This window comes from Lentilactobacillus buchneri, assembly GCF_018314255.1.
Classification (GTDB): domain Bacteria; phylum Bacillota; class Bacilli; order Lactobacillales; family Lactobacillaceae; genus Lentilactobacillus; species Lentilactobacillus buchneri.
In genome coordinates this window covers 1,960,054-2,017,312 of sequence record NZ_CP073066.1, presented here as the reverse complement: position 1 = coordinate 2,017,312, position 57,259 = coordinate 1,960,054, and the positions used below count along the sequence as shown (strand labels likewise).

Annotated in this window: 57 protein-coding genes, 19 tRNA genes, 2 rRNA genes and 1 other annotated feature (2 of these 79 running past the window's edge); of the genes, 9 read left to right on the top strand and 69 right to left on the bottom strand. The window is 45.0% G+C overall.

The annotated features are described in order from the left end of the window. From mnmA to KE627_RS09525, 13 genes are all read right to left on the bottom strand, one after another. A protein-coding gene (gene mnmA, locus KE627_RS09585) for a tRNA 2-thiouridine(34) synthase MnmA (protein WP_013727540.1) crosses the window boundary here: on the bottom strand, positions 1-536 show its 5' portion. 589 nt of this gene lie to the left of the window's left edge; the window shows 536 of its 1,125 coding nt (coding positions 1-536); the start codon lies at positions 534-536; its stop codon lies beyond the left edge, outside the window. Positions 537-653: 117 nt separating this feature from the next. Further along, the gene (gene hisC, locus KE627_RS09580) at positions 654-1,730 is read right to left on the bottom strand and encodes a histidinol-phosphate transaminase (protein ID WP_056939005.1); all 1,077 of its coding nucleotides are present in this window, start codon (positions 1,728-1,730) and stop codon (positions 654-656) included. Positions 1,731-1,732: 2 nt separating this feature from the next. Further along, the gene (gene hisE, locus KE627_RS09575; protein WP_013727538.1) at positions 1,733-2,053 is read right to left on the bottom strand and encodes a phosphoribosyl-ATP diphosphatase; all 321 of its coding nucleotides are present in this window, start codon (positions 2,051-2,053) and stop codon (positions 1,733-1,735) included. 3 nt (positions 2,054-2,056) lie between these two features. Next, positions 2,057-2,392: a phosphoribosyl-AMP cyclohydrolase gene (gene hisI, locus KE627_RS09570; protein WP_013727537.1), complete on the bottom strand. Its 336-nt coding sequence runs from the start codon at positions 2,390-2,392 to the stop codon at positions 2,057-2,059. Further along, the gene (hisF, locus tag KE627_RS09565) at positions 2,389-3,147 is read right to left on the bottom strand and encodes an imidazole glycerol phosphate synthase subunit HisF (RefSeq protein WP_013727536.1); all 759 of its coding nucleotides are present in this window, start codon (positions 3,145-3,147) and stop codon (positions 2,389-2,391) included. The genes hisI and hisF overlap by 4 nt, the downstream gene beginning before the upstream one ends. Further along, a complete protein-coding gene (hisA, locus tag KE627_RS09560) occupies positions 3,137-3,865 on the bottom strand; it encodes a 1-(5-phosphoribosyl)-5-[(5-phosphoribosylamino)methylideneamino]imidazole-4-carboxamide isomerase (protein WP_013727535.1) in 729 nt (242 codons plus the stop codon). The genes hisF and hisA overlap by 11 nt, the downstream gene beginning before the upstream one ends. Continuing rightward, a complete protein-coding gene (hisH, locus tag KE627_RS09555) occupies positions 3,843-4,469 on the bottom strand; it encodes an imidazole glycerol phosphate synthase subunit HisH (RefSeq protein WP_013727534.1) in 627 nt (208 codons plus the stop codon). The genes hisA and hisH overlap by 23 nt, the downstream gene beginning before the upstream one ends. Beyond that, positions 4,469-5,053, bottom strand: coding sequence for an imidazoleglycerol-phosphate dehydratase HisB (hisB, locus tag KE627_RS09550; protein WP_013727533.1), 585 nt, complete (start codon positions 5,051-5,053; stop codon positions 4,469-4,471). The genes hisH and hisB overlap by 1 nt, the downstream gene beginning before the upstream one ends. A gap of 5 nt (positions 5,054-5,058) precedes the next feature. Next, positions 5,059-5,712, bottom strand: coding sequence for an ATP phosphoribosyltransferase (hisG, locus tag KE627_RS09545; protein ID WP_013727532.1), 654 nt, complete (start codon positions 5,710-5,712; stop codon positions 5,059-5,061). After that, on the bottom strand, positions 5,712-6,857 hold the full coding sequence (locus tag KE627_RS09540) for an ATP phosphoribosyltransferase regulatory subunit (protein WP_056939007.1): 1,146 nt from the start codon (positions 6,855-6,857) through the stop codon (positions 5,712-5,714). Before KE627_RS09540 ends, hisG begins: the two co-directional genes overlap by 1 nt. Positions 6,858-6,909: 52 nt before the next feature. After that, positions 6,910-7,164 (bottom strand) — a binding site (T-box leader). A gap of 62 nt (positions 7,165-7,226) precedes the next feature. Beyond that, positions 7,227-8,087: a histidinol-phosphatase HisJ gene (gene hisJ / locus KE627_RS09535; RefSeq protein ID WP_013727530.1), complete on the bottom strand. Its 861-nt coding sequence runs from the start codon at positions 8,085-8,087 to the stop codon at positions 7,227-7,229. Positions 8,088-8,193: 106 nt separating this feature from the next. Continuing rightward, a complete protein-coding gene (locus KE627_RS09530) occupies positions 8,194-9,231 on the bottom strand; it encodes a branched-chain amino acid aminotransferase (RefSeq protein ID WP_013727529.1) in 1,038 nt (345 codons plus the stop codon). A gap of 213 nt (positions 9,232-9,444) precedes the next feature. Further along, positions 9,445-10,470, bottom strand: a complete 1,026-nt coding sequence (locus KE627_RS09525) for a branched-chain amino acid aminotransferase (protein WP_013727528.1) — start codon at positions 10,468-10,470, stop codon at positions 9,445-9,447. A gap of 450 nt (positions 10,471-10,920) precedes the next feature. Here KE627_RS09525 and KE627_RS09520 point away from each other — a divergent pair, with 450 nt between their 5' ends. Continuing rightward, positions 10,921-12,192 (top strand): ISL3 family transposase, encoded by a 1,272-nt coding sequence (locus KE627_RS09520; protein ID WP_035181568.1) that lies wholly within the window; start codon positions 10,921-10,923, stop codon positions 12,190-12,192. Between the two features lie 299 nt (positions 12,193-12,491). Here KE627_RS09520 and KE627_RS09515 read toward each other — a convergent pair whose 3' ends face one another. The 22 genes from KE627_RS09515 to KE627_RS09410 form a co-directional block, all read right to left on the bottom strand. Beyond that, on the bottom strand, positions 12,492-12,836 hold the full coding sequence (locus KE627_RS09515; protein ID WP_056939136.1) for a DUF1831 domain-containing protein: 345 nt from the start codon (positions 12,834-12,836) through the stop codon (positions 12,492-12,494). Next, positions 12,836-13,999 carry a cysteine desulfurase family protein gene (locus KE627_RS09510; RefSeq protein WP_013727526.1) on the bottom strand — a complete coding sequence of 388 codons (1,164 nt, stop codon included), beginning with the start codon at positions 13,997-13,999 and terminating at the stop codon, positions 12,836-12,838. Before KE627_RS09510 ends, KE627_RS09515 begins: the two co-directional genes overlap by 1 nt. Before the next feature lie 18 nt (positions 14,000-14,017). Next, on the bottom strand, positions 14,018-14,707 hold the full coding sequence (locus KE627_RS09505) for a 5'-methylthioadenosine/adenosylhomocysteine nucleosidase (RefSeq protein ID WP_013727525.1): 690 nt from the start codon (positions 14,705-14,707) through the stop codon (positions 14,018-14,020). A gap of 11 nt (positions 14,708-14,718) precedes the next feature. Next, positions 14,719-15,048, bottom strand: coding sequence for a hypothetical protein (locus tag KE627_RS09500; RefSeq protein ID WP_013727524.1), 330 nt, complete (start codon positions 15,046-15,048; stop codon positions 14,719-14,721). A 13-nt stretch (positions 15,049-15,061) separates the two neighbouring features. Continuing rightward, on the bottom strand, positions 15,062-15,604 hold the full coding sequence (locus KE627_RS09495) for an NUDIX hydrolase (protein WP_013727523.1): 543 nt from the start codon (positions 15,602-15,604) through the stop codon (positions 15,062-15,064). 67 nt (positions 15,605-15,671) lie between these two features. Further along, positions 15,672-15,881, bottom strand: a complete 210-nt coding sequence (locus KE627_RS09490; RefSeq protein WP_013727522.1) for a cold-shock protein — start codon at positions 15,879-15,881, stop codon at positions 15,672-15,674. Positions 15,882-16,051: 170 nt separating this feature from the next. Continuing rightward, positions 16,052-18,856 carry an isoleucine--tRNA ligase gene (gene ileS, locus KE627_RS09485; RefSeq protein WP_056939135.1) on the bottom strand — a complete coding sequence of 935 codons (2,805 nt, stop codon included), beginning with the start codon at positions 18,854-18,856 and terminating at the stop codon, positions 16,052-16,054. A 311-nt stretch (positions 18,857-19,167) separates the two neighbouring features. Beyond that, positions 19,168-19,851 (bottom strand): DivIVA domain-containing protein, encoded by a 684-nt coding sequence (locus tag KE627_RS09480; RefSeq protein ID WP_013727520.1) that lies wholly within the window; start codon positions 19,849-19,851, stop codon positions 19,168-19,170. A 15-nt stretch (positions 19,852-19,866) separates the two neighbouring features. After that, positions 19,867-20,658 (bottom strand): YlmH family RNA-binding protein, encoded by a 792-nt coding sequence (locus KE627_RS09475; protein ID WP_013727519.1) that lies wholly within the window; start codon positions 20,656-20,658, stop codon positions 19,867-19,869. A 37-nt stretch (positions 20,659-20,695) separates the two neighbouring features. Beyond that, complete coding sequence (locus KE627_RS09470; protein ID WP_013727518.1) at positions 20,696-20,971, bottom strand: YggT family protein; 276 nt, start codon at positions 20,969-20,971, stop codon at positions 20,696-20,698. 25 nt (positions 20,972-20,996) lie between these two features. Beyond that, positions 20,997-21,341 carry a cell division protein SepF gene (locus tag KE627_RS09465; RefSeq protein WP_056939134.1) on the bottom strand — a complete coding sequence of 115 codons (345 nt, stop codon included), beginning with the start codon at positions 21,339-21,341 and terminating at the stop codon, positions 20,997-20,999. 48 nt (positions 21,342-21,389) lie between these two features. Further along, positions 21,390-22,676 carry a cell division protein FtsZ gene (ftsZ, locus tag KE627_RS09460; RefSeq protein WP_013727516.1) on the bottom strand — a complete coding sequence of 429 codons (1,287 nt, stop codon included), beginning with the start codon at positions 22,674-22,676 and terminating at the stop codon, positions 21,390-21,392. Positions 22,677-22,703: 27 nt separating this feature from the next. Beyond that, entirely contained in the window at positions 22,704-24,008 is a 1,305-nt protein-coding gene (ftsA, locus tag KE627_RS09455) for a cell division protein FtsA (RefSeq protein ID WP_013727515.1), read from the bottom strand. A gap of 88 nt (positions 24,009-24,096) precedes the next feature. Continuing rightward, positions 24,097-24,879: a cell division protein FtsQ/DivIB gene (locus tag KE627_RS09450; RefSeq protein ID WP_056939133.1), complete on the bottom strand. Its 783-nt coding sequence runs from the start codon at positions 24,877-24,879 to the stop codon at positions 24,097-24,099. 24 nt (positions 24,880-24,903) lie between these two features. Then, entirely contained in the window at positions 24,904-25,995 is a 1,092-nt protein-coding gene (murG, locus tag KE627_RS09445; RefSeq protein ID WP_013727513.1) for an undecaprenyldiphospho-muramoylpentapeptide beta-N-acetylglucosaminyltransferase, read from the bottom strand. Continuing rightward, positions 25,995-27,374 carry a UDP-N-acetylmuramoyl-L-alanine--D-glutamate ligase gene (gene murD / locus KE627_RS09440; protein ID WP_056939132.1) on the bottom strand — a complete coding sequence of 460 codons (1,380 nt, stop codon included), beginning with the start codon at positions 27,372-27,374 and terminating at the stop codon, positions 25,995-25,997. Before murD ends, murG begins: the two co-directional genes overlap by 1 nt. A gap of 73 nt (positions 27,375-27,447) precedes the next feature. Continuing rightward, positions 27,448-28,407, bottom strand: coding sequence for a phospho-N-acetylmuramoyl-pentapeptide-transferase (gene mraY, locus KE627_RS09435; RefSeq protein WP_041805866.1), 960 nt, complete (start codon positions 28,405-28,407; stop codon positions 27,448-27,450). Between the two features lie 22 nt (positions 28,408-28,429). Continuing rightward, the gene (locus KE627_RS09430) at positions 28,430-30,589 is read right to left on the bottom strand and encodes a penicillin-binding transpeptidase domain-containing protein (protein WP_013727510.1); all 2,160 of its coding nucleotides are present in this window, start codon (positions 30,587-30,589) and stop codon (positions 28,430-28,432) included. Then, positions 30,586-30,960: a cell division protein FtsL gene (gene ftsL, locus KE627_RS09425; protein WP_013727509.1), complete on the bottom strand. Its 375-nt coding sequence runs from the start codon at positions 30,958-30,960 to the stop codon at positions 30,586-30,588. The genes KE627_RS09430 and ftsL overlap by 4 nt, the downstream gene beginning before the upstream one ends. A gap of 20 nt (positions 30,961-30,980) precedes the next feature. Continuing rightward, a complete protein-coding gene (gene rsmH / locus KE627_RS09420; RefSeq protein ID WP_056939131.1) occupies positions 30,981-31,928 on the bottom strand; it encodes a 16S rRNA (cytosine(1402)-N(4))-methyltransferase RsmH in 948 nt (315 codons plus the stop codon). 33 nt (positions 31,929-31,961) lie between these two features. Continuing rightward, on the bottom strand, positions 31,962-32,387 hold the full coding sequence (mraZ, locus tag KE627_RS09415; protein ID WP_013727507.1) for a division/cell wall cluster transcriptional repressor MraZ: 426 nt from the start codon (positions 32,385-32,387) through the stop codon (positions 31,962-31,964). A 236-nt stretch (positions 32,388-32,623) separates the two neighbouring features. Further along, the gene (locus tag KE627_RS09410) at positions 32,624-32,989 is read right to left on the bottom strand and encodes a DUF3397 domain-containing protein (RefSeq protein ID WP_225430529.1); all 366 of its coding nucleotides are present in this window, start codon (positions 32,987-32,989) and stop codon (positions 32,624-32,626) included. Positions 32,990-33,066: 77 nt separating this feature from the next. On the opposite strand from KE627_RS09410, the gene KE627_RS09405 reads away from it, so the two are divergent. Continuing rightward, on the top strand, positions 33,067-33,213 hold the full coding sequence (locus tag KE627_RS09405) for a DUF4044 domain-containing protein (RefSeq protein WP_013727505.1): 147 nt from the start codon (positions 33,067-33,069) through the stop codon (positions 33,211-33,213). Between the two features lie 69 nt (positions 33,214-33,282). On the opposite strand, the gene KE627_RS09400 is transcribed toward KE627_RS09405, so the two are convergent. From KE627_RS09400 to yjbM, 6 genes are all read right to left on the bottom strand, one after another. Continuing rightward, positions 33,283-35,619, bottom strand: coding sequence for a DNA translocase FtsK (locus KE627_RS09400; RefSeq protein ID WP_136861212.1), 2,337 nt, complete (start codon positions 35,617-35,619; stop codon positions 33,283-33,285). A 33-nt stretch (positions 35,620-35,652) separates the two neighbouring features. After that, on the bottom strand, positions 35,653-36,165 hold the full coding sequence (locus tag KE627_RS09395; RefSeq protein WP_013727503.1) for a tRNA (cytidine(34)-2'-O)-methyltransferase: 513 nt from the start codon (positions 36,163-36,165) through the stop codon (positions 35,653-35,655). A 17-nt stretch (positions 36,166-36,182) separates the two neighbouring features. Next, entirely contained in the window at positions 36,183-37,031 is an 849-nt protein-coding gene (locus KE627_RS09390) for a methyltransferase domain-containing protein (RefSeq protein WP_013727502.1), read from the bottom strand. 110 nt (positions 37,032-37,141) lie between these two features. Continuing rightward, positions 37,142-38,032 (bottom strand): RluA family pseudouridine synthase, encoded by an 891-nt coding sequence (locus KE627_RS09385; protein ID WP_013727501.1) that lies wholly within the window; start codon positions 38,030-38,032, stop codon positions 37,142-37,144. After that, entirely contained in the window at positions 38,025-38,837 is an 813-nt protein-coding gene (locus tag KE627_RS09380; protein WP_013727500.1) for an NAD kinase, read from the bottom strand. Before KE627_RS09380 ends, KE627_RS09385 begins: the two co-directional genes overlap by 8 nt. Further along, entirely contained in the window at positions 38,815-39,468 is a 654-nt protein-coding gene (gene yjbM, locus KE627_RS09375) for a GTP diphosphokinase (protein WP_013727499.1), read from the bottom strand. Before yjbM ends, KE627_RS09380 begins: the two co-directional genes overlap by 23 nt. A 214-nt stretch (positions 39,469-39,682) precedes the next feature. Here yjbM and KE627_RS09370 point away from each other — a divergent pair, with 214 nt between their 5' ends. Continuing rightward, entirely contained in the window at positions 39,683-40,303 is a 621-nt protein-coding gene (locus KE627_RS09370) for a DsbA family protein (RefSeq protein ID WP_013727498.1), read from the top strand. Between the two features lie 73 nt (positions 40,304-40,376). On the opposite strand, the gene pepF is transcribed toward KE627_RS09370, so the two are convergent. Continuing rightward, positions 40,377-42,188 carry an oligoendopeptidase F gene (gene pepF / locus KE627_RS09365; protein WP_013727497.1) on the bottom strand — a complete coding sequence of 604 codons (1,812 nt, stop codon included), beginning with the start codon at positions 42,186-42,188 and terminating at the stop codon, positions 40,377-40,379. Positions 42,189-42,222: 34 nt separating this feature from the next. Then, on the bottom strand, positions 42,223-43,362 hold the full coding sequence (locus tag KE627_RS09360) for a competence protein CoiA (RefSeq protein WP_013727496.1): 1,140 nt from the start codon (positions 43,360-43,362) through the stop codon (positions 42,223-42,225). Positions 43,363-43,517: 155 nt separating this feature from the next. Between KE627_RS09360 and KE627_RS09355 the strand changes: the two genes are divergently transcribed. Continuing rightward, positions 43,518-45,056 (top strand): gamma-glutamylcysteine synthetase, encoded by a 1,539-nt coding sequence (locus KE627_RS09355; protein ID WP_013727495.1) that lies wholly within the window; start codon positions 43,518-43,520, stop codon positions 45,054-45,056. Between the two features lie 87 nt (positions 45,057-45,143). Here KE627_RS09355 and KE627_RS09350 read toward each other — a convergent pair whose 3' ends face one another. Continuing rightward, entirely contained in the window at positions 45,144-46,454 is a 1,311-nt protein-coding gene (locus tag KE627_RS09350) for a sensor histidine kinase (protein WP_013727494.1), read from the bottom strand. Next, entirely contained in the window at positions 46,451-47,143 is a 693-nt protein-coding gene (locus KE627_RS09345) for a response regulator transcription factor (RefSeq protein ID WP_146971958.1), read from the bottom strand. The genes KE627_RS09350 and KE627_RS09345 overlap by 4 nt, the downstream gene beginning before the upstream one ends. Before the next feature lie 212 nt (positions 47,144-47,355). Here KE627_RS09345 and KE627_RS09340 point away from each other — a divergent pair, with 212 nt between their 5' ends. The 4 genes from KE627_RS09340 to KE627_RS09325 all read left to right on the top strand — a co-directional run bounded on the left by KE627_RS09340 (position 47,356) and on the right by KE627_RS09325 (position 52,422). Next, positions 47,356-47,709 (top strand): GtrA family protein, encoded by a 354-nt coding sequence (locus tag KE627_RS09340; RefSeq protein ID WP_014939607.1) that lies wholly within the window; start codon positions 47,356-47,358, stop codon positions 47,707-47,709. After that, positions 47,696-49,984, top strand: coding sequence for an ArnT family glycosyltransferase (locus tag KE627_RS09335; protein ID WP_013727491.1), 2,289 nt, complete (start codon positions 47,696-47,698; stop codon positions 49,982-49,984). Before KE627_RS09340 ends, KE627_RS09335 begins: the two co-directional genes overlap by 14 nt. 11 nt (positions 49,985-49,995) lie before the next feature. Next, positions 49,996-50,988: a glycosyltransferase family 2 protein gene (locus KE627_RS09330; RefSeq protein WP_013727490.1), complete on the top strand. Its 993-nt coding sequence runs from the start codon at positions 49,996-49,998 to the stop codon at positions 50,986-50,988. Between the two features lie 162 nt (positions 50,989-51,150). After that, positions 51,151-52,422: an ISL3 family transposase gene (locus KE627_RS09325; RefSeq protein WP_035181568.1), complete on the top strand. Its 1,272-nt coding sequence runs from the start codon at positions 51,151-51,153 to the stop codon at positions 52,420-52,422. Between the two features lie 93 nt (positions 52,423-52,515). Here the strand turns inward: KE627_RS09325 and KE627_RS09320 are convergent, their stop codons facing one another. From KE627_RS09320 to KE627_RS09310, 3 genes are all read right to left on the bottom strand, one after another. Further along, the gene (locus KE627_RS09320; RefSeq protein ID WP_013727489.1) at positions 52,516-53,196 is read right to left on the bottom strand and encodes an adaptor protein MecA; all 681 of its coding nucleotides are present in this window, start codon (positions 53,194-53,196) and stop codon (positions 52,516-52,518) included. Positions 53,197-53,312: 116 nt separating this feature from the next. Continuing rightward, positions 53,313-53,711, bottom strand: a complete 399-nt coding sequence (gene spx, locus KE627_RS09315; protein WP_013727488.1) for a transcriptional regulator Spx — start codon at positions 53,709-53,711, stop codon at positions 53,313-53,315. 113 nt (positions 53,712-53,824) lie between these two features. Next, positions 53,825-54,565: an MBL fold metallo-hydrolase gene (locus tag KE627_RS09310; protein ID WP_013727487.1), complete on the bottom strand. Its 741-nt coding sequence runs from the start codon at positions 54,563-54,565 to the stop codon at positions 53,825-53,827. A 116-nt stretch (positions 54,566-54,681) separates the two neighbouring features. Between KE627_RS09310 and KE627_RS09305 the strand changes: the two genes are divergently transcribed. After that, positions 54,682-55,185, top strand: a complete 504-nt coding sequence (locus KE627_RS09305; RefSeq protein ID WP_013727486.1) for a hypothetical protein — start codon at positions 54,682-54,684, stop codon at positions 55,183-55,185. Positions 55,186-55,319: 134 nt separating this feature from the next. Here KE627_RS09305 and KE627_RS09300 read toward each other — a convergent pair. The 21 genes from KE627_RS09300 to KE627_RS09200 all read right to left on the bottom strand — a co-directional run. Then, a tRNA-Asp gene (locus KE627_RS09300) sits at positions 55,320-55,393 on the bottom strand. 4 nt (positions 55,394-55,397) lie between these two features. After that, positions 55,398-55,471 (bottom strand) — tRNA-Met (locus KE627_RS09295). Positions 55,472-55,495: 24 nt separating this feature from the next. Further along, positions 55,496-55,567 (bottom strand) — tRNA-Glu (locus KE627_RS09290). An 8-nt stretch (positions 55,568-55,575) separates the two neighbouring features. Beyond that, positions 55,576-55,663 (bottom strand) — tRNA-Ser (locus KE627_RS09285). Between the two features lie 6 nt (positions 55,664-55,669). Further along, positions 55,670-55,743: transfer RNA gene (locus tag KE627_RS09280), tRNA-Ile, on the bottom strand. A gap of 12 nt (positions 55,744-55,755) precedes the next feature. Further along, a tRNA-Gly gene (locus KE627_RS09275) sits at positions 55,756-55,826 on the bottom strand. Positions 55,827-55,847: 21 nt separating this feature from the next. Then, positions 55,848-55,920 (bottom strand) — tRNA-Phe (locus tag KE627_RS09270). A 5-nt stretch (positions 55,921-55,925) separates the two neighbouring features. Next, positions 55,926-55,999, bottom strand: a tRNA-Asp gene (locus KE627_RS09265). 4 nt (positions 56,000-56,003) lie between these two features. Then, positions 56,004-56,077 (bottom strand) — tRNA-Met (locus KE627_RS09260). Positions 56,078-56,083: 6 nt separating this feature from the next. Continuing rightward, positions 56,084-56,171 (bottom strand) — tRNA-Ser (locus KE627_RS09255). A 40-nt stretch (positions 56,172-56,211) separates the two neighbouring features. Continuing rightward, positions 56,212-56,285 (bottom strand) — tRNA-Ile (locus tag KE627_RS09250). Positions 56,286-56,295: 10 nt separating this feature from the next. Then, a tRNA-Met gene (locus tag KE627_RS09245) sits at positions 56,296-56,369 on the bottom strand. Positions 56,370-56,395: 26 nt separating this feature from the next. Next, a tRNA-Pro gene (locus KE627_RS09240) sits at positions 56,396-56,469 on the bottom strand. Between the two features lie 9 nt (positions 56,470-56,478). After that, positions 56,479-56,552, bottom strand: a tRNA-Arg gene (locus tag KE627_RS09235). Positions 56,553-56,558: 6 nt separating this feature from the next. After that, a tRNA-Leu gene (locus KE627_RS09230) sits at positions 56,559-56,644 on the bottom strand. A 6-nt stretch (positions 56,645-56,650) separates the two neighbouring features. Then, positions 56,651-56,722 (bottom strand) — tRNA-Gly (locus KE627_RS09225). A 4-nt stretch (positions 56,723-56,726) separates the two neighbouring features. Then, positions 56,727-56,799, bottom strand: a tRNA-Thr gene (locus KE627_RS09220). Positions 56,800-56,836: 37 nt separating this feature from the next. Then, a tRNA-Lys gene (locus tag KE627_RS09215) sits at positions 56,837-56,909 on the bottom strand. 6 nt (positions 56,910-56,915) lie between these two features. Further along, a tRNA-Val gene (locus tag KE627_RS09210) sits at positions 56,916-56,988 on the bottom strand. Between the two features lie 8 nt (positions 56,989-56,996). Further along, positions 56,997-57,113: ribosomal RNA gene (rrf, locus tag KE627_RS09205) — 5S ribosomal RNA — on the bottom strand. A 77-nt stretch (positions 57,114-57,190) separates the two neighbouring features. Then, a 23S ribosomal RNA gene (locus tag KE627_RS09200) occupies positions 57,191-57,259 on the bottom strand (it continues 2,852 nt past the right edge of the window).

The window sequence follows — 57,259 nt, the reverse complement described above, 5'->3', positions numbered from 1 at the left end:
ACATCCGGCTTAACCAGGTTACCAATTGGAAACATAACCCGGTCCAGCTGGTCAGCTGAAAGTTGGCTCAAGAAGTAGGTCTGGTCCTTGTTGCCATCGGATGCCCGCAGCAGATGATTGTGACCGTCTGCATCACGGGTTAATTGGGCGTAATGCCCGGTTGCAATGTAATCGGCACCCAATTCCAAAGCATAATCCAAGAAGGCTTTGAACTTGATTTCCTTATTACAAATCACATCAGGATCGGGGGTTCTGCCCTTTTTATACTCATCCAAGAAGTAAGTGAACACGCGGTCCCAATACTCCTTTTCAAAGTTGACAGAATAATATGGGATGCCGATCTTGTTAGCGACTTTAGCAACGTCTTTATAGTCTTCGGTTGCAGTACATACGCCGTTTTCATCAGTATCATCCCAGTTCTTCATGAAAACGCCAATCACATCGTATCCTTGTTGTTTGAGCAGATAAGCGACGACTGAGGAGTCGACACCACCACTCATTCCAACAACAACACGTGTTTGACTGTTGTCTTGCATAAAACCACCATCATTTCAATTAGATTCTGGAGAATCCACGAGTTGAAGGTCGTAATTTCCAGTAAAACTAATATTAACGCATTCTCGAAATGAATGCTACTTTTTGTAAGTAAATGTTTAAGCAAGATAATCGGCAATCAATTTTTGAACGGCTTGATTGTCTTCCGGTCTGCCGATGGTAACTCGCAGCCAGTCCTTGCGTAAACCGTTCCGAAGTAAATAACCATTTTCCAACAAATATTCATGAAGCGCATCAGCATCCCCACCCTTCACTTGGAAGAAAATAAAGTTGGTTGCCGAGTCATAAAACGGCAAGCCGGCTTTGATTAAGAAATGTTCCCACTTTTTGCGTTCGGCAATGACTTTTTTGACGGTATTGTCGACGAATGACTGGTCTTTAAATGCCGCGGTTGCCGCAATTTCAGCAAAGGTGCTCAGGTTGTACGGTAACCTCGCTGCCTGCAGATAGCCAATCAATGGATCTGAGCAAACGGCAAAGCCCACCCTGAAATTGGCTAAACCATAAGCCTTGGAAAATGTCCGCAAAACCACCAGGTTCTTAAATTCCTTGGTCAACTGGATGACCGAGTCATGGATGCCGCCGGTAAAATCAATGTAGGCTTCGTCAACAATTACCGTGATCGCTTCGGGAACATCTTCGACAAATGCCCGGATGGCATCAGCCTCCAGAAAAGTTCCGGTAGGATTGTTGGGATTACAAATCCAGATCATTTTGGTCTTGGAAGAAATTGAGCGGGCCATTGCTTTTAAATCAATCCGGCCGGAGTCGTCCAGCCCAACCGATTTGATTTTGGCACCCTTAATTTCTGCATGCAGGGCATATTCTGAAAAAGTTGGTGCCGGATCCAAAACTTCATCCCCGGGTTCAAGAATCACCCGCGACAGCAATTCGATAATTTCATCCAAGCCGTTGCCAAAGATCAACTTGTCGGCGTTGATATCAAACTGGGAAGCAATAATTTCCCGCAGCTCATCAGCGTTACTGTCGGGATACAGATTGGCATCGCGATAGTGCCACTTGTCCAGTGCCTTGGCCACGTCACCAGAGGTGCCATAGGCGTTTTCATTGGCGGACATTCTGACTAACTTATCCAGCCCCTTTTGCTTCTTCATCTGTTCCAAAGTGAGTTCAGGAACGTACGGTTCCAGATTTTTGACGGCTTCTTTGACCATTCCTACCACTCCTTAATTTGTTTACGATCCTTGGTGATGCTTTTTTTGCCTTCACGGCTGGCAAGCTCCTGCTTAATCTGGTCGGGGGTAATTCCGCGTTGGGCCATCAGAACTTCGACATGGTAGGCCAAATCGGCAACTTCCAAAATAAAGTCGGGATCGGACGGATTCTTCGCAGCCACAACCACTTCGGTTGCTTCTTCACCCACTTTTTTCAGGATCTTATCGAGACCCTTGGTAAATAAATAATCGGTGTATGAGCCCTTCTCGGGGTTGTTTTTGCGTTCCAAAATTAATTGATAAAGTTCGTCTAAATCTTGCATATATTATTCCTCCTTGGTTGGTTCCGGTAAAATGGTCCGGTAAAAGCAGCTGGTGTGCCCGGTATGACATGCCGGTCCGGCCGGAATCACTTTCATCAATAAAGTATCTTCATCACAGTCAATATCGATTGAAACGATTTCTTGCGTATTGCCACTAGTTTCACCCTTGTGCCACAATTCTTGGCGACTTCGAGACCAAAACCAGGTTTGTCTGGTTTGCATACTCAAATTGAAACTTTCTTCATTAACATAGGCCATCATCAACACTTGTTTGGTATTGTCATCAATCACAATTGTCGGTACCAGGCCGTCTGAATATTTTTCAAAATCAGGTTTCATCGTACGATCACCCCGTCTTTGCGTAAATCAGTTTTCACATCAGCAATCGTCAGTTCACCAAAGTGAAAGACCGAGGCTGCCAAAGCACCGTCAACATCTGCTTGGTCAAAGACTTCAGCAAAGTCACCCAGTTGCCCACAGCCACCAGAAGCAATCACCGGTACGTTCACGGCAGCGGTTAGCTGTTTGTACAGGTTAATATCATAACCACTCTTGGTGCCGTCTTTATCCATGCTGGTAACTAAGAGTTCACCGGCTCCGAGCGCAACCCCTTTTTTGGCCCACTCAATCGCATTTAAATTCGTGCGTTGACGGCCGCCGTTGACGTACACATCATACTGCCCGGATTCTGGATTCCATTTGGCATCAATGGCTAACACAACGCATTGAGCGCCAAATTTTTCAGCTCCGGCCGTGATTAACTGGGGGTTGCTGACAGCGGCTGAATTAACGGCTGTCTTATCGGCGCCGGCTTTCAGCAGATTTTGCATATCGTCGACGCTATGGATGCCGCCACCAATTGTCAGCGGCATGAAGACTTGGCTGGCGACTTTTTCAATGGTCTCAACGATCGCCTTACGCTTCTCATTGGTCGCGGTGATGTCCAAAAACACCAGCTCATCGGCACCTTGTTGTTGATAGGCAGCCGCAATCTCGGTTGGATCACCAACGTCCTGCAAATTGACAAAGTTGACCCCCTTCTTCACTCGGCCGTGGTCAACATCCAAACAAGGAATAATTCGTTTAGCTAACACTGGTATTCACCTCCGCCAAGACATCGAGCGGTAAATCACCCGTTGCCATTGCTTTACCGACAATCGCTGCTTTAATCCCAGCGGTTTGCAAATCCTCAAGATCTGAAACGTTACGGATGCCACCGGAAGCCACCACGGTGACTTGAGGAAATTTGGCTTGCAGGCTACTGAGCTGAGCGGTATTGGGCCCAGTCATCGTCCCATCCCGGGAAATATCCGTTACCACGAAGGTATTGACACCAAAGGCCACCATTGAGGCCATCAGTTCACCCATTTCCACGGAACTTTGTTCCAGCCAGCCCGAAACGGCCACCCGACCATCCTTGCCGTCAATGCCAACGACGATTTGATCAGCGCCAAATTGTTCGATGGCCTGCTGCACCAACTTGGGGTTGTTCAGGGCTGCTGACCCCAGAATCACGCGGTTAACGCCTGATGTCAGGTAAGTATTAATTTGGGAGAGTGAGCGAATTCCGCCGCCAACTTCAACTTTGAGATCAGTTTGGGCGCAGATTTGTTCGATCAATGCCCGATTGACCGGCCGTCCTGACTTGGCGCCATCCAAGTCAACGAGATGCAAATTTTTCAAGCCGGCAGAATCGATTGCCACTGCCTGTTGTAAGGGCGACTTGCTAATAACGGTTGTCTGTTGGAAATCACCCTGATAAAGCCGGACACTTTGTTGATTCTTTAAGTCAATTGCGGGAATAATCTGCATTTTCAACCATCTCCTTGAATTTTGCCAAACCATTCAGTCCAACTTCACCACTCTTTTCAGGATGAAATTGAAAACCAATAACATTGTCTTTTCGCACGATACTTGGAATCTGGACGCCATAATCGACTGTCGAAACAATGTTTTCGGCCGCCGTTTGAACGTAGTAGGAATGAACAAAGTAACTGAACTGACCGTCGAACCCATCTCCAAGTGCATCGGTCTGCTGAGACTGGTTTTGATCCCAGCCCATGTGAGGGACCTTGACCCCCAAATTCTCAGGAATCGGCACCACTTCACCGGCAATTAACCCCAGACCGTTTGACTCACCAAATTCATAACTTTTATCAAACAGAATCTGCATTCCCAGGCAAATCCCTAAAATTGGGATTCCTGCATCGGCAGCCTGTTGAATCACCGGAACTAAACCACGTTCATTTAAAGAATCCATGGCTTTTTTAAAGGCGCCGACACCCGGCAGAATTAATCCATCAGCCGTCAATATCTCACTGGGATCGGCAGATAATTGATTGGGAACGCCCAAGAAATCCAAGGCGTTTTTAACGTTGCGGGTATTGCCAGTGTCGTAATCAATAATTGTGATCATTAGATAACCCCCTTAGTCGACGGGATCCCCTTGATTTCTGGATTGATGGTCACAGCTGCTCGAAGGGATCTGCCCAGCGCCTTGAAAAGTGTTTCAATTTTGTGGTGGGTATTTCTGCCATATAAAACTTCTGCGTGAAGATTCATTTCAGCGTTGAAGGCGAATGCTTGGAAGAAGTCTTCAGTGACTTCGGTATCGTAGCCGCCCAGGTGGTCGTTGGCAAATTCGGCTTTAAATACCAGATAAGACCGGCCGGACAAATCGATAACCACTCGACTGAGAGTTTCATCAAGCGGAATTAAGGCGGAGCCAAATCGTTCGATGCCTGCTTTATCGCCTAACGCCTGTTTGAGTGCCAGTCCCAAAGCAATCCCAACGTCTTCTGTGGTGTGATGCGGGTCAACATCTAAATCTCCTTTGGCTTTGACCACCAACCCGAAGCGGCCGTGGCGGGCAAATGCATCCAGCATATGATTGAAAAAGCCAATTCCGGTATCAATTTGAATCTTTGAATAGTCATCCAAGTTGAGACTTAATTCAATTTGGGTTTCATTTGTGTTGCGAGAAATCGTTGCTGTTCGCATTTTGCTCACTCCTTAATTAATTTGGATTGGATCAGTTGATCGTCGGCCTTGGCGAGGCTGGCAATCAAGCTTTTGATTTGAGGTTGGTACTGGCGAAGTGCCAATCGATTAACCACGACTTTGGTGTTGACTGGCTGTAGTTTTGCGAAGACTTGGAGATTGTTTTCACGCAGGGTGTTGCCGGTTTCGACAATATCGACAATCGCGTCGGCCAGGCCAATCAATGGCGCCAGTTCAACCGACCCTTCAATTTTGATGATTTCAACGTCTTCGCCAATCCCTTGAAAATACCGTTTGGTAATGTTGGGATATTTGGTGGCAATTATTTTGCGCCGGTGGGCCTGGGGATTGAAATCTTTGGTTGATGCCAAGACAAACCGGCATTTGCCGACGTTGAGATCCAACATTGCGTATTGGAAATTTTCTTGTTCGGCCAGGATGTCGCTGCCAACAATCCCGATTTGAACCGAACCGCTGTTAAGATAGGTCAGGACGTCCGGGCCTTTAACCAGGATAATTTCGTAACGGGGATCTTCATCGAAAATCAGCCGCCGTTGCTTGTTGCGAATCCCCTCGCAGTTAATCCCAGCTGCTTCCAGTAATGGGACCACTTGATCTTCGGTTCGGCCTTTAGTAAGGGCAATTTTAATTCGTTCCATCATTTTTCACCTGCTTTTGTTAAATCAATGAGTTGACTGTTGGTACTGGCTGCCAGCCGTTTAGCAGCTTCAAAATCGTCGGTCAGACAGAGGGTCGCATTGGCGAACTTGGATAAAGCCGCTTCTGCCTCCTGCCATTGGTCGTCCTCAAAGAAGATCAGCGTGGTTGGTGTGTCATCAGGGAAGCTGGTCCGTTCGACCAAGGCATCAACGTCGAATGCCACCCCCACGGCAGACGTTTTGACATTTTGGAAATTGGTTAATAAGTCATCGTAGCGACCACCACTGAACAAATAGCCTGAGGATTTATCGGTAAAGCCGCGAAAAGCCATGCCGGTGTAATAGCTCTGTGGAGAAGGAATGCTTAAGTCCAAGGTAACGTTGACTTTGGGGAATAACTCTTGGATGAAGGCCGCCGTTGATTTTAAGTGATTAACGATCCCCGCCAACTCCTCAATCGGCGGTAATGTGTCAACGACTGTCATCACCTCATCAAAATTGCCAAACAACCACGGCCATTCATTGACGAACGATGAAAACGGTGTTTCTGCCAGTGGATGTGCGAGTTGGTTGTACTTGCTGAGATCTTTGGCGAACAACGCTTGCTTCAAACCAGCTTTGGTGGGCTCCGGCAAATCCAGCCGATCAATCAGCACATCAACAAACTTGGCATGACTGAGTTCAATCGTGACATTTTCGATGGCCATGTCCCGACATCCTGCTAAAGCAACTTCCAGACACTCCCAATCGGCTTTCAAGCCCTTGTACCCAACAATTTCAATTCCGGCCTGAGTTAATTGGTTATAACTTCCGGATAACTGCTTCTTTACTCGGAAAACGTCGCCGCCGTAATACCATTTCACTGGCAGCTCAATGCCGGTCGTACTCATGACTCGGGCAACCGGGAGGGTCAAATCGGGCCGTAAAACCAGTGGTTCGCCTTGCTCGTCCAATAATTGGTAGGGACGATAATTTTCGGCATTCAGAGGTTGAAAAACATCTGAATATTCTAAAACCGGGGTGGTTAACTTACGAAATCCCCGCCGCCGAAAGCCCTGAAAAAGTTTATTTTGAATCGTTTCTTTGACTTCCGCTTCCGTGCCAAACTCGTCACGGGTGCCGATTGGTAAATTCTTATTTTTCATAACTGTCACTTCCTATTTCGATAAAAAAAGTCCTCGAAAACTGTATTCAGTCTTCGAGGACGCCTTAAAGTCGTGGTTCCACCTCAATTTGCCGCTACCTCACAGTAGTCGGCCTTACGTTGCCAATATCTAGTCATCCTCTGATAACAGATACGGTAACCCTGATAACGCTAAACATGCGAACCGGCCTACTTGGTTCAACCGGTTAGTTCATAGATGTGTGTTCGCCAGTGTAAAATGTGCCTTTTCAGCAATGGCACTCTCTTTTAAATTACCACTGGTTACTTTTTCTAATCAAAACTTTATTATATTAACTTTTGCTTTATTTAGTTTCATATACTATCACCAAACCATCGATTGTCAAGCGATTTATTCAACTAATGAAATCACGCCATTGTAACCCTGACCGACTTCGGCAATACTATGGGCATCACTGCCATAAACAAATGGAATGTTTAACGATTTTGCCATCTGGATAACTGAATAGGACGGGTACTGCTCATTACAGTAGGGCTTGTACAACCCGGCAGCGTTCAAATCCAGTTCACGGTGTTGACCGCTAACCGCCTTGAGAATTTGATCAACCAGTCTTAGATTGTTCTCAGAAAAGTTACGATCCAAGCCAAAATAATCTTGGAATTTTTTAACCAAAGTCATGTGGCCAATCCGGTTGGGAGTGTACGGACCCAAGTCAGCATTCACGGAGGCCAGGACGGTTTGAAAATAATGCTCATATAGGACTTGTGAGTCGGGATACTGACTCAATAATCCGGCCTGGAAATCTTCCACAGTATCATCGACACACCAGAATTTATCGTTTGCCCCTTGCATGAAGTGAACCGACAAAATATTATCAGTTGTTCGCGGGCCGTATTCGTTCAAAAAGTCGCGAGTCCAATCGACAAAATCAGGCAAGAAGTCAACTTCAAAGCCAATGTTGATTTTGATTTGGTCCGCATACTTGGCCTTCATTTGGTTGGCTTTTTGAAAATAAGCGTCCAAATCAGCGGCCGCCATTGAGGCCTCCGTGAGTCCGGTTGTTTTCCCGGCATACTTATCAGCCAGTCCTTCGGGCAACGGGGCATGTTCGGTAATACTGTATTCTTCAAAACCCAGCTTGATCGCTTTTTGAATCATTAATTCCACATCATCCCCACTTCCATGGGGACAAAATTCTGTGTGGGAATGACCTTCTCGTTTGATCACAATGACCATCCTTTCATAGACCATCGACTAACCTGGTGTGTAGCAAATCGCCAATTAAAACACAAAGGGCCGGGCAAAACCGTTCGTTTTGTCCCAGCCCTCTTTTCTGGTGCCATCATTTGTTAATCAATTAAACTTCGACTTTTTGAATCCAAGCTTCTGGAGCTTCCACATCCCCAAACTGAATGCCGGTTAGTTCGTTGTAGAGTTTCTTGGTAATCGGTGCAACTTCTGTTTCACTATAAAAGACATGTAAGTTGTCCTTATATTCAATCCCGCCAATCGGTGCAATCACCGCGGCCGTTCCCATGGCGCCGGCCTCTTCGAATCGATCTAAATCGTCAATGAAGACGTCACCTTCAACGGCCTTTAACCCAAGTCGGTGTTCCGCCAGATACAACAGTGAATATTTGGTAATACTTGGCAAAATCGAATCTGATTTTGGTGTGACAAACTCATTGTCTGCGGTAATCCCAAAGAAGTTGGCTGACCCCGCCTCTTCAATCTTGGTATGGGTTGCCGGGTCCAAATAAATCACGTCAGAATACCCGGCTTTGTGGGCTTGGTCACCGGGCAGCAAACTGCCGCCGTAGTTGCCACCAACCTTGCTTTGACCAGTGCCATGAGGCGCAGCCCGATCATAGTATGAAGTCGTGAAATTGGTTGGCTTCAGACCACCCTTATAGTAAGCCCCAACCGGCATGGCAAAAATCGTGAAGATGTATTCATCAGCCGGATGAACGCCGATGTTACCACCAACACCAATCATCAGCGGACGCAAGTAAAGAGTTCCGCCCGTTCCGTATGGTGGCACATAGTCGGCATTGGCAGCGACCACTTTTTTAACCGCTGCCACAAATTTATCTTCCGGAAATGCCGGCATCAATAAACGGGCACAGGATTTAGTCATCCGTTTGGCGTTTTGATCCGGCCTGAACAAATTAATACTGCCGTCCTTGGTTCGATAAGCCTTCAAGCCTTCGAAATCAGCCTGACCGTAATGAAGCCCGGTCGAGCCCTCACTGATGTGTAAAGTACCATCTTCAGTGAGTTGACCTTCATCCCACTGACCATCCTGATAATGCGCTAAGAACCGATACGGTAAGTCCATATAATCGAAGCCTAAGTTTTCCCAATCAATTTCTGTTGCCGGTTTTGCTTTTGCCATAGTGTCCCTCCTGAGGATATGTAGTAAATAGTTGTCATCGGTCTAACCATTTTCTAATATTCTAATGTTTGCCAGAAAAAATGTCAAACACTTTCCAAGGGATTCGGCGGTCAAAAAAGTGAGACAAAAATATTGTTTGTCTCACCTGAACTTTTATGATTTTAAATATTACCTTGCGGAAACGTGGAAACTAACCGCTTTAAGTCCCACTCTTTATTCAACCGGAACAACCCAGCCATATTTATCTTCAACATCACCTGACTGAATCCCAAATAATGTATCGTAAAGCTTTTGTGTAACGGGTCCCGGCTCGGTTTCACTGTAAAAGACGTGCTTTTTACCATTGTTGGTTAAAGAGCCAACCGGTGAAATAACCGCAGCCGTCCCCATGGCACCAGCTTCAGTGTATTCATCCAAGTCATTGACATCGATGTTGGTTTCAGAAGGATCTAATCCTAAGTCTTTGGCAATTTGCAAGATCGATTTCTTGGTAATTGACGGCAGGATTGAATGAGATTTTGGTGTGTAGAACTTGCCGTCCTTGCCAATTGCATAGAAGTTGGCACCGCCAAATTCATCAACGTATTTATGTTGACGTGGGTCCAAATAAAGTTCGCCGGCAAAGCCGTTATCTTTAGCTTCCTTAGCTGCTAACAAACTTCCGGCATAGTTACCGGCAGTCTTAGCCTGACCGGTACCAGCGTAAGCAGCCCGGTCATATTTGCTGACCATGTATGGCATTGGATGAAGGCCTTTAATGTATGCACCAACCGGGGTGGCGTAGATGTGGAAGGTGTAAGTTGACGAAGGTGAAACGCCAACCAGTGGTTCGGTTCCAACCATGAACGGACGGATGTAAAGCGAGCCGCCCGAACCATAAGGTGGCACAAAATCAGCGTTGGCTTTAACAACTTCTTTAACGGCTTCAACAAATTTATCTTCGGGATATGGTTCCATTACCAAACGTTTGGCAGAATTCGTAAAGCGCTTGGCGTTCATGTCAGGACGGAAAAGTTGAATTCGGCCGTCCTTGGTACGATAGGCTTTCATCCCTTCAAAAACTTCCTGACCATAATGCAAATCTTCAGCAGCTTCGTTGAAAGTCAGTGTTGAGTCGGTGGTTAACCCGCCGTTTTGCCACTTGCCATCCTTAAATTCCTCGTTGTAACTGTATGGTAAATCACGATAGGCGAATCCAAGGTTGGTCCAATCTAAATCTTCTAACTTTTGTTTTGCCATGTATATGTGTCCTCCTTAAAATATTGATTAAGCAGGTGATAAGCGTTGTAACTAAGTATGGTTTCTACAATTCAGATATGTAAGAAATCATCAGACGAACGTGAAACACAAATTGTTCATAAGATCATCACTTATCCGTTTATCATCATATCTTAATTATAATCTAATTTATCGCTTTTACGTGGACGTGTCAATGTTAATCTTGGAAAAAACAGTGTCCCCCGCTTATATGGCCGGAAGCTGCTGATGGGGGCAAGATTCGACTAGGTAGAATGGCAGACTGTAAAAAGGCCCAGGCAAAATGAGGTTCTACAATATCTGTTGTTGGTAATAGATTTTTATCTATTACTGATGACAGATTTTTTGTTTATCATTAGAATAAAAAAGCGGACATCTCCCGTCCGTTAACTTGCTCCCACCACAGAATTAAGTCAAGAAAGGAAATGCCCTATGTCAAATGATACTACGAAAATGTTGTTAGGAATAGATGATGAACACTTAATAATTGAGGAAGGACAAGTGGGTGATGATGGAGTGATTCGATTGGTGGGGTCCCTAAACTACACCCCCAAGGCATGCCGCAATTGTGGGATTATCAATGATCACCAAATTATTGGCTATGGTTGGCGGAAGACCACCATTAGATTCGCAAAAACATTGGGCAGCACCGTTATCCTGTGTCTCAATCGGCGAAACTTTCACTGTAAGGCTTGTCATACCAATTTCCTGGCGCAGACGAATGCGGTGCCGAAACACTGCACGATTTCAAATACGACCCGCAAACAATGCTTAGAAAAACTGACCGAACCGGTTTCGCTCAAACACATTGCCGATGAGTTATCCACTTCGGATTCATTCGTTGGTCGGCAGCTCTTGCGCGCTGAACGGGACTTTCAAACCAACTGGCACTATTTACCAAAAGTTCTCCTCATGGACGAAGTTAAAAGCACTAAGAGCGCCACCGACGCGATGAGCTTTGAATTTATGGATGCGGAAACCCACGAATTGATCGACCTGTTACCCTTTAGGACCATCTATCAGCTTCAAAAGTATTTCCAGCATTACGACCAGGCTGCGCGAGAAAATGTGAAAATTATCGTCACCGATATGAACTATACCTATCCCAAATTGGTGGGGCAGATCTTTCCGAACGCCATCGTTGTCATCGATCCGTTCCACTTGGTTAACGCTTTAAATCGAGCTTTTAATAAGACGCGGGTGCGCCTCATGAAAACCCTGGCGACTTCCTCACGCGAGTATCACGCCCTAAAACGCTATTGGAAACTATTATTAACGCCGGAAAATCACCTCAACTACGAAGCTTTCCGTAAGTGGACAAACTTCCCTTATCCAGCGACTGCCACTGATGTGGTTGATGCTTTATTGGACATTGATCCCGAGCTCAAGCAAACTTACAACGTGATGAATCGGTTACGTGAAACCATCAAAAACCGTGATTGGCCCAACTATAATCAAGTATTCCATCACTTAGAGGGCTGCTCGGAAGAGATGTTGGCAACCCTCCAGACCCTAGCGACTCATCATGATGAAATTGGCAATACCTTTACTCACCATTACACCAACGGGCCCTTAGAAGGTTCAAACAACAAGATTAAAGTCATTAAACGCACTGGATTTGGTTACCGAAACTTCTTCAGATTCCGGCTAAGAGTGCTGTTCGCTTTTCGAGTTCATACAAAAAGAGCTCTAATCACCAAGTGATTAGAACTCCAATATTTTGTTCACCAACAACAGTTGACGAAGAACCCAAAATGATTAGTTTTGCCCGGGCCCAACGATTGAATGTTGCAAATTGGGTTTGTTTGATTGTGATGTACAATTACTTGTTTAAATTGGTGGTTGGCCTTTTCCTCCCATATAGTGTTTAGTTCACTGTTACTCAGCTGAAACGTGTTCCGAGACCCAGGGCCCTACCACATAAGCAATTAAGGCCAACGACGAACAAAAAGCGTTCGTCATTGGCCTTAATCACTTATGTTCCGGGCCCTAACCGGCTCTCGTCACACTCTTCTTTTTAGCACACCCCTATCAATCAAATCGTTAATAATAAATTGATATTGCTCGACACTTGGTTGGGTATCCGGATTCTTGAAGATGTTGACTTTTTCCAGACCATTTCCCGTGGTGATCGCCATTCTAAAACCACTTAGATCCTTATCAACCTTCATTTTGAATTTATAGTTGGCATTATACGGCGATGTTGGGTCTAATGACTTTTCCAGTGAAAAGACACCGGTCTTGCCCTCAATAAATCCCAAATCACGCAGTGTGAACCGTTTAACGTTATCCCTTAGTTCATACACTGTATCATCACCGTTAACCTTACCTGTTTTTGCGAATGCCATTACATCTTTACCCCCTTGGTTTTGACCCGATTAACAATCTTGGTAATTGCATCTACCAACTTATCCAGGTCCTCAGTCGTATTGTAACGCCCAAAACTGATTCTAATCGACTCACTAATTCTTGGGCTATCCTTGCCGTACATTGCCACCAAAACGTGCGATGGCTCGATACTACCAGCCGTACATGCTGATCCGCCGGAAACCGCAATTCCTGCCAGATCCAGATTAGTTTGCATCACATAAGTCGAGATGCCTTTAAGCCAAATATTGAAGACGTGGTTCAAATTATCCTCGGTGATTCGACCGTTGACCTCGAACTCGACTCCGTTTTGCTTCAATTTATCAGCGATATACTGCTTAAATTTCAAATATTTGGCTTGTCGGTGCGCCTTCTCTTCTGGTGTGATCGTTTGGACCGCCTTGGCAAATCCGGCAATTGCAGGAACATTCTCAGTCCCGGCACGTCGCTTTTCCTCTTGGTCGCCGCCCTTAATTAAACTAGGGAAATTCACCCCTTTACGCCGGTAGAGAAAACCAATCATCTTAGGACCATTAATCTTGTGTGCCGATGTCGACAGCATATCAATATGGTCACGTTGAACATCGATATCCAACAAACCATATGCCTGCACAGCATCCGTATGGAACCAAGCCTGATGGTCCTTCAAGATTTCACCGATTTCATGAATTGGCATAATTGAACCAACCTCATTGTTTCCAGTCATGATGGAAACCAGGATCGTCTGATCGTCCAAAGCAGCCTTAAAGTCGTCTAAAGAGATGTTGCCATACTCGTCAACGGGAAGATAGGTAACCCGAAAGCCCATTTTCTCCAAGGCCTCACACGGCCTGATAACGGCTTCGTGCTCAATGGCGGTTGTGATAATGTGATTGCCCAGTGACTTGCGGGCAATCGCAGTTTGGGTAATCGCCGTATTGTCGCTTTCAGAACCGCCACTGGTAAAGACGATGTCGTCTGGATCAGCGTTAATGCTTTTAGCAATCACATCCCGGGCATTTTCCATGACGGCTTTGGATTCTCTCCCCAGGCCGTAAAGCGTGGAAGCGTTACCGTAAATGTTTTTATACTTATCCATTAATTCTGTGTATACTTCATCAGAAACCGGGGTAGTTGCAGCATTATCAAGATATATCTCTTTCATTATTTTCACTCCTTAAAGTCACTCGTTCTTAAAGAGGTCAATCAACATCTGACCGGACTTTTTGCCGGCCGTGATGATAAATTTGTCAAAACTGACTTCTGCCTCTTCATCACCAACGTCAGACATTGCCCGGATAACCGCATATGGCACTTTGTTTTGATAGGCCACTTGGCCAACAGCTGCCCCTTCCATTTCAGAACACAGGGCATCGGGAAAGTTGTGCTTAATTTGAGCAATTTTGTTTGAATCGGCAATAAATTGGTCACCGGAAACGATTAACCCCTTGTGGGCAGTCACGCCACTTTGTTGGGCCGCTTTGACAATCTTGTCAGCGAGTTCCTCTGAGGCTTTAAAGCGGGCGGGAAAGCCGGGCAGCTGGCCCATTTGGTAACCGGAAGTGGTGACATCCACGTCATGATAGGCCGTCTCGGTCGAAACAACGATGTCACCGACCGATAAACCTTCACCGATGCCACCGGCTGAACCCGAGTTAATCACGGCATCCACGTGAAATTCATTGATCAGAGTTGAGGTCGTGATGCCGGCTTGAACTTTACCAATCCCTGATTTAACGATGACCAGTGTTTGGCCGTGAATTGTTCCCAAATAATAATCAGCATTGCCGTAATGCTTGGTTTCTTCGCCAGACAAGGCTTCTTTTAAGATTGCCAGTTCTTCGTCCATTGCACAAATAATTCCGTAAGTCATTCAAATTCTCCTTAATTTACAAAAAACAACACTAAAAAAACGATCACCATCAATAAAATTAAGATTGTGATTGTCCAATTCAGTTTGCGGTTAATCCGGTGCCAACGCGGCGTTTTGAAATCGTCATCTGCTGGATGATTTTCACGTGCCCGCGTCGTTTCCTGAGGTTCAGGCGTCGCTTCGGAAACCGGCTGTTGGTGTTTTCTTGCATATTCGCGTTCGACTTGAACCCGCCGTTTGTCGCGGGCCTCAAAGTCTGCTTCCTGCTGTAATTTTAATTTTCGATACTGTTCTCGCGTTAACGGTTTTCCGTCATTTTTGTGATTATCATCGATCGCCAAGTTAAATGGTCACCTACTTTTGCATTAACTGCCAATATTGAATGGCAGTAATGGTCTTTGCATCTTGAATCTCGCCATCCGCAATCATTGCCACAGCTTCATCCAGCGTTTTTTCAAACACTTCAAGGAATTCACCTTTGTCCCGCGGCAATTGATTGGCAACAGGTTTCAGGCCTTCGGCAAGGTATAATTTCATGTATTCGTCAGAAAAGCCGACTGACGAGTAAAAGCCATAGAGTTCTTTGATGGTGTTGGGAACATAACGGATTTCTTCGTTCAATTCCCGAATGACGGTGTCGTGAAAATTAGCATCCCGTCCGTCTACTTTTCCTGCCGGAATCTCAATGGTGGTCTTTTTAGCCGGTGCCCGCCACTGCTTCTCAAGAATAATTTTATTATCGTGAGTGAGGGCTAAGATCCCGACCGCTCCGGAATGGTGGACAATTTCTCGAAATGATGTCTGTCCGTCAGGCAGCTTAACTGTCTGTTTTTCAACGTTGATAATTGCGCCATCGTAGATCTTCTCTGTGCCAATTACTTTTTCTTCAAAGTCCAACTCGATCACCTTTTTTAGTTAATAATATCATTTTACAAATAATACCGGGTCATTGCAATCAAGACGGCTAATCTTCGATCACGTGCGCCTTGGCAGCTTGCGGTCCCTTTTGTCCGGCAACGACAACGTATTCTACCGGCTTGCCAACTTGAATGGTGCCGTATTGATCTTCAGGAAAGGCATTTTTGAAGAAGAACAGATCGTCTTCACCGCTGTCTTGGGTAATGAAACCAAATGCATTTTGTGGGTTGTAACTTTTAATTTTTCCTTTAAGCAAAATATCCTCCAAGGTGTTTGGCACAATCTGTGAGCCAAAGCACATTTCAATTAATTAAAACACAAAAATAAGACTACAACATTTAAGTCATAGTCTCATTTTAATGTTTAATCATGAAGATTGGAACAGCTTTTGATGAAATTTAAACGATCAACGTCTCAAAGGCCGCTTTACTTTTCCTCAAAACCTTCAGTTGCGGTTTCAGGGAACTGGTCACGGACAATTTGGGCACAGGATTGACAGAAGGTTGGGTAGTCACTGTCTGCACCAACATCTTGGCGAACCAAACGGCAGCGTTCACAGGTCTTGCCTTCAGCGGGTTCAACTGATAATGCCAAGCCGTCGCTATCAAATTTCGTACTGTCATCAGGTGCATCAGCAAAGTCCTTCATCGTCAATTGAGAAACCATCAAAACAGTTGCCAAATCGGTCTGTAAACTGTCCATCAAGTCAGCCACTTCACTGGTTGCGTAAATCGTCAAAGCGGCTTCGGATGACTTACCAATCTTCTTGGCGTCACGAGCCTCTTCAAGAACCTTCAAAACGTCATCACGATAGCTTCGGAATTTCGTCCAGTTGGCCAGGATTTCAGAATCGTGGTCGTACTTCTTGGGTTCCGGAATATCGGTTAATTGAACAAATTCTTCGGGTTCGTGGAGGAAGCCCCAAATTTCTTCAGTGGTATGAGGCAACACTGGAGTCATTAACTTGGTTAAGCCAACGGCAATCTCATACATGACCGTCTGCATCGAACGGCGTTTGTGACCGTCCTGCTTGTCAATGTAGACAATGTCCTTGGCGATATCCAGATAGAATGCGGACAAATCATTGGTAATAAATCCAACAACCTTCTTGTTCCAGTCCAGGAAGTCATATCGTTCCATATAGCTTCTGGTATCGGCTAAGAATTTATTGAAGAGCACCAGCATGTATTGATCTTGAGATTCCAAGTCGTCAAAGGCAACCGTATTTTCTTTGGGATCAAAGTCTGACGTGTTGGCCAACAAGAATCGCATCGTGTTTCGGATCTTCTTATAAGAATCAGAAACCTTGACGAAGTTCTCGGTACTTACCCGCACATCAGCTGAAGTATCAACGGAGGTAACCCACAGGCGGACAATTTCAGCCCCCATCTTCTTAATCACATCGATTGGTGCAATGGTATTACCAAGTGACTTACTCATCTTATGGCCATTGCCATCAAGGGTAAATCCTTGGGAAACGACTTGCTTGTAAGGGGCTTTACCAGAAACCGCAACACTGGTAATCAAACTGGAGTTAAACCAGCCACGGTACTGGTCCGAACCTTCAAGGTACATATCAGCCGGATAAGTCAGCTCTTTACGTTCTTCAAGCACCCCTTGGTGGGAGGAGCCTGAATCAAACCAAACATCCATGATGTCATTTTCTTTAGTGAACTTTCCGTTTGGTGAATGCTCACTTGTGAAACCATCAGGTAATAAGTCCTTGGCATCCTTTTCAAACCAAATGTCAGAACCATACTTTTCGAACAAATCAGCTACATGGTTAACGGTCTCTTCAGTAATGATTGCTTCACCATCTTCGCCATAGAAGATTGGCAGTGGCACACCCCAAACCCGCTGACGGGAGATAACCCAGTCGCCACGGTTTTTGATCATGTTGGATAGTCGAACCTTGCCCCAATCAGGGAAGAATTGGACATCGTCCAATGATTTTAAGATTTCATCTTTAATCTTATCAACAGATGCAAACCACTGAGGCGTTGCCCGGAAGATGATCGGCTTTTTGGTCCGCCAGTCAAATGGATAGCTATGCTTCAACGGCATGTAGTGAAGCAACAACTTAGCGTCCTTTAATTTATCCAAGGCAATCTTGTTGGCATCATCATAGAAAACGCCGGCAAAGTCTTCACCGGATTCTTTAGTCAAGTAGCCTTTGTCGTCAACTGGCGCAAAAATATCCAGACCGTATTGACGGCCGATATTAAAGTCATCTTCACCATAACCAGGAGCGGTATGGACTAATCCGGTTCCTTCTTCAAGGTCCACGAAATCGCCCAACATCGTTAATAATTTACGACTATGATCAAATGGATGTTCTGCCAAAATGCCTTCAAGGTCTTGGCCTTTAACGGTCTTGATCGTCTTGACGTTGGTCCAGCCAATGAGATCGGCGACTTTATCAACCAACTCAGTGGCGATAACAAATTTCCGAGTTTCGCCTTCAGGCTGAACAACTGAATAATCAAATCCGGCATCCACGGTAATTCCTTCAGAAGCAGGAATGGTCCATGGCGTAGTTGTCCAAACCACCATGTAGGTATCGTCATCCAAGACACCTTTACCATCAACGACGTGTTCACCATAAAAAGCGGTTGGTGAGGTGATGTCATGATATTCAACCTCGGCTTCAGCGAGGGCAGACTCTGAGGACCATGACCAGTAAACTGGTTTTTTACCTTTGTAAATCAAGCCACGTTTAGCGAAGGCGCCAAACAACCGAACTTCTTGGGCTTCAAATTCTGGCTTCAAAGTGAGGTATGGATCGTCCCAGTCACCTGAAACACCCAGACGTTTGAATTCTTCTTTTTGTCGGTCAACCTGTTTCAACGCATAATCCCGACACAATTTACGGAAATCATTGGTCGACATCTTCTTCCGGTCATATCCGGCTTGCGTCAACTTTTGTTCAATTGGCAGGCCATGGGTATCCCAACCTGGAACGTAAGGGGCCCGGTAACCTGTCATGGATTTGTATCGAACAATGATATCCTTTGAAATTTTGTTCAACGCATGGCCCATATGAATGTCACCATTGGCATATGGAGGCCCATCATGAAGGACAAATGTTGGTTTGCCCTCGTTTAATTTTTGTCTTTGTTGATAAACATCGTTGTCTTCCCAAGCCTTTTGACGATCGACTTCTTTAACAGGAAGATTACCACGCATTTTGAACTTTGTTTTGCCTAAGTTTAATGTATCTTTTACCCGCATTGCTGGACTTCCTTTCATGGAGATATTTAGTGGAGTGATGATGTGTTGATGTTGAGAAATTTGGTTGGTGGATGAAGTTTGGGTAGTATTGCTAAAACGCAACCCTCGTCGCACTCTACAAAAAAAGACCCCGTCACAAGGGACGAAGTCTTCGCGGTACCACCCAATTTTAGAATTTAAAATTCTATCTCTTCAGATAATCGATTTATGTACTAGAGGTGATCGATTTACCGGTTGGTGACTGCTGAACTCCCACTATCTTCAGCTCGCTGTTGTTTCAGCCAATAACTTTCTTTTCTCTAATCGATTAATTATTCATTTTGTGTGCGACCATCTGGATAAATCACGACGGTCTGGTTTGAATCATCCACAGTAGCCGGTGTTTCTTCAACATCTGCAGCGCCATTACTCTGTTTAGTTTCAGATTGTACCCCTGGGTTTCCAATGTTGTCAAGGCTACCAACAACTTTTTCGATATCTTCGTAAGTTGTGGTTGGCTTTTCTTCAACCAAGCGATCCCAATCAGACCCTTTGATGACTTCGAGCTGGCTTTCCAACATGACTTGAAGTCGTTGACGGAATACCCTGGTGTTCTTCTTTAAATCATCTGTTTCAATCGCTAACTTCTTAGCGCGTTTTGAAGCTTCTTCCAAAACGGCATCCGCCTTTTCGTTGGCAGCATTCAAAATATCGTCAGCCTTTTTTTGAGCTTCACGGCTGGTAATTTCAGCTTCCTTCTTCGAATTGGTTTTAACCTTATCAGCAGCTTCCTGGGCAACCAAGATGGACTGGTTCAAAGAATCTTTTAAATCGTTAAAGTAGGAAAGTTTGTCCTTAGCTTCGTTTAGCTGAGAGTTCAAATCCTTGTTCTCCTGCAAAACGATCTGATAATCCTTGATGACTTGGTCAAGAAAATCGTTAACCTCATCAACATTGTAACCTCGTAATTTTGTCGAAAATTCCTTGTTATGAATATCTTGTGGGCTTAATACCATAATGATTCAATCCTCCTATTTATTTCGATTATATACTTTTAATCCGATCCGAATCTTGCCTTTTTTAGTCATACCGGCAATGTCTTGGACAACCAGTCTGCCGAAACCGCGAACCGAAATAATATCCTGAATGGAAATTTCAAGATCCGGTCGGTTGGCATCTTCCCAATTGATTCGAATCATGCCGCCTTCGATCAATTCCTTGGCATGATGACGGGAAATGTGGAATCCTTCACTAACGAGTGCATCGACCCGCAAAGAAGCAACGGTTGTCGTTAATTCTTCACCTTCATCAACCGGCGCAATAATCTCCTCAGGCTGAATTTGTTTCAACTTGATTTTGATCTTGCCGATCCGGTCAACTTGTGATTGAACATAATCGGCCATCTCAGATTCACACATAAATTGCCAATTCAAACCATCGGTGACAATATCGCCGATGACATCTCGATCAATGCCGCTTCCCATAATCGATCCCAGAATTTGTCCGTGGGATAACGTGGCAAATTTACTGGGATAGTCAATCTGGAAAGCCGTAATATTGTAATCATCGGCCTTGGGAACAAAGTAATCCGGAAAGGCAACCGCTCGTTTTAATTCAGCTGAGGGATACCCACCAAAAGTTTGAAATGAGACACCCTCGTATCTGTTGACGATTGTTTCAAGTATATAAAGCTGTCTAGGATTTAAAAAATCAGTAAGGATCGGTCGATATTCATTCGCAACCCTGCCGCTCAAACTGTCGATTGACTCTAAAAAAGGCAATTCAGCCTGTCGATAGTGTTGCGAAACATTCGAGTCTACCAAGATATTTCCCCCTCTGGCTGAAATGTCCATACCCCAATTAGTAGCCGATTAACAATTGTCCAAGATAGTTGACGCCCATTTGGACGAACGTCAGCACCGCTAATGCAACAATCGGAGCGAGACTAATCATCCCAATCGTGGCAAAATTAAACAAGCTTTCAAATGGTTCAACAATCCGAGCCAAAAATCGGCCAATTGCTGTTCCATAAGCATTCGGGAACCAACTCATCAGGGCATACACGACAATACACAGCATATAAATGTTGATAGCCTTGTCGATAAACCAAACTGCATACATAACAAATGTGACCAATAGGTTGCTCCTTATTTTCTCGAGATTACTCAGTTACTTGAAATTTCTTCGGTGAACAAATGAAGATGTTCCTACCGAGCCGATTGATTGATCCGTGAATGGCAAACAAAACACCGTTCAAGAAATCAACCATCCGGGCAGCGGAATTGTTATCCAATTTATCCAATTTGATGATGACCGCACTGTCCTCCAATAGTTTTTGGGCGATGGTGTCAACATGGGTATAATTAACGGGTTCAAAAACAACAATGCTGCTGGTTTCTAGTTCTTGTCGATTCATCAATACAACGTTGTCCGCCGGCTTATCAATTTGATTTTCTGGTTGGTCTGTATCCATCCCAAAAAAATTAGCTAAATTAAATTTTGGCATTTCGTGTCCTTTCACATTTCACCAAACATCGGCACCGGTCAGCTGATGTTACTTGCCCCGACGACGGTGCTTGAAGAATGGTGGAATGTCGTCTTGTGAATCATCACTGGTATCTGGTCTTGTATCGTCAGAATTAACATCAGGTTGGAAAGGATCGAAATCCTTTTTCTCAACGTCGCTAAATTCATCCTGAGCAGCAGGACGAGTTGGCGCTGGTTGTTTTCTGATGTCCCAATTACCAAGTGGATCACTCTTAGCATTTGAAGAATCCTGTGATTGATTGGTTTCTGGAGCTTGACGGTCTGAATGTGGCCGGGCAGTTGGCTGTGGACGAGCAGAGCGGGTCCGCCGTGTTGACATCCGATCCTGTTCAGCCTTTTTCTTATCAATTCCGGTGGCGATAACCGTCACGCGGACCTCGTCACCCAAGGTTTCGTCAATTGACGTTCCGAAAATAATGTTCACATCGCTCGTCGCAGCCTGTGACACAATGTCAGAAGCATCTTGGGCTTCAAACAATGATAAATCTGGTCCGCCGGTGATGTTCAATAATACTTGTTCAGCACCATCAATTGAAACTTCCAACAATGGCGAAGAAATTGCTTTCTTGGTTGCTTCGGCAGTCCGATTTTCACCGTTAGCAGTGCCGACACCCATCAAAGCAGAACCTTGATCCTGCATGGTGGTCTTAACATCGGCAAAGTCCAAGTTGACGTAGCCAGGGCTGGTAATCAAGTCTGAAATTCCTTGAACCCCTTGGCGCAAGACATTGTCGGCTTCCTTAAAGGCGTCCATCATTGGTGTCTTCTTGTCAACCATTTCAAGTAACCGGTTATTGGAAATAACGATTAAAGTATCAACATTCTCTTTTAGTTGAGCAACTCCTTCATCGGCATATTTTGCCCGACGTGGTCCTTCGAAACTAAATGGACGGGTAACCACACCCACTGTGAGTGCACCCTGGTCTTTAGCAATTTTAGCAACAATTGGTGCAGCACCATTACCGGTACCACCACCCATTCCGGCCGTCACGAAAATCATGTCAGCACCTTCAAGTGCTTCAGTGATTGCTTCTTCACTTTCTTCAGCAGCTTTGGCACCAACGTCCGGGTTGGAGCCGGCTCCCAAACCACGTGTGAGTTTGGGTCCCAATTGAATTCTGGTTTCGGCTTTTGAAGTTGCCAAAGCCTGAACATCGGTGTTGGCAACGATAAATTCAACACCTTTTACATCTGAGTTAATCATCGTGTTAACGGCATTACTTCCCCCACCGCCAACGCCGATAACTTTTATGTTTGCACCATGGTTATCGGTGGAATCTAATGAATATTCCATAATTGTCTTTTCCCTCCGTTTAAGTGCTTAATCAAAGAAATCACTAAAGAAATTCTTGATTCCTTCACCGCGTTTTTTCTTCTGTGTCGGTTTCTTGGTCTTCTTAGTCTTCCCAGCTGCAGGCATTGGTGTCTGCTCAGGCTGACTCAACTTAGGCGCTTTGGTCAATGTTGCACCAACGGCCGATCGAACAATCATATCAACGTCTGCCAGATCGGCAAAGTATGACACTAGTGAAAGTGCAGCTGTAAACGATGGGTGTCGCAATCCCATCTGATCAGGAATATAGACCCTGACATTAGTGTTGAATTGGTCAGCGGCTAATTCGGCAATTCCTGGAAGTGCAGCCACACCACCAGTCAGAACAATTCCACCTGGCAAATCAAGCGCTTGAATCTGATTCAAACGATCTTTGATCCGATCAAAAATCTGGCTTAAACGCGCTTCGATCACTTCTGCGAGATAACGCTCGTCGATGTAAGTTGGTTCTGATTGGCCAACTACTTCAACTGGAAATTCATTATCTGCCGATGCCTGCAATGAATCGGCGTAACCGTAATCACGTTTGATCTTTTCAGCATTTTCCATTGATGTATTTAAAACAATTGAAATGTCTTTAGTAATAAATGTGCCGCCCTCAGGATCGGTTGTGGCATATTTTAATTGATGATCATGAATGACTGAAGCGGTTGTTTGTCCGCCGCCAAGATCCACAATAATCGTCCCAAAGTCCTGTTCACCGTCATTTAACACCACGTGGCTTTCAGCCAGAGGCGTTAAAACAGTTGAAATAATATTCAAACCGGCTTTATTCACGGCCTTTTGCAGGTTGTGCATAATGCCTTTTGAACCGGTAATTAACTTACCGCGCATTTCCAGACGAACGCCGACCATCCCCCGAGGGTCTTTGATGCCGTCGAATCCGTCAACAATGAATTCTTCCGGCTGAATATCAATTATCTCTCGTTCTTGTGGCAAACTGGTGCCAAGTGCGGATGCCGCAACGTTTCGGACATCTTCCTCAGTGATTTCACGTGATTGATCATCCAAAGTAATTAACCCATTGCATGGCTCAATCCGTAACATGTTCGCCGGAACACTTACAATCACGTCTTTAATCTCAATACTTGCTTTTTCTTGAGCTTGATTTACAGCACTCCGAATTGCGTCTGCAGCTTGGTCAATATCAACGATCACACCACGGCTCAATCCATTTGAAGGCTGATTTCCCACACCAATAACGTTCAATTGCCCTTTTACTTTTTCTGCAACAATTACTTTTATTGAGGTAGTTCCTATATCAAGTCCCACATATAAACCCGAATTATCCATATATGTAAGGAACCTCCACATCTAGAATATTTTCTGAACATAACATAAGTTTAACACAATCATAAACATCGAAAAAGATTAATTAGCTCTAATAGCCCTGTACACTGGTCGTTTTTGTTGAAGTCTGTTTTTGGGGGATTGGGTACGAATAGGCGCCGACCTCCAAATTGATGACACTTTTGACTTTCAGCTTGGAACTGATGCTTGGATAGTAGTCCATTTTGTCGCCAAATGTACTGATTGACGCATAGACTTTGTTGCCGTCACTCATCTGAATAAAAATTCGATCGGGGTTACTCTTAGTCGGTGAAAAGCTAATCGTGTTCATAACTGCGCGAACCGGTGGACTGATTCGTCGGTACTGTTTGATCGTCCGCCGCAGTTTTTTAGGATTTTGAAATTTCTTCAGAACCGGAAAACCGGCCTTGGGATTCAAAACTTTCCCCTTAATAATCACGCCGCTCTTTAAAATTGGCTGATAGCCGCCGTGAACGAAGAGATAGCCAATCGTTGGATATTCCTCGACTTTAATCTTCACCTGATTAAAGTTGACCAGCTTCATCTTCACCGATTGCATCCGTCTGCTGCGTTGTTTGAGGGATTGGGCAAGCTTGTCCGTTTTCCCCCAGACAGCAAACAGTGACGTTCCCTTCTTAACAGGGGAAAAAGCCTTGATTTGTTGATCGCTGACAATCTCATTACCGGAAACGGTGACCTTTTTCACGCGACTGTATGACGAGATCATAAAGATCATGACCAACAAAATGATGGTAATCAGCATCACCAACGGCCACATTTTTTTGACGTTCCTATTTTGGAAATCGCGAAACAATCCTCCGTGATTCTTCCCATTTTGGTCTTGTGCTCCCAACGATCTCTACCCCCGATTATCAGACTACTTGGTCAGTGTTCTGGCTAAATTCAAAATTTCGTCAGCGGAATCAACGACGCCGAGCTGCTTTGAATTCTCTGCCATTTTCTCACGTGCCGTTGAATCGTGCATCAACTGATCGACGGCCTTTAACAAACTTTTAGGATTCAAATCTTCCTGTTTGATCATCAATGCCGCGCCGCGGTTAACCAAACTCATCGTGTTCTTGGTTTGATGATCAGCCGTGACATATGGACTTGGAATCAAAACGGCTGGAATCCCCAGGGCCGTTATTTCGGCAATGCTGGTAGCTCCTGACCGACCGACAATCAGCGAAACTTTCGGTAAGACTTGCGGCATGTTGTTTATGTACGGCAGAATTTTGAAGTTACTGCTGATCCGCGTTTTATCCAGCAAATTCATCACGTTTTGATAACGCTTTTGACCGGTGACGAAAACCACTTGGTACTGGCGTTTGTTAAACTCGCTGACAGCGCCGATCACGGCCTTATTAATTGCCGGTGCCCCCTGGCTGCCGCCGAAAATGAGAACGGTCGGTTCACCATCTTGCAGCCCCACATCGGACCACTTGAAAGTACTCTTCATATTAGCCACTTGCTGGGCGCGGGGATTGCCAGCGAAGACAACTTTTTCTTTAGGAAATTGACTGGCTGCCTCATGAAAGCCAATCGCAATCTTGTCCACATAGCGACTCAAAAATTTGTTGGTTAATCCAACCGCACTATTTTGCTCATGGATCATGGTTGGGATGTGGGCTTTGGCCGCGGCATAAACCACTGCTCCGGAAACATACCCGCCTGTTCCAATGACCACGTCAGGCTTAAAGTCTCGAATGATCTTTTTGGATTCATGCACGCTCTTTAGGAACAACGCCACCGTTTTGAAGTTCTCCAATGACAGCGACCGCTTGAACCCTTGAATTTCCAAGGCAACAAACTTGATTCCCTGCTCGGGAACGATGGAACTCTCCAGGCCTCGCTGAGACCCGACATAGAGAACTTCTGAATCAGGTTCCTGTTTAAGTAAATCCTCGGTAATTGCCAGTGCCGGGTAGATGTGACCGCCGGTACCGCCACCAGAAATGATTAAACGCATTAGTGCCCCTCCTGCTTATTCGTCAATTTCTCCACATCTGCAATATAACGATCGCCACGCTCCTCAAAGGTCTTGAACTGATCCCAGCTGGCGTTGGCTGGTGAAAGCAACACAATGTCGCCTTCATCACTAAATGAGTATGCTGCTGGAACAGCTTCATCGATATTATCAACTTTTTGAATATTTTGAATGCCGGCCTTCTTCAGGGAGTCTTCCAAAAGATCGGCAGTTTCGCCAAATAAGACTGCAGCCTTAACATGTTCCTTAAATTGCGGAATCAGTTTGTCAAACGTATAACCGCGGTCAAGTCCACCAGCCAATAAAACAACTGGTTTGTCAAAACCTTCAAGGGCCATCTGAGTCGCCTCAATATCCGTTGCCTTGGAATCGTTGTAGAACTTGCGGCCGTTGGCTTCAAGAACAAATTGAAGCCGGTGGCGAACGCCGGTGAACGTTTCCAACACATTGGTGATTGCCAAATTGGATTTGCCCAGCACTTTTGCACAGGCAATTGCCGCCAAGGCATTCTCAACGTTTTGCTTTCCGGGAACTTTGATATCCTCGGCATTCATGATGAATTCGTCGTTGTAATACAGCTTGCCGTTCTTCTCGTAAGCGCCCTTGTCAATCTCAGTTGTTCTGGCAAAGGGAACGACCTTAGCAGCACTGCGTTTGCTTAAGCCGCGCCATTCATCAGAATCAAAGTTGACCACAAAGAAATCTTCAGGCGTCTGATTCATGGTGATCCGCATTTTGGCATTCACGTAATTTTCCCGGGTTTTATGGTAGTCCAAATGGTTGGAGAAAATATTGGTCAAAACGGCCACATGTGGGTGCAAAGTCTTAATTCCCAGCAGCATAAAACTGGAAAGTTCCATCACGATCGTATCGTCGGCCGTCGCCTTCTTGGCAGTTTCGGTCGCAGAAATGCCAATATTACCGGCAGCATAGGCATGCCCTTTGGCACGTTCCTGGTTAAGGATTTCAGTTATCATGGTGACCGTTGTGGTCTTACCGTTACTCCCAGTCACACCAATGATTTCGGCATCGGTGATTTGTGAAGCCAGTTCAACTTCAGTAATGATTGGTAGATGGTGATCGACGGCAGCAGCTACAACCGCGTTATCGTATGGAATACCAGGATTTTTCACCATAATGTCAAAACCATCGTCTAAGATGGCCGGATCCTGTTTACCAGTAACCGTTTGAATGCCGGCGTCCTGCAGCTCAGCGACTTCAGGCAGTTCAGAACTGGGTTTGGAATCACTCAAAACAACTGTTGCCCCCAATTCTTTTAAGAGTTCAGCAGCGTGGGTGCCACTTTTACCAGCACCCAAAACCAATACTTTCTTATGATTATAATCATCAATTTTTTTCATTTTACTCCCTCGTTTTTCATCATATGAATAGTCAAATAGGCTGGATACAAAACCAGCCGTTTTGTCCCAACCTCTATACTATCGTCATCACACTAATGGCGGATGCCACCAAGGCAATCAGCCAGAAAACGATATCAATCTTCCATTCTGACCAGCCGCTCATTTCAAAATGATGGTGAATCGGCGTCATCTTGAAGACCCGTTTACCAGTCAGTTTGAACGACCCCACCTGAATAATCACACTGGCCGTTTCGCATACGTAGATAATCCCAATGATCAACAATGAGAACTCGTGGTGAACCAGCACGGAAACGGCTGCCAAGGCTCCGCCGAGAGCCAGCGACCCCATATCTCCCATGAAGATCTTGGCTGGTTTGTGATTGAAAATGAAGAATGCCAACAAACCACCGACAACCGAGAAACAAAAGACGGCCACTTCCGTCTGCTTTTGAACGGCAGCAATAATCCCGTAGGCCGCAAAGGAAATCGTTCCCAGACCAGCAACCAGTCCATCCAACCCATCGGTCAAATTAACAGCATTGGAAAAGCCAACCAGCCAAAAGACAATGAACAAAATGTACCAATAGCCTAATCGAAGGTCGCCGCCAAACGGGATTTTAATCGCCATTGGAAAGCCTTCGTGTATGTATACCACCGAGAAAATCACGGCGGCCACAATTTGTCCCAGCATCTTCTGCCAGGCCTTTAATCCTTCATTCTGACGCCGAAACAGTTTAATACTGTCATCCCACATTCCAAGGAGACCATAGGTGATCAGGACAAACAGTAAGATGAGAAGCGTCGGGTTCAACATCCCTTTTGCCCCACCGAAGACCAAGTCGGATAAGACGATCGCAACGATGAACAAAATGCCGCCCATCGTCGGTGTGCCAGACTTCTTTTCGTGCCACGAAGGCCCCTCTTCTCGAATCATCTGACCTTCATGTCGGCTTCGGAAATATTTAATCAAACTTGGCATAAAAATTGCCGTTATCACAAATGTACTCAATAAAGGTGTTAACCAATTACCCATAGTCGCCATTTACCATCCTTCATTATTCAAAATTTACTTTTAAAACATCGCCCGTATCAATTGACTTCTCAAAGTTGATGCTTTGACTGTCAGCGTACCCACTACCAGTAGACTCAAGTTTTAAGCCTGTCAGCGAGCAGAACTTTTCAACATCGGCTTTACTCCAGCCAATGATTCGCGGCATCTTCCAGCCTTTATTTGTCAGTAAAAAGACCCGCTTTTGTTCGGCTTGTGTTGTTCCAGCGCTCGGCGATTGTTTGAGAATCGAATCGCCAGACCCAATTGTCACAACATTAAAGCCTTTTTCATTCATCACCCGTTTGGCATAGGTCGTTGTCTGATAGGTCACCGTTGGTACCTGCCGCTTGACGGTTGCCTGTTTGGTATTCGAGTTCTGCAGCGCACGGGTAATCACTGGTTTGAAAATCTCTGCCAGCAATTGTGTAGCTGTCTTGGTCCCAGTCAGTTTGGGCTGTTTCATCGTGATAAACATCACGTAGCGTGGATTATTGGCGGGAACCATTCCAGCCACAGAGTAGAGATAGCTGTCGTCACCGGAAGCATAACCGCCCATTCCGTTGCTGACCTGAGCGGTACCAGTCTTTGCAGCCACCCGGTAGCCCTTGATTTTGTAATCGGCACCGATTCCGTAAGACTTGTAGACAACGTCTTGCATGTGCTTTCTGACAGCTTTGGCGGTTGCAGCAGTGATCGGATGACCAACAACTTGCTTGCCGTATTGCTTAATCGTTTTATTATTCGCCGGGTTTGTGATTTTAGAAATAAAGTACGGCTTCATCATTGTACCATTATTTGAAACGGCAGATAAAGCCTGCATCATTTGTAAAGTGGTCACTTCAATTCCTTGACCAAATGAGGTGTCAGCCTGTTCGATCGGATAATTGAACTGAATTCTGCCGGTGAGTTCTCCCGGAAGGCCACTATTGGTGCTCTTAAGAAAACCAAATCGCTTAATGTATTTTTTCCAAGTCTTGGGACCCATTTGTTGTTCCAAATGAGCCATGGCAACGTTACTGGACAAGGCAAATCCTTTGTTATAAGTGATATAGCCCCATCCGGCAGGATTCCAATCGGGAACAATCTTGCCGTCAATTGAATAACGCCCAGACTCATAGGTGTCAGTGCCGTTATAATGACCCGAATTAATGGCCGATGACAGCGTAAAGACTTTCATTGTTGACCCCGGTTCGTACATATCGGAGGATAACGTGTTGGTCCAAGCCGAACCGATGCCTTTCAGCGTTGCCGCGTTGAAAGTTGGTCGTTGAGAAGCAGCAACGATTTTTCCGGTTTTGGCATCCATCAAAACGGCGTTCATTCCAGCCGGATGAACTTGTGACTGAACAGAGTTCATCTCGCTCTCCAACAGGGTTTGAATCCGTGAATCAATCGTCGTGTAAATATTATTCCCGTTTTTGGCCGGCTTTTCTTTTTGCTGCTTACCGGGAAGCTTGTACCCGTAGACATCGTACTGGGCGTTTTTAAAGCCATTCTGTCCGGCTAGCGTTTTGTTGAAGGCTTTTTCAATACCCATTTGGCCAACCAAGTTGGCGGTACCGGTCTTCTTGTTGGTTTCAGAAACCGCCACCCCAATCAAATTGGATGAAAAGACGCCGTTGGGATATAAGCGGGCCTGCTTTTGGACAAAGTCAATCCCTGGCAGTTTGGCTGCTTCAATCTTCTTTTTAGTCAGTAAGGAAATATTGGTCCCGGCGCTGCCGAATTCCACTTGGAATGGCTGTTTATCCTTGGGGGATAAAATTTTCAATGCCTTCTTTTCGGTGATCGGTAAATACTTGGCGAGCACCCTGGCAGTTTTAGTTTTATTCACAACATAAAGTGGTTTGCCGTTCAGCCCTTTTTGCTGCTTGTCCAAAACAGCATATAGCGAATATGTACTGGTGTCTTCGGCAATTGGGTTACCGTTTGCATCATAAATAGATCCTCGTTTGGCTTTGAGGGTCTGAGTTTGAGTATAAAGTTTTTCGGCGCGGTCATTTAAATTGACATTTTTAACATTTTTCCCAACCGCAATGACAAGTAAACGACTGCCTAAAAATGCAAAAAGCAGGAAAAATGCGAGGAACAAACTTATTCCAACAATTTTCCGGCTTTTTCGGGCATTCAGTTTGTCTGCGGAACGATCAGATGGCTCTTTCATTTAGTAACATTCCTTATATTTGCATTGGAGAGTGACATGCCGCTCTTGTGTGCAATTTTGTCCAGACGGGTACTGCTTTGCAGCTCACCAATCTGTTGTTTTAAATTAGTATTACTGGTGCGAACCGTCACAACCTGGTTGTCTAAATGCTGAAGTTCATGCTGTGAATTAGACAAGGCAATTTTTGACGATACAACTACTAACATTAACACAGTTAAGACTGCGCTGCCACATACAATTAACAGCTTTTCAAAGGACGAAAGTTTGAGGGCTTTTGCAATGCTCACCCGTTTTACTTTAGCCTGATCAGGGCTGGAAACATACGGTTGCGGTTGTTCGGTTAGGTTACGAGCTAAATTATTTTGTGCCATAATATGTACTCTTCCTTTATCTAGTTTTTAATTCGTTCAATTATTCTCAACTTGGCACTATGTGATCGATGATTCTCTTCTAACTCAGCTTCAGTTGGAACAATTGGTTTTCGAGTAATACTTTTAAATTTTGGTTTAATGCCTTCGGGAATGATCGGTAAATTAGGCGGTAATTCCGGCAAGGACGTTTTTTCTTTGAACATGGTTTTAACCAAGCGATCTTCCAAAGATTGAAAAGTGATGACACTGATTCGGCCGTTGACATTCAACAAATCCAACGCCTGTTCCAGTGAATCTTCCAACGCAGATAATTCGTCATTGACAGCGATTCGAACCGCTTGAAAGACTTTCTTAGCAGGATGGCCGCCATGGCGTCTGGCTGCTGCCGGGATTCCTTCTTTAATCACTTCGACTAAATCGTTAGTGGTATCAATTGGATGTTCTCGTCGAGCAGTTTCAATCCGCCGAGCAATTGACTTGGCAAACTTCTCTTCGCCATATCGATAGAAAATCCGGACCAACTTTTCGTAAGGCCATTCATTCACAATCTTCCAGGCGTCGATTGGATTATCCTGATCCATTCGCATATCAAGGCGGGCGTCAAAGCGATAACTGAATCCGCGGCCGGCTTCGTCAAATTGAGGTGATGAAACGCCCAAATCGTAAACGATTCCGTCAATCCCCGAAACATCAACGTTTTGGAGAGCTGATTTTAAATGACGGAAGTTATCGTGAATCAAAGTTAATTTGCCGGCTTCAATGTATTCAGCCAAGTGCTGCCGGTTATAAGCAATCGCCTCTTCGTCCTGATCAAAAGAATAAAGATGGCCATTGGTTAACTGTTCAAGAATCTTGGTGGTATGTCCCCCACCACCTAATGTTGCATCGACATATGTACCATCGGGATTAATATTCAACCCCTTAACCGCCTCGTTTAAGAGGACAGTTACATGCTTAAATTCAGACATTCGATCACCCCCGTTTCCAGCATGTCTGCTTATCTAAAAATCAATCATATTTTCAGCAATTTCATTAAAGTTCTCTTCGGCGTCATTACTAAAGTCGTTCCAGCGATCGTCACTCCAAATTTCAAAACGATTGGAGACACCGACAACGACACATTTCTTCTCAATTTTTGCGTAATCCCTCAAAGTTGCGGGGATGTTGATTCTCCCCTGTTTGTCAAATTCGCATTCAACTGCAGCGGAGAAAAAGAATCTCGTGAAGTAACGAGCATCCTTTTTATTCACGGGCAAAGTGTCGATCTTTTGTTCAACCTTTTCCCATTCACTCATCGGATAGCCAAATAAACAGCCATCCATTCCACGGGTGACAACGAGTTTGTCGCCCAAATCCTGGCGAAACTTAGCGGGGATGATGATCCGTCCTTTGGCGTCAATGTTGTGTTGATATTCACCCATGAACATGTCGTCATCACCCCCAATTTCAGTTTACAATCACATTCTACCACAATCCACCACTATCAACCACGCCTCCTCAAAATTTGTCACTTTTTTGTTATAAACCGTTTTCATATTCAACTAAAAATCCGTCCAGGACTGATCTGACGGCAATAAGAAAGTGGTGGGGAGATTTGCCCATTTCTGCACAAAAAAAGACCAAAGCATAAAAATCTGCTTTGATCCGATGAACAGCTAGTGATTCAGATAGACTCAAAAATGACATAAATCCCCACGACGATCCAACAACCGAATAAAAATAAATCACTGAATCGCCAAAAGGTGATAAAAAATTTCTTGTAGGTTAAATTCGGATTGGCAAAAATTTGCCAGATCAACACAATCAATGTGAGCCCTAACCAAACAATCACCACTTCGGGAATGAATGACCCCGACAAACCCTTTTTACTAATCTCGTGAATGAAGTACAGCAAAATTGGCGGCCAAAAATCGAGTGGTTTAATCGGCACCTTCGACCTGAAAAATTGATTTTTTCTTAAAACAACTAAAAACCCGGCAACTGCAAATAGAATCAGAAATTGCGTTATAAAGGTTACCGTGTCAGTCATCCAAGGAGAAATATGCATGAGTTACCCTCCTGATTTTGACAAAACATATTGCATTGAACGATAATGATAGTTAAACTGTGTATGGAATACAAGAGAAAGTGGTGCGAATATTGGCGCGTAAAAAGAGAACCAGATTTCAAAAAATTACATTGGTATTTGTTTGGATCATGATTATTGCAACGATCAGTTCGCTGGTCATTTCAGCAATCATGACATTCTTATAAACAAACGACTTAAAGAGGTTGGGACAAAAGTGAAAGCTTTTGTGCCAGCCTCTTTTTTGTCAATCAAACTTATTCTTGTTTTTCCTTATAGACCTGACGCGGCCGACTGCCATCTTGTGGACCGATATAGCCACGCTTTTCCAAATCATCAATTAACCGGGCTGCCCGATTATAGCCAATCCGGAAGTGACGTTGCAAAAGCGACGTGCTGGCCTTCTGTTGATCAACCACAAAGGCCAAAGCATCGTTGAATAAATCGTCTTCGGAATCTTCTTGATCCTCTTCTTTGATCTCTTCATCACTAACCATCATCGATTCATCATAATCAGCTGATTGCTGATCGGTAATGAATTTGACGACTCTGGAGACATCCTTATCGGGAATAAAGGCCCCTTGAACTCGAATCGGCGTGTTGGAGTCAATTGGTAAAAACAGCATGTCACCACGGCCAAGCAATTTTTCAGCACCGTTAGTATCGATGATTGTGCGGGAATCAATCCCACTTGATACCGCAAAGGCAATTCTTGACGGAACATTGGCCTTAATCAAGCCGGTAATCACGTCAACGGATGGCCGTTGGGTGGCTAAAATCATGTGGATTCCAGCAGCCCGCCCCATTTGCGCCAGCCGGATAATTGCAGCTTCAACATCATTGGAGACGGTCATCATCAAGTCGGCCAATTCGTCGACGATCACAACGATATAGGGCATCGGCTGAATTTTAGTGTCATTTTCACGATTGTTTTTCGCGACAAAATCATTATAAGTGCTAATCTTTCGCTGGCCGAATTTGGCAAACAATTCATAACGGTTCTCCATCTCGGAAACCACCTTTTGCAGTGCTCTGGCGGCTTTCTTAGGCTCGGAAACAACCGGGCTTAACAGATGGGGAATGCCGTTATAAACGCCCAACTCAACTTTTTTAGGATCAATCAGCATTAATTTGACCTGGCTGGGTTTGGCGTGCAGCAAAATACTGGTAATAATGCCATTGATTGCAACTGATTTACCACTACCAGTTGACCCGGCGATCAGTAAATGAGGCATCTTGGTAAGATCAGCCGTAATCACATTGCCATTAACATCCTTTCCAAGCGGCACTTGGAGCACGTGGCCGTGGTTATCAGGCTGATGTTCAACAACATCTCTGAAGGAAACTGTCGCAATCTTTCGGTTGGGAACTTCGATGCCAATTAAAGATTTACCCGGAATTGGTGCTTCAATCCGGATGTCTTTGGCGGCTAATGCCAAGGCAATGTCATCGGCTAGGTTCACAATCCGACTCACCTTAACACCAATATCAGGGTGCAATTCATATTTGGTGACCGACGGGCCTAAACTGACGTGCTTAATTTCGGCTTTAACCCCAAAACTGTCCAACGTCTTTTGAAGAACTTGAGCGTTATGGTCAATTGACTGCAACTCGCTTGACTGATCATCCTGAGGGATTTGCGTCAGCAGGTCGGTTGTCGGCAACTTGTAGGCATCATCTTCTTTGACATCGACGAGGTTAACGTCGGCAGAATCGTCCGCTTTTTCGGATTCTTGAAGAGGTGTCGGCTTAGAGACAGTTTTAGATGACTGCTTAGCTTCATCACTCACTGGCATCCCAGAAATCGTGATCGCTGACGCCGACAACTTATTTGGCTCAGAATCATCATTTTGAGGCTGTTCCACAGTTTGTGGATGATTGGCAGCCGTTGTCGGTGAAGGCTGCCTAGCCGACTTCTTAGACCGTTTCTGGTCCGTCTGCTGTCGGATAGCTGCAGCCCGAGTCTTGATAAATGTCAAACAAGTCCGCAGACCCGTAAAAATTTTTGCAAATGAAATATCAAATAGAATAAAACCACCGATCAAAATGATCAGGCTGGCGACGATTCCGGTGCCGATTTTGCCAAATAGTACGTGGGCAAGATAAAACCCAATCGTTGCCAGAATGCCGCCACCAATGTTGGAATCACTGTTAGAAGAAACAACATCATCAACCAGCTTCTGCCAGTTAAAATTGATAAAGTCAACCGGCTGGGCAGCCTGAATGTATTCAATTAAGGTCAGCCAAAGAAGAACGCCCAGCAAAATCAGGACCGTTCCCCAAGTATACTTGGCTGGAATTTTGGGGAACCGGGAAAAGCCTGCGAGGAAAATGCCGACAACGATTCCAACCAAAAGAAAGACCGGATAAAGACTGCCGACAAACAGTTTGGCAATATTGATCATTAAGGTACCGACAATTCCGGCTTGAAATAATCCCAGTAAGGCCAAAATGGCAACGACACCACCGATGACATTAACCGTATATTTCTGAAGAAAGCTCGACTGGCCGCCAGTCTTCTTGGTCGTCTTTCGTGGACGGCCGCGTTTTTTAACCGGCTTGCTACTGGTTTGCTTGGTTCGCTTGGTTTTCATGCTGTTCCCCCCTTCCCATAGAATGGCTGTTGATTATTTCAGCTTATCATGTTCATATTGATGCGTTCGTTCCAAATTGTTGAAGTTCTGTTGTCTCAGTACTTCATAGATCACAATGGCGCAAGTGTTGGACAGGTTCAGTGCCCGAATGTTGTCGTCATCCTGCGGAATTCGAATCGCCTTTTCAGGATTTTGACGCATAAATGGTTCCGGTAACCCGGTCGTCTCCTTACCAAATAAAAGATAGTAATCTTGACTTGGGTCAGAATAATCCGGATCAGTGTAATCCTGGTTGGCAAATTTAGAAACTAAGAATAGGTTTTGGGGATTCTTGACCGACTTCAAAAATTCAGGCAGGTTTTGATGATAATTGATCTGGACCTTATCCCAATAATCGAGTCCGGCCCGCTTGAGGTGCTTATCATCAATGCTGAATCCAAGCGGTTCAATCAAGTCAAGGACCGTGTCGGTTCCGGCACAGGTCCGGGCAATGTTACCGGTATTTGCCGGCATTAAGGGTTCAAATAGTACGATATGATTAGTCATTGTTTCCTCCAAATATTCTAAAAATCTGCGACCATCACAGAAACATCAACGGTAATCGTCTTGAGTGCATTAACCAGTTGAAGGGCGTTATCTTGCCGTCCCTTGCCCCAGTGAAGCGGCGTCATCGTCAAAAGGTCCTGCTGCATCCCTTTGGGAATTGAAAATTCGTATGTAAGCTTATCAATGCTTGCACTGGGATAGTGAGTCATGAACAGATCAAATACTTTGTCATTTGAATAAGAACTGTTCTTTTGCCCAGTGCCAAATAAAGCGACCCGTAATTCATGCAGGTAGTCGCTGTTGGGAATAATCTTAATCAATCGGCCGCCAGTCTTGGCTACCCGATTAAATTCATCATAGGCAGATGGCGAAAACAAATCAATTATGGTCGAAATTGTGTGGTCATTAAACGGCAGCCGAGCCAAATCCGCGACACAGAAAAAAGCATCGACTGGCTGTTGTGTCGCTAAATTAATCCCATCCTTGGAAATATCAAAGCCGATTGCGGTATCTTGGCCATCTCGAAGCGCCAGCAATCGTGCCAGCGGCGTGCCCTCACCACAGCCCACATCCAAAATGGTTTCCGGTTCCGGGCCCAAATACGTTGCGATCGCATCGACAATCGGGTCGAAAAGGCCAGCCTGTAAAATCTTGTGGCGTGCCTGAAGCATCGATTTGTCATATTCGTTATTTGCCTGTTTGGTGAGGAAAAACAGCGTCCCTTTTTTAGAGATGTCAAAAGTATGATGATGGGGACAGCTTAAGCTATATCCCACCACCTCATCGAATGGTGTTTGACAGACGGGACAACGGAATAACTGTAAATTCTGCTTCACAAATTTTTGGCCAAAATCAATCTTTTTCACTTAAAATCCTCCACAAACGCAGTTCATTATATCACAGCAGCCAACCAAAAAAGCTTCCTGGCCAAAATTCTCAAACACGTTTTGCGGGAAACAGATTGGTTAATCGTCAATTAAAGTTTATGCAAATTAATGTAGGACTGCATATCTTCCGGCAACCGCGCTTCGCAATGAAGCAGGCGACCGGCAAATGGATCATAAAAAGTCAACTCGGCACAGTGAAGTGCCTGCCTGGTCATTGAATGGTCATCTGAATTGTAAAGCCAATCGCCAATCAACGGATGACCAATGGCAGCCATATGCACCCGAATCTGATGGGTCCGACCGGTGTGCAGTCGAACTTTTAACAAAGTCTGTTTGGCTAATCGACGCACTGTCCAAGCTTCGGTCACCGACATCTTGCCGGAATCAACCACTTGGCGTTTGACGAACGAATCATCGGCTCTGCCAATTGGCAGATAAATTTCAAAGTGAGGCATTGAAATGCGACCAGCGACAATCGCCAGGTACGTCTTTTGAATTGTCCGGTCCTTCAACTGCTTATCAAGAACTGAATGAGCAAAGTGGTGTTTGGCAAAAATCACCAAACCACTGGTGTCCTTATCCAGTCGAGTCACAATGTGGATTTTTTGATTGGCATAGCCCTGGCGCTGATAGTAGCCTTTTACCCGATTAACCAATGAATCAACATGGTTGTGTGCCGGAACAGAAGCCACCCCGTACGGCTTATTCACCACCAAAAAATTGGGATCTTCATGAACAATTTCAATTGGAACGTTGGAGACACCGACATGATCGTTTTCCGGTTCAGGCGGCAGGACGACTTTGACCGTATCGCCGGTTTGAAGCATTCGGTTAACCAGTGAGGCTTCACCGTTCACCAAAGTCTTTCCACCATGATATTTAATTTTTTTCAACAATGTCCGGGTGATCCCGTAACTCATAATAAATGTCCGGACCTTGATCGGGGCCTGGCCTGTATATTTCCACGTAAATTCAGTCATCTAAATTAACCTTACCAATAAACGAGTTGCTTACCCGCCGCCAAAACTGCGTGTGCCGATACTGGGCAAAAGCAATCCGGCGTTTAGAAATCCGGTATTCGACCGATTCAACGGCTTCGTTGGAGATGATTTGGTGATCGCAAGTCAAAATCGTCCGGTTGGAACTCTTCGGGACAATTTTCACCCACTCATCTGGAGAAATGATCAACGGTGAGCCCAGCGTTCGAAAGACCCGGTTATTAATCGAGGAGATTTCGGCCATTTGAATGGCATTGAGGGTTGGATTAATGATTGCGCCACCAACTGATTTGTTGTAGGCCGTCGAACCACTCGGCGTTGAGACACAAAGACCGTCACCCCGAAAACTTTCAAAGAGTGTGTCCTTAATGTAGACGTCAGCCACCATCGAACCGCTAATCTGTTTGAGAGTCGATTCGTTAAGCGCCAAGCCATAATCAGCTGGGCCGCCACTCACATAATTAACCCGGATATCCAGCAGTGGATACGTGACACTTTGACCATTGTCATGTTCCAAGCTGTCCACCAGTTCGGCGACTTCGTAATCCCGCCAGTCGGTATAAAAGCCTAAATGGCCAGTATGAATCCCAACCAATCGAATTCGATCACTAATGTCTTGATAGTGGTGAAATGCAGACAGCAGTGTCCCATCACCACCGACAGAAATGACAATTTCAGGATTCAGTCCGTCGATGCTTAAATCGGGTGATTCTTCAATTTTTTTCTTTAATGAAGTCGCCACAATGTTTGACGACTCACCAAGATTACTGTAGATGGCTATCTTCATCAGACGACTTCCTTACATCTTTGCCTGGCTCATGCTTGTTGGTTTCTTGGAGTTCATCACGAATTTCTGACATTTCTTCATCCAAATGAAAGGCGGCTTCGGCAGATCGTTCCAGTCGGCCTTTCAAATCATCTGGAAATTCGCCTTGATACTTGTAGTTTAATGAGTGTTCAACGGTGGCCCAAAAGTTCATCGCCAAAGTTCTCACTTGAATTTCGGCCAAAATGACTTTTTCGCCGTCAAGCATCTGAACAGGATATTCAAAAATAATGTGGTATGATCTGTATCCACTCGGTTTCTTGTTATGAACATAATCCCGTTCTTCAAGAATATTAATATCAGTCCGTTTGCGAAGCAAATCCACAACTTGATAAATATCTTCAACGAACTGACACATGATCCGCAAACCGGCAATATCTTCCATATCTTCTTCAAGCCGATCTTCGGAAATGTGTCTTCTAACCATTTTTTCTTTAATACTGTCGACGGGTTTCACCCGACCGGTCACAAATTCAATCGGACTGCGACCATCAATTTTTAAGAATTGCGCTCTGATGCCACGTAATTTTACTTTTAATTCATCAACAGCTTGTTTGTAAGGAACTAAAAAGTCATCCCAATTCTCAACCAAGCTAACACTTCCAATCTGTTGCGCTCAAACGAACGCTCTATTGCTTCAAGGTAAAATTCAATCAGACTTAATTTTACCATATTCAACAACCTTTCCCAATCAATCATACACACTTCAAGCAAAATTGTTGTTTTTACGTGAAAATTTGGTATTCTTAATGGAGAAAATAATTAGTATATTAATTTTGTTGTCGGTTACACATGGAGGGGCAATAATGGTACTTGAGATTTATTTATTCGTTGATCCACTTAATCGACATTGTTACGACGCCGAAAAAACGATTGAACGGATTTCACAAAAATTAAACAAACAAATCAGCGTGCGCTTTGTTTCGATGCTCAACATCAAAATCCTGCACGACTTTTCAAAAAACGAGCAACTCAGCCATCTTGATCACAACCTGCCCTACGATACCATTTTGGATTTCAAGGCAGCTTCATTTCAGGGAAAGAAGTTTGGCCGACGCTTCTTGATGGACCTGCAAAAAGAACTTCTGATTAATTCAGTACCATACTCAGATGAACTGGTTGCCAAGCTCGCAGAACGAAATGGTTTGGATGTCGAGATGTTCATGGCAGACCGCCGCTCTGATTTGGCAGAAAAAATGTTTCGTTGTGATCAGCGAGTAGTCCACGAAATGGAAGTCCGCGATCCATCAACCACCGTTTTGTTTAATTCCGACGTTGCTGACAGTGGCATTCGTATCAAGGACTTTGATTACAATTCTCTCTTTGGCTTTTGTGCCAAGAGTCTGGGATCGGCCGCTCACTTCGAGCAGGCTTCAAAGAAACCAACGACAGTTCCGTATCCCAAATCAAACTTGCGATTCAACTAATTTAATCCATAAAAATACCGGCATCTGGGATTTCCCAAATGTCGGTATTTTTTACGCTTATTTATTAGCGAAACTATTTGTTGTACAAACGCTCAAATTCATCCAGACGCTGCTCAAAAATCTGGAAGGCCTTCTCAAGATATTCCGGTTGCGTCATGTCAACGCCGGCTTTTTTCATGACGTTGGTTGGCGTGTCCGAACTGCCTGATTTGAGGTAGTTCAAATATTTATCAACGTTGGCCTGGCCGCCGTTCACAATGCCATCAGCCAATGTCGATGCGGCAGCAAAGCCGGTGGAATATTGATAAACGTAGAAGTTGTAATAGAAATGTGGAATCCGTGACCATTCAAGGCCAATCTGAGGGTCAGAAATCACGGCATCACCATAGTATTTTTGATTTAAATTGCGATAGTAATCATCCATAAAGTTGGCGGTTAATGGTTGACCTTTTGCATCCTGTTCATGAATGTATTGTTCAAATTCAGCAAACTGAGTTTGGCGGAAAACCGTTCCCTTAAATCCATCCAGATAGTAATTTAAAATAAATTTCTTCATTTCATCATCATCTTTAAATTTATTCAAGAGATAATCCGTCAAGATGTTCTCGTTGGTCGTGGACGCAATTTCAGCGACAAAAATGGAGTAATCACCATACTGATAAGGCTGGTTATGATGGGAATAGTAGCTGTGCATACTATGACCGGTTTCGTGGATCAACGTGTAGAGATTATCCAAATTATCCTTCCAATTCAGTAAAATATACGGATTGGTATCGTAAGTCCCTGAGGAATAGCCGCCGCTTCTTTTGAATTGATTTTCAACAACGTCAATCCAACGGTTGTTGAACTCCTCTTTAACGTGGCTGACATAATCCGGCCCCATTACCTGCAAAGCTTCCAAAGCGATTTGCTTGGACTGTTCAAACGTATACTTGGGTGATTTTTTACCAACTAGGGACGTATACATATCGTACATATGCAGTTCATCAAGGCCCAGAATCTTTTTACGCAAAGCAACGTACCTGTGCAGCAGGTCGAGGTGCTCGTTGACCACTTTGATCAGGTTATTATAAACGTCTGTCGGCACCTCGTTATCAGCCAAAGCGGCCTCCAAAGCATTGTTATAGTGGCGGATGTTGGCTTTGAAATTGTGATTCTTGACATTAGTGGTCAGTGTTGCCGCCAGCGTGTGCTGGAACTGACGATAAACTTGATACAATTTTTCAAACGCTTCTTTACGCACACTTTGCTTTGTCGATTCCAATAAAATACCATAAACACCTTGAGATAACTTCACCTGATTGCCATTCTCATCAGTCACTGCTGGGAATGAAAGATCAGTGTTATCCAAAATGCCAAAGGTTTTCTCTCCAGACGAGAAAATATCGCCGGCCCCCGCCAGGACGGCTTCAACATCATTGCTTAAAATATGATTACGGCGTTTAAAGGTTTGATCGAAAAACCGTCGATAATCGGCCAGTTTGGGTTGATCCTGATAAAACTGCTTGATTTGATCGTCAGAAACTTTGAGGAGTTCCGGTTCAAACCAGGCAGTCGCCGCTCCAAACTGAGCCCCCAAGGATTCCGCACGGGAATACATGGCCTGATACTTGTCTTCGCTGGTATCCTGGTCATTTTTCAACTGGGCGTAGACATAGACTTTTTCAAGCTTTCGGCTTAAGGTCATCAAACGCTCAGTTGCCGTCAGCAGCGCGGCCGCGCTCTTCTCAATGGTTCCGGCTAATTCAGCGAATTGTTTGGCACCGGTTTGAACAGCTTCATAGTCAGTTTCAAATTCCTGATCGGTTGGATAAATCGTCGTCAGATCCCAAGTCAGTTCTTCTGGAACATCTTTTCTAAGCGGTAATTCTTGTGGTTTTGGCATAACGTCCTCCTTCAAATAGTTAGTTACCAATAGATTAGCACACCTCCGGCTTGGCGGTCATGATATATTGCCGTTTTTCATCATAATCGGCAAACCACACCGGTTGTTTAATGATTTGCACGCCGGCTACTGTGTGTCGAAGATAGCCGCCGGCCCGGAGGCTAAAGATAAAACTGGTAAAGGCCATTTGAAAGAAACGGACGTAATCGTCTACTTGGGCAAATTGTTGGCCAAAAAGTTGAACCGATTGTTTGAAAACCTGATTTAACTCCTGATTGGAAATTTCCCGATTACTGCTCGTAAACAGCTGCAAAACAATCCACACTCGCCAACACAAAGCAGTCCGCCGAAAGATCGGCCATCCCTCACCCTCTTTTCCATGACAAATCAAAGGGCAGCCGACAAAGACTTTTCTTCGTTGATAACAGCGCGTGACCATGTCCAGGTAAGTGGGATTTTTCAAAACAATACTCCGCTGAATCCGGTTAAGCTGGTGCAAAATTGCCGAGTTAGTAGCTCGAACTGAATACTGTTGAAGAGCTGAAGGCGGGTGGTCAATGAATCGCTTCAACTCGGCTAAAGTTTTAAATAGTCGCATATGACTAGTGAGTTTACCGGCAACTTCGCGAATCTGAAAATCAATTCGGAACTGCTGATTTTTAGCAGAATAAAAGATGATGTAAAAGCCCAGTTGGGTGCTAAAACGAGCAAACTTGGCAACACCATCCAATCGTTTGGCGGCATTTAAATGGCGATCTCCCAGCACCCAAACCACGTCAATTCCAAGTGACTGGTAATTCGCCGTCCGCCGAGAAAGTTCGGCAAATGAAATGGGACTGCATTGATATTCTAAAATCAGCTTTGGAGACGGTAAATAAACGTCTGCCCGCTGCTCAATTGTTGGCAGATAATATTCCAACACCGCCTCTGTCGCCATGGCTCGCAGCTGCCGTTGAAAAGTCAGCTTACCTTGGAGGTGGGCCTGACTTTCATTCTCACTGAAACTACCGCAAATCCGATTAGATTTATGGCTAAAATGGGGAATGCGGTACTTGCCGCGCTTGAATATCACTGTTTGCCTGCATCCCGGGCAAACCAGTCGATTGGCTAAATTCTTTTGGCCCTTGAATTCAGCCGCATTCACTAATTGATTATTAATCATCGCTATCAGCATTTCATCACCTTCTATGGGTTAAATACGAAACCGATGGCAATGATTTTCAAGAAGTTAAAAATAACCTTACGTTTTCATCAGAACGGCCGTATGGCTACCATTCTGCCGATTTTTGTTTATAATTATGTATAACTAAATCCGGCTGGGGGACTACTATGCTGAAAAATTTATTAAAACACATTCAAGAAGAACGCGTTGCAGAACAGCTTTACCATAGCCTAATCGGCATTGAAATCGAAGAACACCGAATCGATGACCACGGCCGATTAAGCCGCAAGCCATATCCGCAAAATCTCGGTTCCAGACGTTATCATCCCTATTTGCAATCAGATTTTTCCGAATCAATGAGCGAAATTATTACCGATCCCAACCCCAATATTGGCGGCGTGTTGGATCAATTGGATACTTTGCAGACAGTTTTATATCGGTCGATTGATAAATCAGAATCCTTTTGGCCGCTGAGTATGCCGCCAGCAATGGACGAAGACGACGTCGACTTTATCAAAGGCCATTTTGGTCGGCCCGCCTACGCCAAATATCGTGATTACTTAACCGAAAAGTACGGGGTCGCCAGAAAAATCATTACTGGCGTTCACGTCAACTTCAGCATCCCCGAACCGGTCATCAATCGGCTGTATGTCCACTACCAAGACCAGTTCAGTACCTTGGTGGCCTTCAAAAATGCATTGTACTTCCAGCTAGCTCAAAATTTTGTCCTTCACCGTTGGCTGCTGACTTATTTGTTTGGTGCCAGCCCAATTGCGGAGAAAGGCTTTTTATCCGCTGAGGATCAAAAACAACTCACCCATCCGGTCAGAAGTATCCGCAACAGCATTTATGGCTATGTCAACGAACCACAAGATCAGGTTGACGCCACCATTTATACCAGCTTGGATCATTACATTGACGGCATTAATCATGCAATCGACGACCATTATCTATATTCCACAGCTGAATTTTATGGACCGGTCCGACTTCGCGGCCAAGACGACATTAAAGATTATCGCACTAAAGGCATCTCTTATCTGGAATTCCGAGTACTGGATAACACGCCGTTTACCCCTAATGGCATCAGTCGTCACGCAATGTACTTTTTAAAATTCTTCTTAATGTATCTCTTAGTCACCCCAGTTGACCATGAAAATATTGCCGCTGATTTAAAACAATCTTTCACTGATAACAATCAGGTGGCGTTGGAGAACCCCAACCAGCCGACTTTCAAAATGGCTGAAGGCATCCAAATCTTTGATCAGTTGATTGAGATGGCCAAGTCACTTCATGCCCATTCCGAACAGCTCCAGGCACTGGACGACTTCAGTGAAGTGGTTACCCACCCGGAACTGACAGCTTCGGCAATGTTGTTAAAACACATCAAAAATGGTAGCTTGATGGACTTCGGAACCACGGTCGCCAAGCGCTGGCGGGCCCAACGTTTGGGCGCAACGACCCTTCTGCCATCAATTGGGAAAATCTCATTTGATGCCCAACGGTTGATCTTTTACGCCATCCAACTCGGTATTCGTTATTATGTGGTCAAAGATGAAGACGGTGAGTCACTGATCACCTTAACCTATGACAACGTGACTCAAGTTGTATACACTGACAAAGTCGGTAAAGTTGAACCGCTTGAATATCTGCACGAATTATTTCCAGGAATTAACAAGGCCGATAAGCAGGATCAATCATTGATCTAGTGGAACCCAATCACAAAAAAGCTCGAGGTAAAAGTCAAATCACTTTTACTCCGAGCTTTCTTTGTGCACAGTAATCACTTTATCATTTTACAGCTTGATCAAAACATCAAACACGGTTCCCTTTGGATAATTGTCCTTAACAGAAATGGTCCCCGAGTGCTGTTGAACAATCCATTTGGCAATCGCCAATCCCAAGCCATTACCACCAGTCTTGGAATTTCTTGATTTGTCGGAACGATAGAAGCGTTCAAAAATTCGTTTCTTGTCAGCATCGGGAATTCCGGTTCCGGTATCGCGCACTTCAATCGTCAATCGATCACGGTTCAATGCCGTCATCACAGTGACTGTCCCACCGGCAGGCGTGTATTTGATCGCGTTATCCAACAAAATGATTAAGAGCTGGCGAATCAAATCCTTATCCAAGCGTCCCTTACCATCGGCTTTAAGGACCGTCACCATCGATTTATGTTGGCTGGCGGCGATATCGTCGTATGGTTTGAGAATTTGGCTGAACCAAGGTTTCAAATCCACTTCCTGTTTGTTGATTTCAATTGTCCCAGAATCTGAACGGGCCAACATCAACAGCCGGTTGGTCAACGTTTGCAGGTGCCTGACCTCATCCAAAGAAGTTGAGATTGGATCGACCTGGTCGATGACCTTGGTCTTGGGTTTGGTTAACATATACTCCATTTGATTTTGGATGACGGTCAGCGGCGTCCGCAGCTCATGGGCGGCGTTAGCACTAAATTGCCGTTGGCGTTTCCAGGCGTCCAGGATCGGTTTCATACTCGATCGGGATAGGAAATAAGCAATCGCAATGGCGACGATCCAAAAGAAGACCAGCGTTGTCAGCAGTGAGCGCTTAAAACTGTTAACCGCCATCAAATCGGTATCAATATTTTCCAAAATCAAAACATAGTTACCGGCATAAATTGGATTGGAATTGGACTTGGGCACCTTAATCAACAGGGTTCGGAAATAATGTAAGGTGTTGTCGGTCGACATTAAGGTTACTTCGCGGACCTTGTTGACTTGCGACTTATCCAGTTCGGTATTGATAAATAGATTGTAAATCCGATTGCCCAGCATTTGAGCATTGATAATCTGCCCTTTTTTGTTAAAAACTAAAATGTTGGTTCTAAATGGTGTGTCACCATTATTGGGCTTGGCCGGGGCTGGATTTTGCGCATTGCCGCCCGTCCGAAATTGAGGGGCCTTGCGGTTACTTAACACGTTTTGCTTTTGCGTGACCAATCCCTGGTCGATATTTTTATAAATCGATTGGTGAAATAAGAAGAAAACAACTAAACCAAGTACAGCAAACAACAGTGCGAACCCGACCAATTCCTTTAGGAAAAGGCTCAGCTGTTGTTTTTGCTGCGGATCACCTTTTTTCAATCTGATTCCTCCGTTTCAAACATATAGCCAACGCTTCTTAAGGTCTTGATCGGCTGGAGCGATGAGCTCTGCTTGATTTTCTTTCGCAAATTACTCATATAGACTTCAACGACAGAAATCGCGGTTTCAGACTCAAACCCCCAGAGCCGATCAAAAATCTGGTCCTTGGTAATAATGGTATCCGGATTTTGAATGAAGTAGACCAGCAGGTCAAACTCTTTTCCATTCAGTGCCAACTCTTTGCCGTTAACTTCCACAATCCGATTGCTTAAGTTCACTTTAAATGGCCCAACTGACAGGGTATTGTCGTCACCAAGGTGGCCACTTCGCTTCAAAAGGGCCTTCACCCGCATCAGCAATTCCTCACGGTGAAAGGGCTTGGTCAAATAATCATCGGCTCCCAGTTCAAACCCGTGCACTTTGTCGTCCAGGGTGTCTTTGGCGGTCAAGATCAGCACCGGCATGCTCAAATGGTCCTCGGTCCGCCAGTGTTTCAAAATGTCGTAGCCGCTGACTTGAGGGAGCATCAAATCCAATACAACCAGATCGTAGATTCCCTCCTGCCCCAGCATCTGGCCTTCAAAGCCATCGTGGGAGACGGTCGTTTGCGCAATTTCGCCCAAAAACAGCTGCAGACTCTTCGCCAGGTCCTCATCATCTTCAATTATTAATATGTGTAAGTCTTTCATTTGAATGTTCTCCTTTTGTCGTTGACACTAAATTAAAGGTTTTTACGCATTCCGTCAACTCGGTTATTCACAATTTATCATAAATCAAATGTTTTAAGCTTGTTTTATGGTTAAACATATAAACTCATTTCATCAATTCAGAAAGGAGTGAGTCATCCATTACTAGTACAAAGCAATTATTAAAATTTGGGATTACCGGATTCATTAATACCGTGCTGACCTATGTCATCTATCTGTTATTACTTCATCCAACCAACGCAACCATTGCCATGGCAATCGGTTACGGCATTACCTCTCTGCTGGGGTTAGCGTTAAATAACCGCTGGGTGTTTCAGACAGGTGCTTCAGTTAAAACGGTTGCATGGAAATACTACGCCACTTACATTTTCACCTGGCTGATCAGTGTTTTGTTCGCTCATTTTGCCAGCGGTTGGCCGATTCTTGACAGCCGACTAATTCCTATCGTCAGTTTGATGATCACCGTACCCACCAATTTTTTGCTTTCAAAGTTTTGGGTATTCAACCAACATCACTTAAAGGAGGTCCGCCACTATGGCAACCAATAATCTATCTATTGAAAATACCCAAAATCGTTATCAACGCAAATTCAGGTTTGACTGGATTTTAGGCGTAATCCTCGTCCTTGCGTTATTCCTCTACGGCTGGCAAATCTGGAAGGCGGGTTCTGCAAACGCCTTTTACACCGCGGCCATTAAAAGTATGACCGAAAGTTTCCACAACTTTTGGTACGGCAGTTTTGATCCGGCCGGTTACATCACGGTTGATAAACCGCCAGTCGCACTTTGGTTCATGGCAATCAGTGCCAAAATCTTTGGTCTGCACGGCTGGAGCATCGTCTTACCATCGGTTCTTTTCGGAGTCAGATCGGTCTATCTAATGTACCGATTGATCCAGCCGTACTTTGGTCAAAACGCAGCTCGTCTGAGCGCCTTGGCATTAACCCTGACACCGATCGTCGTGGCTGATTCTCGAACCAATAACATGGATGCCACGTTAGTTTTCTTCTTAATGTTGGCCCTTTACTTTCTTGAAAAGGCCATTGGCAGCCGCAAAATTTGGTCACTGTTGATCAGCTTTGCGTTAATTGGAATTGCTTTTAACGTCAAAATGCTCCAAGCGTTCATGATCCTGCCAGCCATGTATTTATTTTACTGGTTGGCAGCCAACGAAACCTGGAAAAAGAAAATCACCAAATTAACGTTGGCCACCGTGTCGCTCTTAGTCTTCACCCTGGCCTACCCAATTTCTGTCGACATGACCCCTGCCAGCAGCCGACCTTACGTCGGTGGTTCAGAAACCAACTCCTTGTTGGAACTGGCCTTTGGTTATAACGGAAGTGAACGACTGCTTGGTCAAACCACTGGAACCGGCGGGACATTTGGTGCCGGAATGAACAGCAAAACGACCAACAAAAAAGGTGGTGGAATGCCGGGTGGTCAAGCCCCTACCGGCATGAAGCAAACCGGCAAACACCAAACCCCACCCGGCGGTAAGCAAATGAAGGGCCAGCCAAACGGCGGCAAAGGTGGCCCCGGCAAGATGGGTAACGGCGGTGGTGGCGGTGGCGCCTTCAACATTGGCACTGCCGGACCGTTTAGACTCTTCCAATCAGCCCTCGGGCCTGAAGTCAGTTGGTTATTACCATTTGCCCTCTTTGGCTTAATTGGCGGCTTAGTCTTCTTTAGAGACCGTCGCAAACGTTGGTTTAGCCTGTCCAAGCAACAAAAACAGTTGATCCTGTGGACCAGCTGGCTGATTCCGGTCTACGGTTTCTTCAGCGTTGCCAGTTTCTTTCATCCCTACTACATGATCATGTTGGCCCCACCAATCGCAGCACTATTTGGAACTGGCGTCACTGCGCTGGTCGGCCTGTTTAAAAACAGTTTACGAACCAGCTGGAAATTCTATCTGCTCCCGATTGCAATCGTGGCAACTGCGGCGCTTCAATCCTGGTACGTTTACAGTTACTATCCATGGCTCACCTGGGTGATTCTAATTGCCGCAATCGGCTTTTCAGTTGGGATGGCTGTTTTACCACGGGGTCGCGCATTCCAAGCGCTGTTGGTTGGCGGTCTCATTTCCATCATGGCAGCTCCAACCTGGTGGTCGTTAACGCCCACGATTGCCGCTGAATCAGCCATGATTCCAACCGCCGGACCATCGCTGCTCACATCCAGCAGCAACGGCATGCCGGGCGGCGGTGGCGGCATGGGCAACAGCTCAGTCAACACCAAACTGCTCAATTATGTTGAAAAGCATCAAGGAAACGCCAAATATCTGTTTGCCACCAGTGATTCGACAACCGCAGCGCCTTACATCATCAAAACCGGGAAGGCGGTCATGGCGATGGGTGGCTTTAACGGAACTGATCCGGCAATTACCTTGTCTCAATTCAAGAAACTCGTCAAAAACGGTGACTTGAAGTACTTCTATTACTCCGGCAGATCGGGGAATACCAAGATTATCAATTGGATTAAGAAACACGCTACCAAAGTCAAAACCAGCTTGTATCAATCTTCAAGCAGCAACGGTTCTCAAGCCGGCATGGGTGGCCCAGGAGCTACGACGACCACCAAGTCCACCAAACAAGCTAAAGCACCTAACAGCAAACAGGCACCAGCAGGAGCTCCGTCAGGCAAGAAAAAGCCAACTGGTAAGCCGGGAGCCAAGCCTTCAACGAAGAGCAATCCCAAACTAAAATCCACTCAAAAAGCTGGTCAATCGAACAGTAAGTCTACCCAGAAACAGACAACCATGCAAGGTCCTGGCGGAATGGGTTCATCCGGCGTGCTGTATGACTTGTCGTCAATTTATAAATAGGAGGTCATTTAATGGACAAAAAACAGGAATTAATTTCAATCGTCCTACCGGTTTACAATGAAGAGCAAGGCATTGAAACCACCATCAACACCTTGGAAAACTTTGCTGCCAATCAACCGCAGACCTTTGAATTCATTTTCGTTGATGATGGCTCCACCGATAGAAGTGTCGAACTGATTTCCAATCAGCAAGCCAAGCACAACAATATTCGGTTGGTTGAATTTTCACGAAACTTTGGCCACCAACTCGCGATTACTGCCGGCATTCGTTATACCCAAGGCGAGGCCGTCGTGGTAATGGATGCGGATCTCCAGGATCCACCCGCCGTCATTGTGGATATGATCGATAAATGGCATGAAGGCTACGATGTGGTATATGGCAAGCGGCTTTCAAGAGATGGCGAAAGTATTTTCAAAAAGGCAACGGCGGCCCTCTTTTACAGAGGTTTAAAACGAATCACCAACGTCAATATTCCGCTGGATACCGGTGACTTTCGGTTAATGGACAAGCAAGTGGTCTACCAATTGCGACAAATGAACGAGGCCGATCCCTTTGTCCGCGGCATGGTCAGCTGGGTCGGTTTCAAGCAGACCGACGTCACTTACGAGCGTCAAGAGCGAATTGCCGGGACTTCTAAATACCCGTTGCGCAAAATGATTCGTTTGGCAATGGATGGCGTGACCTCGTTTTCATCATTTCCCCTCCAGTTGGCCAACTGGCTGGGAACCTTGTCAATCGTATTTAGTGTTGGCTACTTGGTTACCTCGCTGTTTACCACGATGGATACCATTCACTTTGCGGTCTTTGCGCTATTCTTAATGGTCGGCATCACTCTATTGACCATTGGGATGTTGGGCGCTTACCTTTATCGAGTCTTTGAGGCATCACGTAAACGGCCACTGTATATCGTTTCCAAAACGGTGGGGTTTCGCACCCCACAAAGTCAAAACAGTCGCCAAACGTACTATCGAACAACGATCAAAGGACGTGCGTACCAACAATAATCTGCACACTAAAAACGGGTTCTACAATATCTGTTGTTGGTAATAGATTTTTATCTATTACTGATGACAGATTTTTTGTTTATCATTAGAATAAAAAAGCGGACATCTCCCGTCCGTTAACTTGCTCCCACCACAGAATTAAGTCAAGAAAGGAAATGCCCTATGTCAAATGATACTACGAAAATGTTGTTAGGAATAGATGATGAACACTTAATAATTGAGGAAGGACAAGTGGGTGATGATGGAGTGATTCGATTGGTGGGGTCCCTAAACTACACCCCCAAGGCATGCCGCAATTGTGGGATTATCAATGATCACCAAATTATTGGCTATGGTTGGCGGAAGACCACCATTAGATTCGCAAAAACATTGGGCAGCACCGTTATCCTGTGTCTCAATCGGCGAAACTTTCACTGTAAGGCTTGTCATACCAATTTCCTGGCGCAGACGAATGCGGTGCCGAAACACTGCACGATTTCAAATACGACCCGCAAACAATGCTTAGAAAAACTGACCGAACCGGTTTCGCTCAAACACATTGCCGATGAGTTATCCACTTCGGATTCATTCGTTGGTCGGCAGCTCTTGCGCGCTGAACGGGACTTTCAAACCAACTGGCACTATTTACCAAAAGTTCTCCTCATGGACGAAGTTAAAAGCACTAAGAGCGCCACCGACGCGATGAGCTTTGAATTTATGGATGCGGAAACCCACGAATTGATCGACCTGTTACCCTTTAGGACCATCTATCAGCTTCAAAAGTATTTCCAGCATTACGACCAGGCTGCGCGAGAAAATGTGAAAATTATCGTCACCGATATGAACTATACCTATCCCAAATTGGTGGGGCAGATCTTTCCGAACGCCATCGTTGTCATCGATCCGTTCCACTTGGTTAACGCTTTAAATCGAGCTTTTAATAAGACGCGGGTGCGCCTCATGAAAACCCTGGCGACTTCCTCACGCGAGTATCACGCCCTAAAACGCTATTGGAAACTATTATTAACGCCGGAAAATCACCTCAACTACGAAGCTTTCCGTAAGTGGACAAACTTCCCTTATCCAGCGACTGCCACTGATGTGGTTGATGCTTTATTGGACATTGATCCCGAGCTCAAGCAAACTTACAACGTGATGAATCGGTTACGTGAAACCATCAAAAACCGTGATTGGCCCAACTATAATCAAGTATTCCATCACTTAGAGGGCTGCTCGGAAGAGATGTTGGCAACCCTCCAGACCCTAGCGACTCATCATGATGAAATTGGCAATACCTTTACTCACCATTACACCAACGGGCCCTTAGAAGGTTCAAACAACAAGATTAAAGTCATTAAACGCACTGGATTTGGTTACCGAAACTTCTTCAGATTCCGGCTAAGAGTGCTGTTCGCTTTTCGAGTTCATACAAAAAGAGCTCTAATCACCAAGTGATTAGAACTCCAATATTTTGTTCACCAACAACAGTTGACGAAGAACCCTAAAAACGACAGCCATTAACGGCTGTCGTTTTTAGTTGGTTGAACTTTATTTGAAATAGTACCTGCTTAACTCCAATGCGCTGTTTTCCATCAACTGCTGACCGTATTCGTTGAGAACCTCTTCAGTAACAGCGGTCTTCTTGCCATATTCATTGGCAATTGCAACTTCATCACTGACGACCATGTCAACGGGGTCATTGCTGAATAGTTCAAGCTTCAAGTAGTATTTTCCTTCATACAAGTACAAATCCGATGTGCCATTTTCAAGTCGCAATGCCTTGGCGAGCGACACAAAATCATCTAATTGGTCGAACTCAAGAATTACAGTCCGCTTTTGATGACCAAATTCATCGTTAGTCTTTTTATCACTTACAGGTTGCGGTTTGTTATTATCGGCATGTTCTGCGATATATTTGGAAACCCGATCACGTTTTTCAGGGTGATCTGAATCAGAGTCACCTGCATCGAACATGTCGTTATCAGACATATCTACATCCTTACTGATAAACAATTCCAAGCCATTTTGGTTTGGAAGAACTTGGAAAGTGACGGCATCGTTATTTTGAAATTGATGGTCTTTATCAACTTCTTCGAGAATACTGTAGAAGAAGCTTTCGATCTGCTTGTGGTTGCCCAGCAAGTCAAGCACGGTAATGCCGCGCTTGTCGAGATCATCATTACCAATCAACACACGAATCGTATTCTCATTAATCCGTTCCATTTCCATATTTAGCCACCCCTTTCAATATCTGAGGGTAATTAATAATAACATTGTATCCTATTATTGTCTAAGTAAATAATACGGCTAAACATGAATATTAACAAGCAATTAAGATTCCAAGACTATAAGGCTTTTTTGACCATCTTTTCCAATTCGCATTTTCGAGTGCTCCGTGGCATGAAGCAACGAATTTCATCTTCATTGAACCCAAACTCAATCCGTTTGGCATCCACTAAAATTGGTCGGCGAATCAGTTCTGGATGGGTTGCCAGCAAGGAAATCACCTGGCTGATGGTCATTGAAGACATCTTTGATTTGTATTGGTCGTACAAAAAAGACCGGGTCGAAATCACATCATCGGTGCCGCCTTCAGACAGCATCAAGATTTGTTTGAGTTCAACTTCAGAAAGTGGCTTGGCAAAAATATTTCGTTCCACAAAATCAACCTCGTGATCGATGAGCCATTGTTTTGCTTTTCTGCAGGAAGTGCAGCTGGGGGTTGTTAATAAATTGACTGTCATAATGTGAATCCTCCTAGTAATCATTTGATGCTTTGATTATATCGGAAAATGTTATATAAATCATAAGATTCACAGAATAGACAAACAAAGACCTTATTTTGGGCAAATTTGGCTTAGATATCCACAGAAAGATGAGTTTTGGCAACCAAAATTGGCATGGTCTCCCCCGCCGTCGTTTGCGCCTCCGTCTTTAATTGCTCCATGTCGCCATTTGCAGGTAAGTGGGTCAGCAGCAATCGGTGAACATTCCCGTCATGAGCGAGTTGCCCGGACTCAGTCGATGTCATATGCCATTTCTGGCCGGTTTTTGTCGCAAAGAAGTTCGTATCAGTCATCAAAAGATCGGCATCGTGAACGAATTGGGTCAATTCAGGGAAATAAGCTGTATCGGCAGTGAACACCAGTACCTTACCGGTTGATGATTCTTGAATACGCATTGCAAATGCCGGAACAGGATGATGGGTTTTGAAAAATGTAATCGTGAACGGGCCAACAGTCAGTGTTTGACTTGGATCATAGGCGATCCCTTTAGTAGATTTGGGCCAGCTAAGTCCCTTGAAGTTGATCTCATCGAGGGTGTGCCCGTAAATCGGCAATACGGGCTCGCTGTACCTTTTTTCATGCAATTGCCAATAATATTGCAAGACGCCCACGTCAGCTGTGTGGTCGTGATGGTAATGGCTCAAAATGACGGCATTCAGTTTCAGAGGGTCGACAACCTGTTCCAAGCTCAACAGTGCGCCGCTCCCACAATCAATCAGTAATTTAAAATCACCCGATTCCAAAAGATAACTGCTGGTGGCATCACCATGATCCGGATAGCCGCCAAGAAAACCAATCACTGTTAGTTTCAAAAGAATTCCTCCTCTTTCATCTTTATCCAATTTATATTTTACGCTAATTTGGGGTAAATGTTTGGTTCCAATATTGAAAGAAAGTATAATAAAATTGTATATAGGAGGTGGGTCAAATGAACGAACAGATCGTCATTACATTTGGAAATGAAAAAATTTTAACAGAACTCAAGGCAGCGCATCCTGATCGGGATTTGATGATGTACCAAGCTCTCAGCCAACCAGGTGAATTTATGCTGCTGGACCATTCAGGTAAAGATTCAGTCTTCAAGGCACCGGTTTTCTATGATATTTTAAGTCACAGTGGTGAAGATAAGTGGGACGGCTTCATTAGCTTCTCCACATTAGATTTAAATTTTGATCAACAGAAGGTTTTTGATGCGCGCATCAACAAGCTGCGAACAAATGGCCTTCCCGATGGCATGCATTCAATTTATTCCCTTAATTATCACAAGGACATCAGCCAACGAATCATTTTGGGAACTTGGGATGATTACGCCGACTTCGAACTTTGGAAGAACAGTTCTGATGAATTCATTCCAAAAGAGTACCGTGATTCACCAAACTTCTACTCACATGAAGCTTATTACACACCAGCTAAGACCAAAAAGACGCAATAAAAGGTTCATTCAAATAAAACCGTTAATTGATGAAGTGCAAATGACTTCACTGATTAACGGTTTTTGTGTTGGATCAGAATTTTATGTAAAAAAAACAAGCTACCTAAGTAACTTGAAAACTTTCGATGTTCCACCGGTTCGTACGAGACTCGAACTCGTGATCTCCTGCGTGACAGGCAGGCGTCCTAACCAACTAGACCAACGAACCAAAATTGCGGGAGCTGGGTTTGAACCAACGACCTTCGGGTTATGAGCCCGACGAGCTACCAGACTGCTCCATCCCGCGATAATATAATAAGATTCTCTTGAATGACCCGTACGGGATTTGAACCCATGTTACCGCCGTGAAAGGGCGGTGTCTTAACCACTTGACCAACGGGTCATTTAAAACGGAGAAGGAGAGATTCGAACTCTCGCGCCGCTTACGCGACCTACACCCTTAGCAGGGGCGCCTCTTCAGCCACTTGAGTACTTCTCCAAAATATGGGCCTAAATGGACTCGAACCATCGACCTCACGCTTATCAGGCGTGCGCTCTAACCAGCTGAGCTATAGGCCCATTATATGAAAAAGCGGGTGACGAGAATCGGACTCGCGACAACAGCTTGGAAGGCTGTGGTTTTACCACTAAACTACACCCGCAAAAACAATATTAAAAACAAGTGGCGCGGGACAGAATCGAACTGCCGACACATGCAGCTTCAATGCATTGCTCTACCGACTGAGCTACCGAGCCAAAACCGGTTCGTACGAGACTCGAACTCGTGATCTCCTGCGTGACAGGCAGGCGTCCTAACCAACTAGACCAACGAACCAAAATTGCGGGAGCTGGGTTTGAACCAACGACCTTCGGGTTATGAGCCCGACGAGCTACCAGACTGCTCCATCCCGCGATAATAAGGAGGATGAGAGATTCGAACTCTCGCGTGGTTTGACCCACCTAGCGGTTTTCAAGACCGCCCCCTTCAGCCACTTGGGTAATCCTCCATAAAAGCTGTATAAAAACTCCAGTATATAATTGAGTCGATGGACCTTGTAGGACTCGAACCTACGACCGAACGGTTATGAGCCGTTTGCTCTAACCAACTGAGCTAAAGGTCCAAGACCTATATCGCGGCAGGGGGGATCGAACCCTCGACCTCCCGGGTATGAACCGGACGCTCTAGCCAGCTGAGCTACACCGCGATGAAAAATGATAGTTATGCTATCAATCGGGAAGACAGGATTCGAACCTGCGACCCCCTGGTCCCAAACCAGGTGCTCTACCAAGCTGAGCTACTTCCCGTTAAAACAATGCACCCAGTAGGAGTCGAACCTACAACCTTCTGATTCGTAGTCAGACACTCTATCCAATTGCGCTATGGGTGCATAATATGCCGAGGACCGGGATCGAACCGGTACGGTCATCACTGACCGCAGGATTTTAAGTCCTGTGCGTCTGCCAATTCCGCCACCCCGGCATAACAAGCGGAAGACGGGATTCGAACCCGCGACCCCCACCATGGCAAGGTGATGTTCTACCACTGAACTACTTCCGCAAAATGCCGACTAGAAGATTCGAACTTCCGACCCCCTGTTTACAAGACAGGTGCTCTGCCAGCTGAGCTAAGTCGGCATACAAATATTATGCGCTTAATAATATTCAATTGTAATGAGCCGTGGCAGTCTCGAACTGCCGACCCTCTGATTAAAAGTCAGATGCTCTACCAACTGAGCTAACGGCTCAAGGAATGGAGGATACAGGGATCGAACCTGTGACCTCCTGCTTGTAAGGCAGATGCTCTCCCAGCTGAGCTAATCCTCCATAAAATCGCGTGGCAACGTCCTACCCTCGCAGGGGGCGATCCCCCAACTACTCTTGGCGTGCAGAAGCTTAACTTCTGTGTTCGGCATGGGAACAGGTGTATCCTTCTGGCTATCGCCACCACACTATTTTTCCTTGAAAGAACTTCGTTCCCTCAAAACTAGCTAATATTAATTTTTCTGCCCTTGAACACCATTTCTACTTGGTTAAGTCCTCGACCGATTAGTATTGGTCCGCTCCGTACATCACTGCACTTCCACTTCCAACCTAT

Coding starts and splice junctions, on each gene's coding strand:
- hisC (WP_056939005.1), bottom strand. CDS start 1,730: ATGGTCAAAGAAGCCGTCAAAAATCTGGAACCGTACGTTCCTGAACTC.
- hisE (WP_013727538.1), bottom strand. CDS start 2,053: ATGCAAGATTTAGACGAACTTTATCAATTAATTTTGGAACGCAAAAAC.
- hisI (WP_013727537.1), bottom strand. CDS start 2,392: ATGAAACCTGATTTTGAAAAATATTCAGACGGCCTGGTACCGACAATT.
- hisA (WP_013727535.1), bottom strand. CDS start 3,865: ATGCAGATTATTCCCGCAATTGACTTAAAGAATCAACAAAGTGTCCGG.
- hisH (WP_013727534.1), bottom strand. CDS start 4,469: ATGATCACAATTATTGATTACGACACTGGCAATACCCGCAACGTTAAA.
- hisB (WP_013727533.1), bottom strand. CDS start 5,053: ATGCGAACAGCAACGATTTCTCGCAACACAAATGAAACCCAAATTGAA.
- hisG (WP_013727532.1), bottom strand. CDS start 5,712: ATGGAACGAATTAAAATTGCCCTTACTAAAGGCCGAACCGAAGATCAA.
- KE627_RS09540 (WP_056939007.1), bottom strand. CDS start 6,857: ATGAAAAATAAGAATTTACCAATCGGCACCCGTGACGAGTTTGGCACG.
- hisJ (WP_013727530.1), bottom strand. CDS start 8,087: ATGGTCTATGAAAGGATGGTCATTGTGATCAAACGAGAAGGTCATTCC.
- KE627_RS09530 (WP_013727529.1), bottom strand. CDS start 9,231: ATGGCAAAAGCAAAACCGGCAACAGAAATTGATTGGGAAAACTTAGGC.
- KE627_RS09525 (WP_013727528.1), bottom strand. CDS start 10,470: ATGGCAAAACAAAAGTTAGAAGATTTAGATTGGACCAACCTTGGATTC.
- KE627_RS09520 (WP_035181568.1), top strand. CDS start 10,921: ATGTCAAATGATACTACGAAAATGTTGTTAGGAATAGATGATGAACAC.
- KE627_RS09515 (WP_056939136.1), bottom strand. CDS start 12,836: ATGGCATTCGCAAAAACAGGTAAGGTTAACGGTGATGATACAGTGTAT.
- KE627_RS09510 (WP_013727526.1), bottom strand. CDS start 13,999: ATGAAAGAGATATATCTTGATAATGCTGCAACTACCCCGGTTTCTGAT.
- KE627_RS09505 (WP_013727525.1), bottom strand. CDS start 14,707: ATGACTTACGGAATTATTTGTGCAATGGACGAAGAACTGGCAATCTTA.
- ileS (WP_056939135.1), bottom strand. CDS start 18,856: ATGCGGGTAAAAGATACATTAAACTTAGGCAAAACAAAGTTCAAAATG.
- KE627_RS09480 (WP_013727520.1), bottom strand. CDS start 19,851: ATGGTATTAAGCCCACAAGATATTCATAACAAGGAATTTTCGACAAAA.
- KE627_RS09465 (WP_056939134.1), bottom strand. CDS start 21,341: ATGCCAAAATTTAATTTAGCTAATTTTTTTGGGATGGATACAGACCAA.
- ftsZ (WP_013727516.1), bottom strand. CDS start 22,676: ATGGAATATTCATTAGATTCCACCGATAACCATGGTGCAAACATAAAA.
- ftsA (WP_013727515.1), bottom strand. CDS start 24,008: ATGGATAATTCGGGTTTATATGTGGGACTTGATATAGGAACTACCTCA.
- murG (WP_013727513.1), bottom strand. CDS start 25,995: ATGCGTTTAATCATTTCTGGTGGCGGTACCGGCGGTCACATCTACCCG.
- murD (WP_056939132.1), bottom strand. CDS start 27,374: ATGAAAAAAATTGATGATTATAATCATAAGAAAGTATTGGTTTTGGGT.
- mraY (WP_041805866.1), bottom strand. CDS start 28,407: ATGGGTAATTGGTTAACACCTTTATTGAGTACATTTGTGATAACGGCA.
- KE627_RS09430 (WP_013727510.1), bottom strand. CDS start 30,589: ATGAAAGAGCCATCTGATCGTTCCGCAGACAAACTGAATGCCCGAAAA.
- ftsL (WP_013727509.1), bottom strand. CDS start 30,960: ATGGCACAAAATAATTTAGCTCGTAACCTAACCGAACAACCGCAACCG.
- rsmH (WP_056939131.1), bottom strand. CDS start 31,928: ATGTCTGAATTTAAGCATGTAACTGTCCTCTTAAACGAGGCGGTTAAG.
- mraZ (WP_013727507.1), bottom strand. CDS start 32,387: ATGTTCATGGGTGAATATCAACACAACATTGACGCCAAAGGACGGATC.
- KE627_RS09410 (WP_225430529.1), bottom strand. CDS start 32,989: ATGACTGACACGGTAACCTTTATAACGCAATTTCTGATTCTATTTGCA.
- KE627_RS09400 (WP_136861212.1), bottom strand. CDS start 35,619: ATGAAAACCAAGCGAACCAAGCAAACCAGTAGCAAGCCGGTTAAAAAA.
- KE627_RS09395 (WP_013727503.1), bottom strand. CDS start 36,165: ATGACTAATCATATCGTACTATTTGAACCCTTAATGCCGGCAAATACC.
- KE627_RS09385 (WP_013727501.1), bottom strand. CDS start 38,032: ATGACTGAATTTACGTGGAAATATACAGGCCAGGCCCCGATCAAGGTC.
- KE627_RS09380 (WP_013727500.1), bottom strand. CDS start 38,837: ATGAAGATAGCCATCTACAGTAATCTTGGTGAGTCGTCAAACATTGTG.
- KE627_RS09370 (WP_013727498.1), top strand. CDS start 39,683: ATGGTACTTGAGATTTATTTATTCGTTGATCCACTTAATCGACATTGT.
- pepF (WP_013727497.1), bottom strand. CDS start 42,188: ATGCCAAAACCACAAGAATTACCGCTTAGAAAAGATGTTCCAGAAGAA.
- KE627_RS09360 (WP_013727496.1), bottom strand. CDS start 43,362: ATGCTGATAGCGATGATTAATAATCAATTAGTGAATGCGGCTGAATTC.
- KE627_RS09355 (WP_013727495.1), top strand. CDS start 43,518: ATGCTGAAAAATTTATTAAAACACATTCAAGAAGAACGCGTTGCAGAA.
- KE627_RS09345 (WP_146971958.1), bottom strand. CDS start 47,143: ATGAAAGACTTACACATATTAATAATTGAAGATGATGAGGACCTGGCG.
- KE627_RS09335 (WP_013727491.1), top strand. CDS start 47,696: ATGGCAACCAATAATCTATCTATTGAAAATACCCAAAATCGTTATCAA.
- KE627_RS09330 (WP_013727490.1), top strand. CDS start 49,996: ATGGACAAAAAACAGGAATTAATTTCAATCGTCCTACCGGTTTACAAT.
- KE627_RS09325 (WP_035181568.1), top strand. CDS start 51,151: ATGTCAAATGATACTACGAAAATGTTGTTAGGAATAGATGATGAACAC.
- KE627_RS09320 (WP_013727489.1), bottom strand. CDS start 53,196: ATGGAAATGGAACGGATTAATGAGAATACGATTCGTGTGTTGATTGGT.
- spx (WP_013727488.1), bottom strand. CDS start 53,711: ATGACAGTCAATTTATTAACAACCCCCAGCTGCACTTCCTGCAGAAAA.
- KE627_RS09305 (WP_013727486.1), top strand. CDS start 54,682: ATGAACGAACAGATCGTCATTACATTTGGAAATGAAAAAATTTTAACA.